Here is a 55,690-nt window from a genome sequence, read left to right on the forward strand (position 1 = left end):
GCCCGGCGCTGCCCTTTCGGGCGGCGCCGGGCCGGAGGTCCTTGTGAAGCTGCGCAGTTACCTTCCTGTGGTGAAGCTCCAGGAGAGGCCGCTGAGCGGGTTGCCGGCGGCGTCCTTGATGCTGCTGGAGATGGTGGCCGTGTACCTCGTGTTGGCCGCCAGGGTCACGTTCGGGTTCAGGGTTGCCACCCGGGTGGTGGCGTTGTAGCTGACGGCGTAGCTCACCAGGGCGCCGGTAGAGGCGTTCCGGAGGGCAAACGTTCCGTTGGCGACGCCGGTCACTCGCTCACTGATGGTTGCGGTGACGTTGGCAGTGCGGCTCACGGCGGTGGCGTTCGTGCCCGGAGACTTGGCCGTCACTACCGGCCGCGGACCGGTGGTGAACGCCCAGGAGTTCGCAGCGATCGGGTTGCCGGCGATGTCCGTGATGCCGGCCGTCAGCGTTGCCGTGTGCTTGCGGTCAGCCGCCAGCGTGGCGTTCGGGTTCAGCGTGGCAACCCGTGTGGTGGCGTTCCACGTCACCGGAGACGCGATCAGCGCTCCGGCCGAGTTCTTCAGGGTGAAGGATGCCGTTCCCAGCCCTGCGATCGGCTCGTTAAAGGTTGCCGTGACGTTGGCCGTCTGGCTGGCCATCATCGAGTTGATGGCCGGCGCCTTGGCGGTGACCACGGGCGCCACGGTGTCGACGGTGACGGCCAGGGACCCGGTGGACCGGGTTTCGACGCCGCCCGGGCTGACCTCGCCGGCGGTCACGGTGTGCCGGCCGTTGGCCAGCACACGGCTGGACGTGATCGAGTAGCTGCCGTTCGCTGCCACCGACGCCGAACCGCTTGCCACGCCGTCAATGTAGAGGTTGACGCTCGCGGCATCCGGCAATGCGGTGGCACCTGTGAAGGCGGGGGTGGTGCTGCGCGTGATGTTGTCCGTGTTGAAGCGTCCGGTGTCGGTCGCAGCCGTCAGGTCAGGGGTGCTCGGCCCCTTGGCGAGCGGCGCCGTGCACGGGGCCGCCGGGCCGCCGATCGCCGCGTACTCGAATATCGTGACTTCATTGCCGGTCGCGGCGTTGCGTCCCAGCCACATCCCCCGGCTTTCGGAGGTGGTCGGTGATGACGCGCGGTCTGCGTCGGACACGCCGTCGGCGCCGACGCCGCCGAGACCCGTCCAGGTGGCCGTCCAGGTGGTGAGGCCCGGCCCGTCGTAAACCACCACGCCGTCCTCGCCTGAACCCGGTGCGCCGGCACGCAGCGTGCGGCGTCCGTTCAGGGCGAACGACTGATTGGCTGCCACAACCCTGGCTTCCAGCTGGTCCGCCGGGAGCTGCCCGCCGCCGGGCGCAGCAGCGGTACCCTTCATCACCACGGTGGTGGCGTTGATCTTCGTGGCGGGCTGTGTGACGGTGACGTTTCCTACGAAGGTCTGGTCGCCGACGTCGGGCGCCGTCAGGACACGGATCACGTCACCCGAGCGGATGTCCGGGGTGGTTCCTTCCCAGCATCCTCCGCCGGGGTGGTTGACCTCCACGATTCCGGCGACCGGTACCAGGTTGGACGCCGTGCCGATGACCGCGCCGCCTCGAAGCACCTGGATGGTGGGACGGTCACTGGCCGCGTACCCCTCGGCGGAGACCATGTCGCGCTCCGGGAAAACGGTGATGATGTGCGTCCCCGGGTCGCTGATGACGGCAAAAGCCGGAACAGCCGCCGTCGGGACGGCCAGTGCCAACAGTGCGCCAGCCGTGACGGCAGCTGCCAGACGTGGACGGATTCTTGCAGATTTCATGGAAAGCTCCCCTCAAAGGCCCCAGACTTCACCCGGCTGAGACCCAGCGAGGTGATCCTCTCCAGGTCCATGATCTGAAGAGAAAGCCAGTATCTGGACGCGACCCTGAGGAAACCTTGACCATCCGGCAGGCCGCCCCCTCAACGGAGCCGCCGCAAGGGGGCAGCCGGCACAAGGAAATGCCGCTGCCCCGCGCGGGGCTATGCCTCCACGAGGTCCTCGTCCAGCTCCTCAAACTCCACCGCAGCCACAATTTCCTTGGTGTCCGGGGTGAGCATGAAGGCCTCGTCGTCGTCCTCAATCATGAGGAAGTCGCCGTGGTCGGTGCTGAAGCGCCAGGCGAGCACCGTCTCGCCGTTGTGGTCGTAGCTCGGATCGCCCATGATGATTTTCTGCAGTTCATACCCGGCGATGTCGCACAGTTCCCGGATGATGACCTCAAATTCCGGGGCGTTCTCCAGGGCCTCTTCCTCGGCCTCGGCGCGGCGCTCTTCGAGGTCGGGCAGCGCCGCCACTCGCTTGGCGATGTGGGCGGTGAGCTCGTCGTCGTTCAGGACCAGCAGGCCTTCCTGTCCGCGCAGCCACGCCGCGTTGAGGGCAACGATGTCCTCCGTTTCGAGGAGGGACTCGAATTCGGCGTCGAGGTCCTCCATGGCCTGCACGCGTTCGGGGAGCGCGCCATCGCCACTGGCATCGGCCACGCCGTCCAGGTAGACGTCCGCCTCCTCCTCCGACAGAGCGTCGAATGCCTCCACGGTGCGGCCGAAAAGGTTAACATGCCCGGCGGCGCCCATGCCTTCCAGGCCCTCGCGGATGTATGCGTCAAGCTCCTCACGGTCCGGGGCGGTGAACACGTACTGCGCAAAGCCGCCGCCCAGGGACTGGGTCAGGTAGAAGTCCACAAAGAAGCTGCGCAGGGCGTTGGGCGCAATCTCTCCCGCGCCGAGCAGCTCCTGGTACATGGTGTTCACCACGGCGACATTGGAATCAACCGTCTCTGCATCGCTGCCGCTGTCGCCGCCTGCGGCGCCCTCGACGGTCAGGACAACGGGGTATTCGTTGGAAGTCATGGGAATCCTTACTGCTGAAAGCCGGTGGTGCTCAGGACTCCTTCAACGTACGTGCCGCGGGCAGTCGCAGGTTTAGGGCCAAGTGAACGTCAGGCGAAGTTTGCGCCCGCCGGCCCCATTGTGGGGAGCGCACCAGAAGGGCCCGACGGCGGGCGGCGGCAAATTTGAGAGCCTCCTCCGCCCGACTAAGATGGATCAGATAACCTGCAGATTCTCGACCTGCCGAAAGTAGCGCGCACCCATGCCTTCCCAACCGGACGACAGTGCGGCATTGGCAATCCAGACCCCCGCGATCAACGACCGCTCGCTCGCGGCCGGGCTCGCCTACGCCATGGGCGGCCGCGTCTCCGGCATCTCGTTCGACGCCGCCACCGGCCTGATGCTTGGCAAGGTCCGGGGCGGTTCCGAAGTACCCTATTCCACCACGGCCAAGCTGGTCCGGAAGGGCGGCGGCTGGAGCTGCACGGTGGGCGTCTGCAGCTGCCCGGTCCGCAAGGACTGCAAGCACGTGGCCGCGCTCCTGTTCGCCGCCGAGGACAACCCGGCCGTCAGGGTGCAGCTCCTGTCCCCCGCTGACGTCTCGAGGGTGTCGCGGGAACAGTCGGTGCCGGCGCTCTCGGACTGGGAGCAGGCGCTTAGCCCCCTGATTTCGCAGGCCGGCCCTGCCCAGCCAAGCGGCGGCACTCCCCTGGCCCTGCAGTTCGAGGTGGAGGAACCGGCCCCGCACTTCTCCTACACTGGCCGCCGGGATCCGCTCCGCAGCGTCCGCCAGCTCAAGGCCCGCCCGGTGATCATGGGCGCCAAGGGCAAATGGATCCGCGGCGACGTTTCGTGGAACACCCTGAGCTACCTGAGCTTCAAGCGCGAGTGTAACCAGGCACATGTGGAGTGGATGCAGGCCTTCCTCGCCGCGCATACCGCCGGCGCGAACCGGGCGTATTCGTCGTCGTCCGCGGCCCTCTGGCTGGGGCTGAACACCTTCGCCGGAAAGAATCTCTGGGGCCTGCTGGAGGAAGCCCGGCAGATCGGCGTCGCGCTGGTGCACAGCCGCGGCCAGGAGCCCGTCAACGTGGCGGCGGAGCCCGCGGCGGTGGGCCTCAACCTGGGCCGCTACGGAAGTGACGCCCAAGACGGGGGCCTGGAGCTCGCGTCCACGATTACGGTCGACGGCACCGAGGTTGATCCGGCGTCGGTGGGCACCATCGGGCGCCCGGCGCACGGCATATTCCTCACCTCCGGCGGGGACTCGCTGCCGGGGGTCGCCGCGGACGGGATCATCACCCTGGCCCCGTTGGAGAGCGGGCTGAGCGAGGAGCTGCTCGCGTTCGTCACGGCGGGCAGCACGCTGCACATCCCGGCCCGGGACGAGGGCCGCTTCCTCACCGGCTTCTACCCCAAGCTCAAGCAAACGGCACGGGTGACGGCAGCGGACGACTCCGTCGAGCTGCCCGAGCTCGCCCTCCCGACGCTGTCGCTGCTGGCCAACTACGGCACCGATCACCGCGTGCGGCTGCACTGGGAATGGCACTACAAGTCCGGCACCATCGTCACAGCGCAGCCGCTGTGGCGTCATCCCGGCGACCACGGCTACCGCGACGATCCGGCCGAAGCCCGGATCCTGGAGGCCGTCGGCCAGCCATGGGACGTGGTGCCGAAGCTCGGCGAGTCGGCCGCCGGAGGCTGGGGCACGCCGCGCCTCGCGGCCACCGCAGAGCTGAGCGGGCTGGACACACTCGCCTTCACGGAGGAGGTCCTCCCCAAGCTGAAGGCCACGCCCGGCGTCGACGTGGACACTTCCGGCGACATCGCGGACTACCGGGAGGCCGAGGAGGCGCCGGTGGTGGCCATCTCCACCAAGGCCACCGACCAGCGCGACTGGTTCGACCTCGGCATCGTGATCACCCTCGAGGGCCAGCCGGTGTCCTTCGCGGCCCTCTTCTCCGCCCTCGCCGCCGGCCAGACACGGATGCTGCTGCCCAGCGGCGCGTACTTCTCCCTCGACCTTCCGGAGCTGCACCAGCTGCGGGCCCTGATCGATGAGGCCCGTTCGCTGCAGGACAACAAGGACGCCCCATTGCAGATCAGCCGCTTCCAGGCCGGCCTGTGGGATGAGCTTGCCCAGCTGGGGATCGTGGACGAGCAGGCGGCCGCCTGGCGCGCGGCGGTGGGCGGGCTGCTGGAGGACGGCGTGCAGGGCCTGCCGCTGCCGGCCACGCTCAACGCCGAACTGCGCCCGTACCAGCTGGAGGGCTACAACTGGCTGAGCTTCCTGTACCGCCACAGCCTCGGCGGCGTGCTCGCCGACGACATGGGCCTGGGAAAGACGGTCCAAGCGCTGGCGCTGATGTGTGCGGCCAAAGAGCATGCCGCATCGTCGCCGGACGCTGCGGCAGCGGACGCCAAAACGGAACCAGCCAAAGCAGCGGACGACGGCGGCACGCCCTTTTTGGTGGTGGCGCCGACCAGCGTCGTGGGCAACTGGGAGGCCGAGGCCGCCCGCTTCGCGCCCGGCCTGACGGTGCGCGCCGTCGGCGAGACCTTCGCCAAGAGCGGCGCGGACCCCGCCGAGGCCTTGGCCGGGGCCGACGTCGTCATCACGTCCTACGCGCTGTTCCGGATCGATTACGAGTCCTACGCTGGACGGCGCTGGGCCGGGCTGGTGCTGGACGAGGCCCAGTTCGTGAAGAACCACCAGTCCAAGGCGTACCAGTGCGCCCGCAAGCTTCCGGCGGCGTTCAAGCTGGCCATCACGGGCACGCCGCTGGAGAACAACCTCATGGAGTTCTGGGCCCTGACCTCCATCGTGGCGCCGGGGCTGTTCGCGAGCCCTTCACGCTTCGCCGAGTACTACCAGAAGCCGGTGGAGAAAAACGGCGACAAGGGGCAGCTGGACAAGCTCCGCCGTCGGGTCCGTCCGCTCATGATGCGCCGCACCAAGGAGCAGGTCATCAAGGACCTGCCGCCCAAGCAGGAACAGATCCTGGAGGTGGTGCTCAATCCGCGGCACCAGAAGGTCTACCAGACGCACCTGCAGCGCGAGCGGCAAAAAATCCTGGGCCTGATCGAGGACGTGAACAAGAACCGCTTCACCATCTTCCAGTCGCTCACGCTGCTGCGGCAGCTCAGCCTGGACGCAACGCTCGTGGACGAGTCCCTGTCCGGCGTGCGCTCGAGCAAGCTGGACGTATTGTTCGAGCAGCTGGAGGACCTCGTGGCCGAAGGCCACCGTGCCCTCATTTTCAGCCAGTTCACCGGATTCCTGGGCAAGGTCCGCGAGCGCCTCACCGAGGAGAACATCGAGTTCTGCTATCTCGACGGCGGCACCCGGAACCGTTCCGACGTCGTCAACGAGTTCAAGAACGGCACCGCCCCGGTGTTCCTGATCAGCCTCAAGGCCGGCGGCTTCGGCCTCAACCTGACCGAGGCCGACTACGTGTTCCTGCTCGACCCCTGGTGGAACCCGGCGTCAGAGGCGCAGGCGGTGGACCGCACGCACCGCATCGGCCAGGCCAGGAACGTCATGGTGTACCGGCTGGTGGCCAAGGACACCATCGAGGAGAAGGTCATGGCGCTCAAGGCCAAGAAGTCGCAGCTGTTCGCTGACGTCATGGAGGGTGATGCCCTCTCGGGTGGTGCGCTCACGGCGGAGGACCTGGCGGGTCTGTTCAAGGACTGACCCGTTCCCGGCTGATGCCTGCATCGCTGCGGCCGGGGCGGACCGGACCCCGAAGGCGGTCCGCCTGCTGAACCACCGGCCCAGGGCTTTGCCTTTGCCCTTCCACCAGCTGTCCTCGTCGGTGTCGGTCCGCCACCGGTAGATCAGGACCACCAGCACGAACATGCCGGCCGTGACGTTAGGCCAGACGCCGGCGGCGGCATCGAGCAGCGCCCTGACCGCCGTGGCCAGGATCGCCGGCGGCGCCACGGTACGGAAGACGGTGTTGGCCAGATACCTTCGGTGGGAGCGCGGCACGGACAGCAGCCGGACCATGTCCGAACAGGCGCACACCACCACCACTGCCTGCCCCAGCATGAGCAGGATGGACCCCGGGAGGGACCCGGCAAACTCCATCGCTGACGCCAGTCCGGAACTCATGGCCTGCATCCGTCCATGTTCGTTTCCTTCCTTGCTTGCCCTGTTTCGCCGCCCGCCCTGCGCCTCTCCCCCGTACCCCTTGGGTGTCAGACCATTCAACGCTTGCGGTCCAATCAAGTCACGGGGGCCGAATACCCGTCTTTGGTGCACGGGCTACGCGCCTTGGCGACGCGGTACGCAGAACGAAGCCACTGCCGGGCGACGTGACGCTTGACACACCCTCCACCCTCATGTCATGGTTGCAACATCAGATGGTCAGACCAACTGACCGTCCGCCAGCATTGCCGCTACGAGGAAGTACTCCATGAACCTCCACTCTCTTCTCCAAAAACGAACCGCCACCCAGGGCCCCATCCGGGTGGGCGTCATCGGCGCGGGCAAGTTCGCCTCCATGTTCCTGACCCAGGCCCTCAACTCAGAGGGCATCCACGTGGTGGGCGTCGCCGATATCGATGTCCCGAAGGCGAAGGGCGCCCTGCAGCGGACGGGCTGGCCGGCGGAGCGCTATGCCGCCGGCAGCTTTGCCGAGGCACTGCGCAACGGCAGCACCTTCGTGACCGACAGTTCCGCCGCCCTGATCCAGCAGCCGCAGATCGAAGTCATCCTCGAGGTGACGGGCAACCCGATCGTCGGCACCGCCCACGCCGTGCAGAGCATCGACAACGGCAAGCACATCATCATGGTCAACGTCGAGGCCGACTGCATGGTGGGCCCGCTCCTGCAGCGGCGCGCCGAGGCCGCCGGCGTTGTCTACTCCATGGCCTACGGCGACCAGCCGGCCCTGATCTGCGAAATGGTCGACTGGTGCCGCACCGTCGGGTTCGACATCGTGGCCGCCGGCAAGGGCACCAAATACCTCCCCGAATACAACTACTCCACGCCGGACACCGTCTGGAACTACTACGGTTTCACCGACGAGCAGCTCGCCAGCGGGGACTTCAACCCGAAGATGTTCAACTCGTTCCTGGACGGCACCAAATCTGCCATCGAGATGGCCGCCGTCGCCAACGGCACCGGCCTCACGCCCCAGGACGAGGGACTGTTCTTCCCGCCGGCCGGCGTCGACGACCTTCCGCACGTTTACCGCGAACAGTCCGTCGGCGGCGTCCTTACCCGCCGCGGCACCGTGGAAATAGCCTCCAGCCTGAACCGGGACGGCACCGAGGTGGACCGCGACCTCCGCTGGGGCGTCTACGTCACCTTCGAGGCCAAGACCGACTACGCCGTGCAGTGCTTCGCGGAATACGGCGTCAAGACGGACTCCACCGGCCGCTACGGCTCGCTCTACCGGCCGTACCACATGATCGGGCTGGAGCTCGGTGTCAGCATCGCCTCCGCCGTGCTCCGCGGGGAAGCCACCGGCGCCCCCACCGGCTTCCGCGGCGACGTCGTGACCACCGCCAAGAAGGACCTCAAGGCCGGTGAAATCCTCGACGGCGAAGGCGGCTACACCGCGTTCGGCAAACTGGCCCCGGCGCACATTTCGCTCGAGCGCAACGCCCTGCCCCTGGGCCTGGCCCACGGCATGAAGCTCAAGCGCGACGTGCCCAAGGACCGCACGGTTTCCTGGGACGACGTCGACGCCGACGAGAGCCTGCTTGCCGTCCAGATCCGGCGCCAGCTGGAGAGCGAGGCCCGCGCAGAGCTCCTGCAGCTGCAGCGGTAAGACGGTCAGGCCGAGCAACTACGATGAAAGTGCCGCGGCCCCCTGCCGCCGGCAGGAAAATCAAAGAGGTGATCGGCATGAGCGCAGAAGCATGGGAACCGGTACAGCGGGTCCGTACCTACGAACAGGTGATGGCCCAGATCGAGGAACGCATCCTGGACGGCAGGCTCAAGGCCGGGGACAAGCTGCCCAGCGAGCGTGACCTGTCCGCCCTCCTGAACGTTTCCCGCCCCTCCCTGCGGGAATCGCTCAGGGTCCTGGAGGCGCTGGGCATCGTCGACATCCGCCCCGGCGGAGGAGCCGACGGTGGGGCGGTCCTGGTTGAGGAGCCGGGTTCCGGGTTCATCAACCTCCTGAAGCTCCAGCTTGCGCTCGGCCAGTTTGACCACAACGAGGTACTCGAAACCCGGATCGCCCTCGAAACCTGGTGCTGCGAGGAGGCCGCCCAGCGGGCCACCGAGGAGGACCTGGCCGAACTGGAGCAGATCCTCGACCGGATGGACGATCCGGAGATCACCACCCCCGAGTTCAACCGGCTGGATGCGGCGTTCCATGTTCGGATCGCCGAATCCACCGGCAACTCACTCACGGCACACCTGATGGGCTCCCTCCGGACGGCCATCAACCGCCAGATGATCGAGGCCTACGCCCGGCTTGAGAACTGGCGGGAAACGGCCAAGGTGGTCCGCAGCGAACACCGCGCGATCCTTGCGGCGCTTCGCCGAAGGAAAGCCGATGAGGCACGGCGGGCCGTGGGCGACCACATCCGCAGCTTTTACAACATTGACAACGCCAAGGCTCTGAAACAGCCCAGGTGACGCCGGGGCCGGTGTCCACGGGGACAGCGCCTGCGGCGACCGCAGGGGCAGGAAATCCTGTCCCATATCGAAGGAGATATGAACGCGATGAGCACCCTCACGCAAACGCACGCCCAGCAGGCCAAGAACGGATCACCGGACAAACTGAAGGTCGCCATCGGCAGCGCAGTTGGAACGACCATCGAAAACTACGACTTCCTCGCCTACGGAACGGCCGCCGCCCTCTACTTCGGCAGCGCCTTCTTCCCGGGCCAGGATCCCCTGGCCGCGACCCTCCTCGCGTTCGCAACCCTGGCCGTTGGCTTTGCCATGCGTCCCCTGGGCGGCCTGATCGGCGGCTACCTCGGCGACAAGTATGGCCGGAAGCCGGTCCTGGTGGGTGCGCTGCTGGTGATGGGCGCGGCGACGTTCCTCATCGGGGTCCTTCCCACGTACCAGCAGGTGGGCGTTCTGGCACCGGTGCTGCTCGTGGCCATCCGCATCATCCAGGGCCTGGCGTTCGGCGCCGAGTGGGGCGGCGCGATCATGATGACCTTCGAACACGCCCCCTGGCGCAAGCGCGGGCAGTACACCGGCATCCCGCAGGCAGGCGTTCCGCTCGGGCTGCTGCTGGCCAACCTGGTGTTCCTCGGCACCACGGGCTGGAACAACGAGTGGTCCTGGCGCGTGCCGTTCCTTGCCAGCTCCATCCTGATCATCGCCGGCATCATCATCCGCATGAAGGTCAGCGAATCCCCCGAGTTCGAAGAAACCAAGGCCCGCGGTGAACTCGTCAAGAACCCGCTGCTGACGGTCATCAGGGACGACTGGCGGAACATCCTCCGCGTCATCGGGCTGCGCCTGGCCGAATCCGGCGGCTTCTACGTCATTGTCACCTACCTGCTCTCCTACATCAGCACCAACAAGATCGTTGACCGGCAGGTTGGCCTGACCGGCCTGGTGCTGGCAGCCGCCGTCGGCGTCGCCGCCACCATACTTTGGGGGCGGGCCACCGACCGCATCGGACGCCGCAAGCTCTACATCGCCGGCTGCGCGGGCATCATCCTGTTCGGCTTCCCCATGTTCCTCATGGTCAACACCGCAGTCCCGTTCCTGATCGTCCTCGTCTACGTCGTCGGCCTGCCGGTACTCCACGACATGCTGGCCGGCGCCCAGGGCGCCTGGTTCTCCGAACTGTTCAATGCCAACACCCGCACCTCCGGGGCATCCATCGGCTACCAGTTCTCCGCGGCCATCTCCGGCTTCATCCCGCTGATCGCCGCAGCCACCGCGGCGGCCTGGGGCTGGAGCGGGGTGTCCATCGTCTACATCGCCTGCGGCGCGATCGGCCTCATCGCGGCGCTGGCAACCAGGGAGACCTGGAGCAACCGTGAAAAGAACGAAGTCGATGCGCTGATTGCGTCCGGCAAGTAAGAGTCAGCAAAGACAGATGGTCCCGGGCAGGTTTCCTGCCCGGGACCATCTGCTGTTAGGGCCTGGCCTGTTTATGGCTCACGTCCGGTCAGGCGGGCGCCAGTTCCCCGGCCCGCGGCAGCGGATCCAGGTGGCTGATGCCGGTGGGCGTGATCTGCAGGACCCTGGCCGTGGCGATGTCGTAGAACAGGCCCGTCACGTGGAGGTCACCGCTCCGGACGGCGCCCTGCAGGCTGGCGTGCCGCTGCAGCCGCTCAAGCTGGACCGCGACGTTGACCATGGCCAGCTGGTCCACTGCGCCGTACCCGGCCTGCTCGGCGGCAACCTGGACGGGATGGCCTGCATGGAACGACTCCAGGCTCGGCCGCCCGTGGTCCAGCCAGGACTCGACGGGGCACCGCTCCTCCTGCCCTTCCGGGTTCCGGTCTGCCGGGTTCCCGTCTGAAGCAGGTCCGGCGAGCAGGGCCGTCATGGCGCCGCAGCCGGAGTGGCCGCAGATGACCACGTTCTTGACCGAGAGCTCATTGACCGCGAATTTCAGGGATGCTTCCACCGACGGTTCAAGCCGGTCGCCTCCCACCACGTTGCCCACATTCCGGACCGTGAAGAGGTCCCCGGGGCCGCTGCTGGTGATCAGGTTCGGCACCAGACGCGAGTCGGCGCACGTGAGGAAAAGCGTGTCCGGATCCTGGAAGGTGGACAGCTCCTGGACATGCGGACGCAGCAGGTGGGCGTGGCGGCGGTGGTAGCTGTCGACGCCGTTGAGCACCGAACGCACGGGCGCCGGGATGGCACCGGCTGCCTCTGCCCCCTCCGGCAGGCCGTCCCGCTGCCAGCTCCGCCACGGGGCGAACCCGCCGCGCAGCGCCGACCGGGACGAGCCGCGCGCGGGAGTTCCCGCCAGGGCGGCGTGGAGCGTGGCGGTGCCCGTTTCCTCGATCTCGACGCTGCCGCCGTTGTTCACATGCCGCAGGCGCCAGGCCTCCAGGGTGTCGTGGACGGGGTGGTCAAGGTAGTCGACGTCGAGTTCCACGGTGACATGGGCGGCCGGCGGGACAGCCGCCAGCACCTTGCTCAGGCGCGGAAGCGACAGGAACGTGCAGGAACCGTCGATGACCACCCGCCAGCGGTTTTCGGCCGCGCCGCCGAGGGGTTCGGCGTGGATGCTGGCGCGGACCACGCGCCACAGGACCAGCAGCACGGCCAGGGCAAGCCCGATCAGCACCCCGGCCAGAAGGTTCACGAGCACCACCGTGAGCAGCGTGGCGGCGTAGACGGCCAGGTCACCCGTGACGCGTGCGGTCTGGAAGTCGGCAACCTTCACGAGACGGATGCCGATCATGATGAGCAGCCCGGCAAGCACAGCGTCCGGCACCAGCTGGATGACGCCCGCCAGCAGCAGGGAAAAGACGAGGACCCAGATGCCGTGCAGGATTGCGGACTTCCGGGTCCGGGCCCCGGCCTCCACGTTGGTGGCACTGCGCACGATCACGCCGGTGACGGGAAGCCCGCCCAGCATGCCCGAGGTCACGTTGGCGGCGCCCTGGCCGAGGAGCTCGCGGTTGAAGTCGGTGCGGTCGCCGTGGTGCATCTTGTCGACGGCGACGGCGGACAGCAGCGACTCGACGCTCGCCACCAGGGCGATGGTGACGACGCCGACCGCGATGGCGGTCCACTCCCCCTGCGGCAGGTGCGGCAGGGAGAGCGCGTCCAGCAGCGAACCGTCGAAGGTGATCCGGTCGACGTCGGAATTGAACGGCAGCGACAGCAGCGTCGCTGCCACGACGGCCACCAGCGGCCCGGGAACGCGGCGGACAGCCGCGGGCATGTATTTCCACCCGACGAGCAGCGCGATCACGACAGCGCCGAGGAACGCGGCCTGCGGATCCAGCGTGGCGAGGGTGTCCGGCAGCGCCAGGATGTTGTGAAGTGCCGCTTCGCCTGCTTCGGCGCCGAGCATGACGTGCAGCTGCTGCAGGACGATGATGATGCCGATTCCGGCAAGCATCGCGTGCACCACCACCGGGGCGATGGCCAGGGCCACCCGGCCCACCCTGGCCATGCCAAGCAGCACCTGGAGGACCCCGGCAGCCACGGTGATGGCGCAGGTGACGGGCCAGCCGAACTGCTCAATGAGGCCCGCGACGATGACCGTCAGGCCGGCCGCCGGGCCGCTGACCTGCAGCGGTGCACCGCCCAGGCTGCCTGCCACGATGCCGCCGACCGCGGCCGCGATCAGTCCGGCCATGACCGGCGCGCCCGACGCCGCGGCGATGCCGAGTGACAGCGGGACGGCAACGAGGAACACCACGAGGGAAGCTGGCAGGTCCCAGCGGAGGCCCGATGCCAGGCGGGCAAGGGCTGGTATCCGGCTTCTGCCGGGGTGGATGGGGTCTGGATCCGTGGCGGCTGGCGAGGGCATATAAGTCCTTAGCTCGTTCGAAGGGTCCTTATCCACGCTATTGACGGCGCAACGGGGGCCGCAAGGGTACCGCCCGTGAGAAGAAACACGAGGTCAGGCCCGACATAAAGCGAAAACTAGGAGACTAATCCATTCGTTTGCATAAACGCCGCACTGCCCCGCCAGGAGCTGTTTCCCGCGCCGCAAGGGCTTCCCGCCGGGAAGGAAAACCGGCCTCCGTTCAAGTCACATGGGTCCGCTCAGGGGTGCCGGCGCGGCGGGCGCAGGAAAACTTTTTGTTAAAAACAGCAGTGGACCCATCCCAGGGGGTGGGTCCACTGCTGTGGGGCCGGTACCGGCAGCCGGTGGTTAGCGCTTGACGGCGTCCAGCTTGAGCATCTTGGCGATGACGCTGTCGAGTTCGGAGTCGTCGAAGATCTTCTTCCAGTCGTCCTTGATGATGGTGTCCTTGCCGTACTGGATGGCGATCTCGCAGGCCTCGGAGAACGGGTTGGAGCCGCGCAGGGCGTTGGTGAGGGCGATCTGCACGTGGCCGAACAGCATGGCCTTGGCAGCTTCCTCGGGTACGCCGGCGGTGTGGACGGTCTCGTGCAGGGCTTCGTTGAGCAGGGTGCCGATCATGCAGGCGACGGTCTCCACGAGGGTGGGCTCGAGGATGGCGAGCTGCTTCACGGTGACCCAGTGGACGTCGATCACGGGGGCGTAGATGACCTTGATGGTCGCCTCGGCCGCGGCGCGGGCGGCCTCCGTGGCGTCCTCGTCGATCGCGGCGACCACGTTCTGCGGGGCGCCCTCGCCGCCGAAGGTGTCGGCCCATTCTTCCTTGGTGGTGCGCTCCAGGAACACTGACGGGTGGCAGGGGTGGGCCACGGCCTGGACGACGTCCTCGCGCTGGGCGAGCAGGCCGGCGTAGGCGGCGGCCGGGTCCAGGGTGAGCACGATGGCGCCGGACTTCATCTGCGGGACGACGCCCTCGGAGACAACGCCCAGGACAGTGTCCGGAACGGCGAGGATCACGACGTCGGCGCCCTTGACGGCGTCGTCGGTGGCGGTGATCTCGCGGCCTTCGGCGCGGACGCGGTCCTGGCCGGCGGGTGAGTTGTCGGAGTAGAACACGGTGTGGCTGGACTTCTGGAGGTTGCGGGAAACGCGCATCCCCATCTTGCCTCCGGCTCCGATAACGGCGACGGTCAACTGTTCTGCAGACATTTCATTTGCTCCTTAGGAAATCGAGGCTTTGCTGGGTCCACTGGTTTTCGAGGCGGATGGTTTCGTCCTCGGAGTCCTGCCACGGCAGCCAGTGTTCGACGATCTGGTTGATGTTTCTTTCTTTGGGCTGAAGCTTCCGGACCATGTAGTCGTAGTCCAGGAGGCCTTCCCCGAGCGGCGCGCCGGAGTATGTGAACCCGACCCACCCCTCCTTGCGGCTGAACGCAAAGTCTTTGATGTGCATGTTCAGGACATGGGGTGCGACGGCGTCAATCACCTCACGCGGCGACTCCAGGGCCGCCACGGTGTTGGCCGGGTCGCTGCACACGCCCAGGTACAGGCTGCCGACGCGCTCCACGACCTCCAGGACCCGGGACGTGGGGACCTGCTCATACGTCTCGATGGCGATTTTCACTCCGGCTGCCTTGAACTCTGGCAGGACCGCGGTGAAGATCTCCACCGCCTCGTCCGCCGTCGGGGTGTGGCCCGGGGTGTTGAACATGGTCCGCAGCAGGGGTGCGCCGAGGATCCTGGCGATATGCAGGAACCGGCGCAGGTGCCCGGGCCGGATACCCTTGGTGCCCAACTCCAGGCTGATCCCCAGGGAATCCGCGGTGGCCCGCACGGCCTGCAGTTCGTCGTCGGTCATGGTTTCGACCGGCGCGTAGTCGCAGATCTGGAACAGGTCCACACCCAGCGCCGCGGTCCGTTCCAGCGCCTCGTGGATGCTCAGCGGTTTGCTGACCTGGTCCGAGAGCTGCCAGAAGAACGCGTAGCTGCTCAGGCCGATCCTTGATCCCCCGGCCCGGCTCATGCCCTGCCTCCAACAGGTTCCATGAGCCCGAGGCGGGCTGCGGCTTCGTCGAGGATGTCCTGCACTGCTGCGGGGTTGTGGGCGAAGCGCCCCAGGAAGAGTCCGGTGACGGCGGGGCCGAGCTGGCTGATGAGGCCGGGGCCGGCGCTGCCGCCGTAGATGACCCGGCTGTCTTCCTGGCCTTCGCGGGTGCGGAGGTGGGCGTCCAGCCCGGTGATGACGTCGCTGATGAACTCCGGGGATGCGGGTTCGGCCGCGCCGATGGCCCACTGCGGCTCGTAGGCCACGATGGTCCGTCCCAGGGCGCCGAGGCTTCCGGCGCGGTTCAGGACGCCGTCGATTTCGCGGATGCAGTGCTTGATGGCGTCCGCCGCGGTGCCGCGCCCGGGTTCGCCCGCACAGAGCACGGGGGTGAGGCCGTTGCGGTAAGCGGCGGCGGTCTTGAGCCCGATCACGTCGTCGTCCTCGCCGAAGATGCGGCGCCGTTCGGCGTGGCCCACCTCGGCGTACCGGCCGCCGGTTTCGGCCACCATCTTGCCGCTGACCTCGCCGGTGAAGGCGCCCTCGTCCTCCCAGAAGATGTCCTGGGCGCCCGCGGCTGCCCCGGCGGCCGACAGGATCCGCGCGCACTCGGGCAGCACCGGGTGGGCCGGCAGGGCGAACAGTTCAATGTCGCCGCTGCGAACGGCCGGGTGGGCCGAGGCGATCCGGGCCACGTCCCGGCACCAGTCCAGGGTGCGCTCGTAGCCGAAGTACATCTTCAGGCTGACGCCGATGATCGCGCCGGGCTGGGAAGGCTTGTTAGCAGGAAGTGACACCCTCGTAGTCCTTAATCAGGGTGACCTTCCCGGCGGAGGCCGAGGATTCGTCAAAGGTGTAGGTGAGCCATTCCTTGGCCAGGCGCCGGGCGAGTTCCAGGCCGATGACGCGCTGGCCCATGGTGAGGACCTGGGCGTTGTTGGAGAGGATGGAACGCTCAACCGAGAAGGAGTCGTGGGCGGTGACGGCGCGGACGCCGGGAACCTTGTTCGCCGCGATCGCGACGCCGAGGCCGGTGCCGCAGACCAGCAGGGCACGGTCGGCCTTGCCGGCGGCGATGAGTTCGGCGGCGGCGATGGCCACGGACGGGTAGGGGGTGTGGCTGGTGGCATCCACCCCGACGTCCTGCACGGATTCGACCAGTTCGGACGCTTCCAGGTCCGCCTTCAGGGCTTCCTTGTACTCGAATCCGGCGTCGTCGGAACCGATGACCAGGCGCAGTTTGGCGCTCATGCGTTCTCCTTAAGGGTTGTCTTCTGGACGTTTTCTGTGAGGGTGTTGTGGATGGCGCGGACGATCAGCGCCATGGACACGGCTCCGGCGTCCGGGGTGCCCAGGCTCTTCTCGGCGTGCGGGCGGGCACGGCCCATCAGGGGCAGCAGGTTGGCGGTTTCCTCGGCGGCCTGCTGGGCCACGGTGGCCGCCGCACCCCAGGCGTCGGTGAGCGACTGCCCGGTGCCGACAGCGGCGGACAGGGCGTCGCGGAACGGAACGAGGACGTCCACGAGGGTCTTGTCGCCCACCTTGGCCTTGCCAAAGCCCATGATCGCGGCCGCAGCGCCGGCTACACCAGTGGCGACAGCGCCGGCGTCGGGCGTGGTGCTGTCCCCGACCGCGTCACCGACGGCCCGCAGGGCCATGCCCCAGAGCGCACCGGAGGTGCCGCCGGCCCGGTCGGCCCAGGCGTCGGCGGCCAGGTGCAGGGTGGTGGCAGCGCCGGCACCGCGTTCGACGGCGTCCGTTGCGGCCTCGACCGCTGCCCGGACACCGCGTTCCATGCCGATGCCGTGGTCGCCGTCGCCGGCGACCGCATCGATGCGGCCCAGTTCCTCGACGTTGGCATCAACGACGTCCTTGGCGGCGCCAAGCGCGGCCAGGACCCGCACGGCAGCGGCGCGGGATTCGTCGGTGGCGTCCGGGATCGCCGTGGTTTCGGTATCGGTGGCGGCCGGTTCGTCCGCGCTCAGGGCAGCGGCGGTGATCGCGCCGCGGCGGAAGGCCGGGGCGTCGCACGGGGCGTTCCAAAGTTCTTCAAGCTCGGAATCGAGCCAGAACAGGGTCAGCGAGGTGCCCGCCATGTCGAAGCTGGTGACCAGCTCGCCGACCTGCGGGTCCACGGCCTCCACGCCGGCCTCGGCGAGGAGCTGCGCGACCCGGCGGTACACCACGAACAGCTCCTCGTACTTCACGCTGCCCAGGCCGTTGAGGATCGGCACCACCCGCGCGCCCTTGGCTTCGAGTCCGTCCGGGACCTCAGTGAGGAGCTTGCCCACGAGCAGCTCGGCGAGCTGGTCCGCCGTCGGAATGTCAGTTTCATCGATGCCGGGCTCGCCGTGGATGCCCATGCCCACCGCCATCCGGCCCTCCGGAACGGTGAACAGCGGGTTCTCGGCGCCCGGGAGGGTGCAGCCGGTGAATGCGACGCCGAAGGAGCGGGTGCGGTCGTTGGCGCGCCCCGCGATTTCGACGACCTCGTCCATGGAGTAGCCGGCCTCGGCGGCTGCGGCTGCGACCTTGAAGACCGTCAGGTCACCGGCGATGCCGCGGCGCTTGTGCCGTTCGGCCAGCGGGGCGGAGGAAACGTCGTCGGTCACGGCCATGCTGCGGCAGTCGATGCCCTCCGCGCGGAGCCTGTCCTGGGCCTGGGTGAAGTGCAGGACGTCGCCGGCGTAGTTGCCGTAGCCCAGCAGGACACCGCCGCCGTTGTTCGCGGCCTTGGCCACACTGTAGACCTGCTGCGCGGACGGGGACGCGAAGAGGTTGCCCATCGCCGCGCCGTGCGCCAGGCCCTGGCCCACCAGTCCGGCGAAGGCCGGGTAGTGGCCGGAACCGCCGCCGATCACCAAAGCCACCGTCTCCGGAGTGCTTCTGGTGCTGCGGGCCACGCCGCCGTTGACGCGCCGCACCCACCGGTCGTGCGAGGCAACAAAGCCTTCGATCATCTCATCAGCAAACGCTGCGGGTTCATTGAACAGGCGGGTCATTGGGAGCTCCTGGGGCCTTTCAGTGGAAATCGTGGGGAAGCCGCGGTTGAAGCCGCGTCGGGGTGGTGGTGACCCAACTGACTGGCAGTCGGGCAGGCCCGCACTCAGGGTTCGGAGTGGTGCCCGGCGCCTGTGGGGTCCAGTGCCTCGGCGGGCACGCCCTCGCTGACCTTGCCCGAGCGGCTAAGTGCCACCATCAGGATGCAGGACAAGAGCATGAAGCCACCGACGACGAACATCGGGACGGCGTAGCTGCCGGTCCAGTCCTTGAGCCAGCCGGTGATGTAGCCGGCGCTGAAGCCTGCCAGGTTGCCCATGGTGTTGATGAGGGCGATGCCGGCCGCGGCGGCCGCACCGGTGAGGAACTGGGTGGGGACGGTCCAGAAGTTGGGCAGCGCCGCGAAGATGGACATGGCCGTGATGGTGATGACGGCGATGGTGGCTGCCGGCGATCCGGCAAACAGGGCCAGCGGGATGCTCAGGCCGCCCACCAGGGCAGGGATCGCGATGTGCCAGGTCTTGACGCCCCGCTTGGTGGCGTCCTTGGACCAGAAGTACAGGGCGAAGGCCGCGGGCAGGTACGGGATCGCGGTGATGAGCCCCTTCTGGAAGACATCGAACTTGGTGCCGTAGATGCCTTCGAAGCCGGAGATGATGGTAGGCAGGAAGAATCCGAGGGCGTAGAGGCCGTAGATGAAGCCGAAGTAGATCGCCGAGAGCACCCAGACGCGGCCGTTGCCGAAGACGGTGCGGACGCTGACGTGCTTGTTGCTGGCGACGGTTTCGTTCTTTTCCTTCTCCAGGGCGCCGGTCAGCCAGGTCTTCTCGTCGGCGGTGAGCCACTTGGCCTTGGCCGGGGAGTCTGCCAGGTAGAACCACGCGATGACACCGATGATGATCGCCGGGAGCGCGACACCGAAGAACATGACGCGCCAGCCGGCGAGGCCAAAGAGTCCGTGCTGCTGGATGAGGAGGCCGGCCAGCGGTGCACCGATCACGGTGGTCAGCGGCTGGGCCAGGTAGAAGAGGGCGAGGATCTTGCTGCGGTGCCGGGCCGGAACCCAGAGGCTCAGGAAGAGAATGGCGCCGGGGAAGAAGCCGGCCTCGGCAACGCCGAGGATGAAGCGCAGGATGTAGAGCTGCTCAACGTTGCCGACCCAGGTGAACAGGAGCGAGACGATGCCCCAGCTGACCATGATGCGGGCCAGCCAGCGCCGCGCGCCGAACTTGTGCAGTGCCAGGTTGCTGGGGACCTCGAGCAGGATGTAGCCGATGAAGAAGACGCCGGAGGCGAAGCCGAACTGCGCCGCACCGAGGGCCAGGTCCGTGTTCATGCCGTTGGGGCCGGCAAAGGAAATGGCCGTGCGGTCCAGGTAGTTGATGAAGAACATCAAAGCGACGAACGGCACCAGCCGGATTGCCACTTTCCTGATTGCAGATCGTTCGACCACCGATTGTGTGGTGTCCACATTGACTCCTAGATGTTGGTATCCCCGGCCGCGCCCTGCTCTGGAGGCTTGGGGGTTGTCTCAATGCCGACCGCCGGGAGGAGACCGGCATTGGCTAAGCGTGTGAGATCAACCATACGACCGGAAAGGCAAATTGGTCAACCGGTTGACGAATTCTCCGTACTCGTGCCGGGTTGCCCCCAAAAATTGGTCAGCCGGTTGCTACCCTTTGAAGATGCCCGAAAACTCCACAGCCGCTATCAGCGCAGCCCTTGGCCCCATGGAACAGGGATCGGTGGTGTCCGAAGTCGCCGAGCGCCTGCTGGCCTACTTCACCAGCGGAGACATCGCAGCGGGCACGAGGCTTCCTGCCGAACGCACGCTTGCGGCATCCCTCGGCGTGGGCAGGTCAGCAGTCCGCGAAGCCTTGGCGGCCTTGGAGATCCTGGGCATCGTGATTGTGCGGCCCGGCTCCGGCACCTATCTGCGGGACGGCGTCTCGGAACTCCTGCCCCGGACCCTGAGCTGGGGCCTGATGCTGGGCGCCCCGCGCACCCGCGAGCTGGTGGAGCTCCGGAGCGGACTCGAGGTACAGGCCGCACAGCTGGCCGCCGAACGCATCGACGATGCGGCGCTGGAGCGCATGCGCGCCAACCTGCAGTCCATGGAGGAGAACCTCGAGGACCTGGCCGCTTTCGTCGAGGCGGACGCCGCCTTCCACCGCGAGATCGCCGTCGGTTCAGGCAACGATGTGCTCCGTGAGCTGCTGCAAAGCATCCGCTCCCTGCTTCGCATCTGGGTTGACCGGGCCCTCACCGATGAAGGCCACGCCGCCGCGGCGCTGAAGGAACACCGCGAAATCTTCGCAGCACTCGAAGCCCACGACCCCGCTGCCGTCACAGCGACGATGCGCTCCCACATGCAGACCGCATCACGCCGCCTGCTCGCAGGATTCGACGCAGCCCAGTAGGGGTGTGGGGCGCCCTGTTTGGGGGTGCCCGCCGTCAGGAATCCCGAAGGCCGGGGCGACAGCCTGTTGCCATGGTCAACGCGCAGAGCGAGCCGGCCGCCTCCCGCGTCAGCGAGGCCCTGATGATGCTCGACGTGGAGCAGCGCGACGTTCTGCTCGCCCTCCACTACGGCCGGCTCACGGTGGCCGAGGCGGCAACACAGTTCGGCATTTCCCCGGCGCTGGTCAGCCACCGGGCGCTCGCAGCCCTGAGAACCCTGCGGCGGCTCCTGGAGCAGGACGCACAGACCCCTTAGAGCTCCTCGTTGAGCGCTACTGGCAGCCTGGAAAAATCAACGGTTTTCCTAACCTGTATAGCGCGGAAAAGGTCGCTTTATCTCATGTGATTTCCGGCTCATACTTTTGAGACGACCCCCGGAAGAGAACGAGACTGCCATGACACGCACCGCCACCGACTACCGCACGAATTCAGGCAATGACGCCGCAGTGAATGACATGTGCGACGACTCCGCCTACTGCTTTTACTGCAACGGGCCGGAAACCGACTGATGCCCCTCCCCGCGCCTGCACCCATGCGACGGACAGGACACATGAAACCCTGGCGCCTTCGCGAGTTCCACCCGGAGGACCTTGACCAGCTGGTGGAGGTTTGGCAGGAGTCCCGGAATCCTGGGAAGCCGGCCGTCTACAGCCTGTCCGAGGTCCTTGCCGCCTGCACGGAACAGCAGGCCGTCGTGGCCATCGCCGGCGACCGTCTGATCGGCGCCGCCGCGGCCACCATCGAAGAGGACCGCGCCTGGGTGATCATGCTCGCCCAGGCCGCGGACTGGCGGGACCAGGGCCTGGGCAGCGCACTTCTTGCCGGCCTGGAGTCCCGGCTCATGGCCCGCGGGGTACTTCGGATATCCGCGCTGGTCCGCTCAAGCGAGTCACCAGTCAGAGCCTTTTCCAACAGCAAGTACGGAGTGGAGGACGGCCTCCTCTACTATGAGCGCGTGGTCCCGGTCCAGCGCCAGGAGATCGGGCCGCTGAGCCAGCTTGGCGGCCGCGTGCTCCCCCGCGGACTGTGGGAGTTGATGGCGGGCATGCACAAGGAGAAGGAACTCATTGAGCAGCGGCTGATCCTCCCCCTCGCACGGACGGATCTTGCCGCCTCCCTCGGCGTCGTTCCGCCGCGCGCCGTCATGCTGTTCGGGCCTCCGGGGACAGGTAAGACCACCTTCGCGAAGGCTGTGGCTTCCCGGCTGGAATGGCCCTTCGTCGAGGTTTCCCCGTCCCGCCTCGCGTCGGATCCGAGAGGACTCGCGGCCGCGCTCCGGCAGACCTTTCAGGACATCTCCCACCTCGACCACGCAGTTGTCTTCATCGATGAGGTGGAGGAGATCGCCGCGCAGCGCGGAGGAAAGCCGCCCTCACCCCTGCAGGGCGTCACGAATGAGCTGCTGAAAATCATTCCCGCCTTCCGTGAACAGGAAGGGCGGATCCTCATCTGCGCCACCAATTTCATCCGGGCCTTGGACACGGCGTTCCTGCGGCACGGACGCTTCGACTACGTGATTCCGATCGGGCTGCCCGATCCGGCCGCACGGGAAGCCATCTGGACCAAGTACATTCCGGAGGCTGCCGCCCGGCACGTGGATGTGGCCGCTCTGGCCCGGAAAACGGAACGCTTTTCGCCCGCGGACATCGAATTCGCTGCGCGGAAGGCGTCGCAGCGAGCACTGGAGGTCGCGGTGCGGGAGTCAGCGGGCGGCGCCGGGCAGCCGGCCGAGGGCACGTTGACCACTGGCAGCTACCTCGAGGCCGTCAGCCAGACAAAGGCAACGGTCACCGAATCCATGGTCAGCGAATTCCGGGAGGACATCGAGCGGCTGGCCCGCACCTAGACCTGGCAGGGCCTTGACAGGCCAGTAAAGCGGGCCTACAACGTGCCTATCGGGCAGCAACATCTGCATTCCGAGCGTTCATCCCAGAAGCAGGAACACCCACAGCAGGAGGCAAAGATGCCAGGTCTAATCCGCAAGAGTTTCGACTCCCCCGAGGAAACCCGGCCGTTTGAGGACGGCAAGGGCCAGCTCCAGCTGGTCCACATGGAGGGCGGCGGCGTGGGCCGGGCCACGTTCGAGGCAGGCTGGCGGTGGTCAGAGCACGTGAAACCGATCGCCAAGACGGACCGTTGCCAGGCGGCCCACAAGGGATACTTCGTCTCCGGCCGGATGAAGGTGGTCATGGATGACGGCGAGGAGATGGAGTACGGGCCCGGCGACTTCGCGGTCATCCCGCCCGGGCATGATGCCTGGACCGTTGGCGATGAAGCCTGCGTGGTGATCGACTGGCAGGGGTTCACTGACTACGCGAAGAGGTAGTCACCGTTCAGGTCAGGCGGCACTGCCTGGATCAGGCAGCGCTGTTTCCATTGGGCGGCGCCGTTTGGAATTGCTGGCGCCGGGCGTGACATCATACGGAACATGGCCCAGAAAATTGCGTTCCAGGGTGAGCCCGGCGCCAACTCCGATATCGCCTGCAAGCAGATGTTCCCGGACATGGAGAGCGTTCCCTGCGCCAGCTTCGAGGACGCCTTCGAGCTGGTGTCCAGCGGCGCGACGGATCTGGCCATGATCCCGATCGAGAACTCCATCGCAGGCCGGGTGGCCGACATCCACCTGCTGCTGCCGCACTCGGGCCTGCAGATCGTGGGAGAGTTCTTCCTGCCCATCCACTTCGACCTGCTCGGCATCCCGGGCAGCACCATCGACGGTGCCACCGAGGTCCACAGCCACATTCATGCCCTGGGCCAGTGCCGGAAGCTGATCCGCGAGGCCGGGCTCAAACCCGTGATCGCGGGCGACACCGCCGGATCGGCCCGCGAGGTGCGCGAATGGAACGATCCCACCAAGCTGTCCCTCGCACCGCCGCTCGCTGCCGAACTCTACGGCTTGGAAGTCCTGGCCTCTGCGGTCGAGGACGACCCCTCCAACACCACCCGCTTTGTGGTCCTGGCCCGGGAAACGGAACTGCCGGCCCGGGAAGCACTGCCCGGCCCGGCTGTCACCAGCTTCGTGTTCCGTGTGCGGAACGTCCCCTCCGCCCTCTACAAGGCGCTGGGTGGCTTCGCCACGAACGGCGTGAACATGACACGGCTTGAAAGCTACATGGTGGGCAACGAGTTTGCCGCCACCATGTTCATGGTCGACGTCGAAGGGCACCCCGAGGACCTGCCGCTCAGCCGGGCCCTGGAGGAACTGGACTTCTTCACCACCGAGGTGTGGATCCTTGGCGTCTACCCGGCCGCCGAACACAGGACACAGCGGGCCGCCAGCAATTAACCCGCAGTTTTGCCGTGCGGCTTGTTCCGGTTCTTGAGAACCTCCCGGACCAGGAGGCCCGCAAGCAGGGCCCAGAACGCCGCCCCGACACCCATGAAGCTCAGCCCCGACGCGGCGACGAGGAAGGTCACCACAGCGCCCGTCCGTTCACCCGGTTCCGCAAGAGCCGAGGCGGCGGACCCGGCGAGTGTGCCCAGCAGGGCGAGCCCGGCGACGGCTTCCAGCACCCCCGCAGGAGCGGCAGCCACCAGGGCGGCGAGTCCGGCGGAGAAGGCGCCCAGGAGCAGGTACGCGAATCCTGACACGAGACCGGCCACCCAGCGCCGGCCCCGGTCTGCGCCTGCTTCCTCACCGGCGGCCAGCGCAGCGCTGAGCGCGGCAAGGTTGATGGCGTGCCCGCCGAACGGCGCGGCCAGCAGGGTTCCGGCGCCGGTGACCAGCATGGAGGCGCGCCACGGCGCCTGATACCCGAAGGACCCCAGTACCGCCACCCCGGGTACGTTCTGGGACGCCATGGTGACGATGTACAGCGGCAGCGCGATGCCCGCCACAGCGCCCAGCGACCAGGAAGGTGCGGTCCACTCCACGCCCGGCAGCAGGCCGTCCGTCGGCACGGCCCCGCCGTCAGCAGCCAGCCGCACCACGATGCCGGCGAGCGCCACGGCCAGAGCGCCGGGGACCGACCAGCGTGGCGCGAACTTTGACAGCAGCAGCCAGCACAGAAGGACCGGAACCACCAGCAGCGGAGCGGTCTGCAGCGCCTTCACCGGGGCAAGGCACAGCGGCAGCAGAACCCCCGCCAGCATGGCTTGCGCGAGGGGCGTCGGGATACTGCTGATGAGTCTGCCCAAGGGCCGCACCAACCCGGTCACAGCGATCAGGACCCCGGTCACCAGGAAGGCGCCGACGGCGGCCTGCCACCCGCCGTCGGGAACTCCCGCAACCGCCAGCAGGGCGGCCCCAGGAGTTGACCAGGCGAGGGTCACCGGAAGCCGGCTCCGCCAGGCGAGGAGCACCACCCCGGCCCCGACCACCAGGCACAGGGCCAGGAGGCCGCTCGACGCCTGCTGGGGGCTGGCCCCCACGGCGCGGAGGCCGGAGAGGACCACGGCGAAGGTGGAGGTGAAGCCGACAAGCGCCGTCACGATGCCCGCCATGACCGGCTTCACCAGCCCTTCGGAAACCGGGGCGGCAGGGTCGCGGGATATACGGGGCGATGACAGCGGCATGTGAAATCACGTTACCGGAGACTGCCGTCCCGGCACCTTGTCATGGTGTGCACAGCGATGCAGACTGGTGCAGCACCTGCCCTGACCCCCAGGCCGAAGGAGTCCGCCATGAACCCGTTGCATGCGCTAGTTGATGCCATTGAACACTTTGACCGGCTGGACGGGGTGGCCTCGGCCATCTCCACGGTTGTGGGAAAAGCCGTCCGGCCGCGGGCTGTCCGCAACACCCTCAGCGGCACGTCGCTGGGCCACCCGCTGCATCCGGTTCTGACGGACTTCCCCATCGGGGCCTGGACCATGGCAACACTCCTCGACGCCGTGGGAGGGCCTGTCTCCGAACCGGCGGCCGACATTCTGGTCGCCGCGGGAATAGCAACGGCCGTTCCAACCGCTGCCGCAGGCCTCAACGACTGGTCCGACACCCAGGGGAAGTCGCGGCGGGTGGGACTCGTCCATGCGGTCGCCAACGGCACGGCGCTCTGCCTGTTCTCGTCGTCGGCCGTGGCACGGGCCTGCGGCAACCGGCCGGCGGGAAAGGTTCTTGGCCTGGCCGGCTTCGGGGTGCTGATGTTTGGCGGCTTCCTCGGCGGCCACCTCGTGTTCGGCAACGCGGTCAACGTCAACAAGACGGCAGCCAGGACAGGACCCCGGCAGTGGACGCCTGTTCTTGCCGAGTCCGAGCTCGCGGACGGTGCGCTCCGCAAGGTCGATGCCGGGAAGGTCTCGGTCCTGCTGTACCGCTCCGGCTCCGGAATCCAGGCGCTGGACAGCGTGTGCAGCCACATGGGCGGTCCGCTGGACGAAGGCACGATCGCCGACGGCTGCGTCACCTGCCCCTGGCACGGCAGCACGTTCCGGCTCGACGACGGCCACATAGTCCGCGGGCCGGCAACCACGCCCCAGCCCAGCTACGAAGCCAGGACGAACGAGGGCCAGATTGAGGTCCGCCGGCGCGCCTAAGCCTGCCCGCAAAAAAACTTCCGGCAGCCTGTCGATTTCCGCAAACCCCGTTCGACGGAATAGTAGACGGACGCACACGGCGTCCACGTCAAGGCAAGGAGAGAACCATGAAGTACATGTTCATCATGCGCGCCACGGACGAAGCCATCGAAGCGTCAAAGCAGGTTCCGTTCGAGGAGATCCTCAACCAGATGGGTGCCTACAACGAGCAGCTCATCAAGGCAGGCGTGATGCTCGCCGGAGAGGGCCTGACCGACCTGTCCGAAGGTTCGGCCTTCGTGGTCGATTTCTCCGACGAACCGCCCGTGGTGACGGACGGCCCCTACGGCGAAACGCATGAGCTGTTCAACGGCTTCTGGATTGTCCAGGTGGCTTCCAAGGATGAGGCGAAGGAGTGGGCCAGCCGCTGCCCGCTGGGCCCCGGATCGAAACTTGAAGTCCGCCGGATCGCTGAGGCCGACGACTTCGCCGACTTCGCGGACAACGAGTACATCAAGAAGGAAGCGGTGTGGCGCCAGGAGCTGAACCAGCCCTGAGCCGGCGGTAAGGGAAGCGGAGCAAGGCGGTGAGCGGGCAGGCGGGGAATCAGGACGCGGCAGCCGCGGTCCGGCGCCGGCTTGATGCCCTCTGGCGCATCGAGGGCGCACGCATCGTCGCGGCCCTCGCCCGTGCCACCCGGGATGTCGGTTTCGCCGAGGACCTGGCCCAGGAAGCCCTGGCCGAGGCACTGGTGCAATGGCCGGAATCCGGGACGCCGGCCAACCCTGCCGCCTGGCTCACCGCCGTCGCCAAGCGCAAAGCCATCGACGCATGGCGGCGTTCCGAGCGCCTCGGGGAGCGTTACCGGGGCATGGCGCGGGACCTGGAAGACGACGACGGCGTGGCCTGGGTTCCGCTGGAGGACGACGTCCTCCGGCTCGTCTTCACCGCCTGCCATCCGGTCCTCGCCCGGGAAGCCCAGATGGCGCTGACGCTGCGGGTAGTGGGCGGCCTCACCACCGAGGAGATCGCGCGGCTGTTCCTGGTTCCCGTCGCCACCGTGCAGCAGCGCATCGTGCGGGCCAAGAAAACGCTCGCTGCGGCCCAGGTGCCCTTCGAGGTTCCCGAGCCGAACGAGTGGGGAGCGCGGCTGGGAGCGGTCCTCGGCGTCGTCTATCTGATGTTTACGGAAGGCTATGCCGCCACCACGGGATACGCGTGGATCAGACCCGACCTGGCCCGGGAGGCCCTGCGGATCGGCCGCATTTTGGCCGGGCTGGTTCCCCGCGAGCCCGAGGCCCACGGACTGGTGGCCCTGATGGAGTTCCAGGCCTCCCGCTTCCCTGCCCGCACTGCTCCGGACGGTTCTCCGGTCCTCCTGGCGGACCAGGACCGGACCCGGTGGGACCGGGCGCAGATCGGCCGGGGCCGTGCCGCCCTGCGGCGGTGCGATGCGCTGGGCCGGGGCCGCGGCAACTACGCGCTGCAGGCCGCGATTGCCGAATGCCATTCGACAGCGCCAAGCGTCGACGAGACCGACTGGCAGCGCATTGTCCTGCTCTACGAGGCGCTGGGCAGGATCGCTCCCAGCCCAGTAGTGGAACTGAACCGGGCCGTGGCGGTGTCCATGGCGACCGGACCGGCAGCCGCGCTGGTGATCGTGGACGGCCTCGCCTCCGGAGGCGCGCTGCGCGGAACGCATCTGCTGCCCAGCGTCCGCGGTGAACTGCTGGTCCGGCTCGGTCGGACCGACGAGGCCCGCTCCGAATTCGTTGCGGCGGCCGGGCTGGCCAGGAACCAGCGCACGCGGGAACTCCTGGAGGAGCGCGCCGCCGGAATATAGCCGGCACCCCAGCCGCCCGTCAGTTCAACCACCCGTCAGTTCAGCCACCCGTCAGTTCAGCCGCTGAACGTGACGTCCTTTGCGTCTGCCACCGCAGCCGTCCGGCCAGGCCCTGCGTGGTATTTCCAGTAGAGGTTCGTGTGGGCGATGACCTGGTCCGGCGGAGGAGCACCCCATTCCGTCAGGTCCTCCGTAGTGTGGGCGTCGCCGACCAGCGTCACGTCGTAGCCGCGGACGAACGCGCCGTGGATGGTGGACCTGATGCATTCGTCTGTCTGCGCTCCGGCGACCAGCAGCCGGCCCACCCCCGCGGCCGCCAGCACCTGCTCCAGATCGGTGCCCTCGAAGGCGTCGCTGAACGACTTGTGAACCAGCGGCTCCTGCTCGCGGCGCCCCAGCTCAGGCACGTACTCCCAGGCCTCACTCCCCCTCTCCAGCCGGCCGTCGGAATGCTGCACCCAGACCACCTGGACCCCTGCTTCGCGGGCCCGGTCCACCAGCACGGCGATGTTGGACACCACGGCGTCCCGCCCATGCGCTTCGGCCACCACCCCGTTCTGCATATCAAGCACCATCAGCGCGGTGTGGGGCCGGTCCGGCAGTGTGGTCATGGCGGTCTCCTTTGCCGGTGGGCGGCGTCCGGCGTGCGGTATCCGGTGATGTGGTGGAACCCAGCCTAGGAGCCGGCAACGCCCTTGGGAACAGCCCTCCGTCGGGATCACCCATTGCAGGCGGAGCGGACGCACGGGAGAATGGGCGCAGCATGCTTTCTCGGCAGATCGGACCAAAAGCATGACCCGCATCCTGCTCATCGGCCCGCCCGGCTCCGGCAAAGGCACCCAGGCGCGCCGCCTCAGCGGACAGCTGCACATCCCGGAGATCTCCACCGGGGACATGTTCCGCAGCCATCTGGCCAACGGCTCGCCCCTGGGCCGGGAAATCAAGGAATTTCTCGACGCCGGCAACCTCGTCCCGGACAATCTCACCACCGCCATGCTGCGGGAGAGACTGCAGGAACGCGACGCGAGGAGCGGCTTCCTCCTGGACGGCTACCCGCGCACCGTGAGCCAGATGGACGACCTCGACGCCATCCTGGACGCCACTGGGACCAGCCTCGATGCCGTGGTGGAAATTGCCGCCGGCGACGACGAGATCGTCCGGCGGCTGCTGCTCCGCTCCGAGGCCGAGGGGCGAAGCGATGACACCGAGGACGTCATCCGCCACCGGCTGGAGCTGTACCGGCAGGAAACCGAGCCCGTCATCGAACGCTACGGCCGCCGCGCCCTGCTGGTGCGCGTTGACGGCACGGCGGATATCGACGCGGTCACGGTCAGTGCGCTGCAGGGCATCGAAGAAGTCAGGGCGCGGCCCTAAGGCTCGCGTTCGTGAAGACTGTGGCCCGGGGGACGCCGGTCACCCCGCCTTCCACACGTACCGCCGCTCGGGACGTCCGACGCCGTACTTGAGGCTCACATCCACCAGCCCCTCGTCGTTGAGGTACTCCAGATAGCGCCTCGCGCTGACCCGCGACGTCCCCACCTGCACCGCCAGCTCGGCGGCCGACACGTCGCCGTCGGCGCCGCGCAGCGCCTTCTCCACCATCTGAAGCGTCTCGGAGCTGCAGCCCTTGGGCAGCGGACGGTCCGCGCGCTCCAGCCCGAAAACACGGTTGACGTCCGACTGCTCCGCCACGTCCTTGGACGAGGCCAGGCTCTGGTAGGTGGTGCGGTAGTGCTCGAGGCGCTCCTGCAGATCGGTCTGGGAGAACGGCTTGATGAGGTAGTGCACGATCCCGCCACGAAGCGCCTTCCGCACCGTCTCCACCTCGCGCGCGGCACTGATCACCAGCACGTCCAGTTCCGGGGCCACGTCCCGCAGCCGGTGCATCAGGTCCAGGCCGTTGATGTCCGGCAGGTGGATGTCCAGCAGCACCAGGTCCGGCTGCAGCCGTTCGGTCTCCAGCACTGCCTGCGCGCCGGTGTGCGCAACGCCGACGACGGCGAAACCCGGCGTGCGCTGGATGAAGCCGGCATGGACTTTGGCCACCATGAAGTCGTCGTCGACGATCAGTACGTTGATCAAGTCAGCTCCTCTTTAAGCATCGGCGTTGCCCTTATGCATCAGCACTGCCGTAAACACTGCGCCGTGGTCGTTCCGCACGGCAAGCCGCCCGCCGCGGCGCTGGCAGACCACCCTGGCGAGCGCCAAACCATAGCCGCGGCCGCCGTCGGGCGAATTCTTGGTACTGAACCCCTGCCGGAAAATGTCGTCCATGACCTCCACCGGGACCCCCGGTCCGGAGTCCCGCACGTCAACCCGCACGCCGCCGTCGTCCTCCCCGATCAGTACCTCGACCTTCGCTTCGGCGGTGTTGGTGACGGCGTCGAGTGCGTTGTCCACCAGGTTGCCCACCACGGTGGTCAGGTCACGGGACAGTTCCTCATCCACCTTGCCCAGCCGGGATTCCTCCGCGAGCTGCAGGGACACCCCGCGCTCAGCGGCGAGGCTCGACTTGGCGATGAGGAGCGCGGCGAGGGCGGGGTCCTCGATCCTGCTGGTCACCTCGTCATTCAGGCGGGTCCGGTTCGACGTGGTGCCGTTGACGAACTGCACGACTGCGTCATACTCGCCGATCTGGATCAGGCCGGAGATCGTGTGCAGCTGGTTGGCGAACTCGTGCGCCTGCGCCCGGAGGGTGTCGGTGGCCGTCCGCGTCGTGCCCAGTTCACGTTCCAGGGAGGCAAGCTCCGTCCGGTCGCGCAGGGTGGTCACCGAGCCAATCACCCGTCCGTGCGAGCGCATCGGCATCCGGTTCAGCACCACCAGCCTCTCACCCACGAGGACCAGCCGGTCCGGGCCCGGCTGGTCCTCGGTGAGGACCTCGCGCAGCACCGGCGGCACCGCAGGGCTGCCCAGGTCCTTGCCCACGCAGTCGTGCGGCAGGTTCAGCAGGCTCCGCGCACTGTCGTTGACCACCGTGATCCGCTGCTGCGGGTCCAGCGCCACCACGCCTTCCTTGAGCCCGTGCAGCATCGCCTCCCGGTTCTCCACGAGGCCGGTGATCTCGTCCGGCTCCATGCCCAGCGTCTGGCGCTTGACTCGGCGCGCCAGCAGGAGCGAGCCGGCCACGCCCAGGACGCTCGCCACCCCCAGGTACGTCAGCAGGTTGGGGACCGCATCGACCAGCCGCTCCAGCACCGACGGGTAGTTCCTGCCGACGACGGCAATCCCCACCATTTTTCCGGCGTTGTCCAGCACGGGCACGTGTGCGGCGACCGCCTCGGCGGCGCCCGTTCCCACCACCCCGGTCCAGGCCCTGCCGGACATCACGGCACTGTCGCCGAGTTCCAGCCGGCGGCCCTCCTGGGACGGGTCCGACGACGTCACCACCGTCCGGTCGGACCGCGCCAGTGCAACCTGGGAGGAACCCGAAATCGTCCGCACCGCTTCAGCGACCGAGGGCAGCACCGAACTGCCCTGCGGCTGGGCATCGGGCAGGAGGCTGCGGACGGCAGGGTTCGCTGCCAGCGTCTCCGCAGCGGAGAGCGCCCGGCGGCCCTCGACCCGTTCAAATGCCGCGGCCGACTGGGCGAGCGAGATTGCCACGACGGCCACCAGCACGGCCAGCACAATCAGGAGTTGCAGCCGAAGATACTGCCCCGCAAGGGACATTCCTCGCCGTCGAGTCATGTGCTGCTGTTCTTCCTGTGGGTCCGTGGGTGGGGTGAACTATACCTGACACGGTACCGGCCAACCCCTTCGTTCGCCGCCCTGTGCGGCGGCGGAAACGTGAACGAAATGAACTTAACTTTCTCTGCTTACACAAGAGTGAGCCCCGTCACGTTCGGCCCTAGCATCGGAAGCACCCCGATCAAACGGATCAAAACGAGAAGAGGAACAACATGCGCGGAATGAGCGCACTGCGCGTGGCCGCAGTAGCCGCAGGCATTGCCCTGATGGCGTCCGGCTGCGGAGCTACCGGCAAGACTGCCGCCGGCCCCTCCACGAGCGGAGCCAGCGTCGCACCGCTTACCGGTCTGCGGATCATGGTGCCGAACACGGCCGGCGGCGGCTACGACACCACCGCCCGTGCCGCCGCGAAGGTTCTCGACGACGAGAAACTCGCCCCCAACACCGAAGTCTTCAACCTGGCCGGCGCAGGCGGCACCGTTGGCCTGGCCCGCATCGTGAACGAAAAGGGCAACGGCGACCTGGCCATGCTCATGGGCCTGGGCGTCGTCGGCGCCAGCTACACCAACAAGTCCGAGTCGAAGCTGACCGACACCACCCCGCTGGCCCGCCTCATCGAAGAGCCCGGCGCCATCATGGTGTCCAAGGATTCCCCGTACAAGACCATCGACGATCTGGTGGCCGCCTGGAAGAAGGACCCGTCCAAGGTCAGCGTCGGCGGCGGCTCCTCGCCGGGCGGCCCGGACCACCTCCTGCCCATGCAGCTCGCAGGCGCGGTGGGCATCGACGCCACCAAGGTCAACTTCGTTTCCTACGACGGCGGCGGCGACCTGCTCCCGGCAATCATCGGCAACAAGCTGGGCTTCGCGGCTTCCGGCGCCGGTGAATACCTGCAGCAGATCAAGTCCGGAGATGTCCGCGTCCTCGCCACGAGCGGCGAGAAGCGGTTGGAAGGCGTGGACGCCCCCACCCTCAAGGAATCAGGCATCGACCTGGTCTTCAGCAACTGGCGCGGCATCGTGGCCCCTCCCGGCATCAGTGACGCCGACCGCGACGCCCTGATCGCCACGCTGTCAAAGATGCACGAGTCGGCCGCCTGGAAGGAAGCCTTGAAGACGCACAGCTGGACCGACGCCTTCATCACGGGCGACGAGTTCAAGTCCTTCCTGACCGACCAGGACAAGCGCGTTGCCGACGTCCTGACGAAGCTCGGCCTGGCGTGACCTCTCTGTCCACCCGCCTTAAAGGCCGCTCCGAGCTGGGCGTTGCAGCCCTGCTCGGGGCGGTCGGCGCCCTGGTCCTCCTGGACGCAGCGCGCCTGGTTGTGCCCTACTCCCAGTCAGACCCGGTCGGCCCCAAGACACTGCCCATCATCGTGGGAGCTCTCCTGCTGGTCTGCGCAGTGATGCTGGCAGTGAATGTCTTGCGCGGCGGACGCGGTGAGGCCGAGGCCGGCGAGGACGTCGACCTGACCCACCCCGCCGATTGGAAGACCGTCCTCCCACTGGCCGGCGCGTTCATCGCCAACATCCTGCTCATCGACTGGGCCGGCTGGGTCATCTCCGGAACAGTGCTCTTCTGGGGCAGCGTCTGGGCCCTCGGAAGCCGCCACTACGTCCGCGACGGACTGATTTCCCTGGTGCTGTCCCTGCTGACCTTCTACGGCTTCTACCTCGGCCTTGGCATCGCACTTCCCGCCGGGCTCCTTGAAGGGATTCTCTAGATGGACATCTGGTCCTCACTCATGGACGGGTTCGCGACGGCGCTGACCCCCATGAACCTCCTGTACGCCTTCATCGGCGTCCTGCTGGGCACCGCCGTCGGTGTGCTGCCCGGCATCGGCCCGGCCATGACCGTGGCCCTGCTGCTTCCCGTGACAACCGTCCTGGAACCCACCAGCGCATTCATCATGTTCGCGGGCATCTACTACGGCGGCATGTACGGCGGTTCGACGACGTCGATCCTGCTCAACACCCCCGGCGAATCGTCCTCGGTGATCACGGCCATTGAAGGCAACAAGATGGCCAAGGCGGGCAAAGCCGCCCAGGCCCTCGCGACGGCGGCCATCGGCTCGTTCGTGGCCGGCACCATCGGCACCACCCTCTTGGTGGTCTTCGCGCCGATCGTCGTCCAGTTCGCCGTCAGCCTCGGATCGCCGAGCTACTTCGCCATCATGATGCTCGCCCTGCTGGCGGTCACCGCCGTGCTGGGTGCCTCCCGGCTGCGCGGCTTTGCTTCCCTCGGCCTCGGCCTGGCCATCGGCCTGGTGGGCATCGACTCCGTGACAGGCCAGCGTCGCCTGACCTTCGGCCAGCCCCTGCTGGCTGACGGCCTCGACGTCGTCGTTGTCGCGGTGGCGATTTTCGCCGTCGGTGAAGCCCTCTGGGTCGCGGCGCACCTGCGCCGCACACCGCTGCAGATCATCCCGGTCGGCCGGCCCTGGATGGGCAAGCAGGACTGGAAGCGGTCCTGGAAGCCGTGGCTGCGCGGCACCGCCTTCGGATTCCCTTTCGGCGCGCTGCCGGCCGGCGGCGCCGAGATCCCCACGTTCCTCTCCTACGTCACGGAGAAGCGGCTCTCCAAGCACCCTGAGGAGTTCGGCAAGGGCGCCATCGAAGGCGTTGCCGGGCCCGAAGCTGCCAACAACGCCGCCGCCGCCGGCACGCTGACCCCGATGCTGGCCCTGGGCCTGCCGACGAACGCGACGGCCGCCGTGATGCTGGCCGCGTTCGTGCAGTTCGGCATCCAGCCCGGTCCGCTGCTGTTCCAGAACGAAGGTCCCCTGGTGTGGGCGCTGATCGCCAGCCTCTTCATCGGCAACACGCTGCTCCTGCTGGTCAACCTGCCGTTGGCACCACTGTGGGCCAAGCTGCTCCGCCTGCCGCGCCCCTACCTGTACGCCGGCATCCTGTTCTTCGCCACGCTGGGCGCCTACGCAGTGAACCTGCAGGCCTTCGACCTGGCGATCCTGCTGGTCCTTGGCGCGCTCGGCTTCATGATGCGCCGCTACGGCCTGCCCGTCCTGCCGCTGATCCTCGGCCTCATCCTCGGGCCGCGCGCCGAAGGCCAGCTTCGGAAGACCCTGCAGCTGAGCGCGGGCGACGTGTCCGGCCTCTGGAGCGAGCCGATCGCCGTCGTCGTCTACATCATCATTGCTGTTGTCCTGGCCTGGCCGCTCCTGGCCAAGCTCTGGCGCCGTCTGCGGCCGCAGCCCGCCGGACTGGCCATGGCCGGCGGCCCTGCCGATGGACCCTCTGCCGGACCCTCGGATGAGGAACCCGACGCCGGATCCTATCTTTCACCCGCTGTTGAGGCACCTGCAGCTGTGCGACGTGCCGATGCCGGCCGCCGCCGCTCAGATGCCACACACGCCAACCACGGACAGGAGAACCCGTGAGCATCGTCGTCGGTTACGTTCCCACGGCCGAGGGCACAGCAGCCCTGGACCGGGCCATCACGGAGGCGCAGAAGAGCCAAAGCCGGCTGGTCATCATCAACTCCTCGCGGGGCGACGCCATCGTGGACAAGCGGTACGCCCAGGCGGCGGACATCAACGAGGTGACGGAGCGGCTGGACCAGGAGGGGATTGAGCACCTGGTTCTGCAGCCGGTCCGCGGCAACGATGCGGCCAACGAGGTGCTGGAGGCCGCGGAGAAATACCGGGCCGACCTCATCGTGATCGGCCTCCGGAAGCGGACCCCGGTGGGCAAGCTGATCATGGGCAGCACGGCCCAGCAGATTTTGCTGGAGGCATCCTGCCCGGTGCTGGCCGTCAAGGCGAGCTGAGCTCACCCGGCCAGTTTGCCCGGCTGGCTAAGCGCGGCCAGGCAACCGCCCGCCGCACCATTCGACTAGCCTCAGGAGGTAGGGGCCCGCTCCGGCGGGTTCCTACCTCTTTCGTTTAAGCCCGGCCTCATGTCACGGCAGAAGGACAGCATGCACCAGCTCGCGATACTCGACGATTACCAGCACGTGGCCCACAGCTACGCCGACTGGAGCTCCCTCGAAGAGCGTGGCGTAGCAGTCACCGTTTTCGACCGGCATCTCGCCTCGGAATCCGACGTTGTGGAAGCGCTGCAGGACGTTGACATCATTGTTGCCATGCGGGAGCGGACGCCGTTTCCCGGCCGGGTCCTCGAAAAGCTGCCCCGGCTGAAACTGCTGGTCACCACCGGTGCCGCCAATGCCTCGATCGATGTGGAGGCAGCATCCGGGCTGGGGATCCCCGTCTGTGGAACGGGCGGCTCCCCCACCGCCGCGCCCGAGCTGACCTGGGCGCTGCTGCTGGCCTTCGCCCGGAACCTGACGCAGGAGGAAACCGCACTGCGCGACGGTAGGTGGCAGACCGGCGTCGGCTTCGAACTGTCCGGCAAGACCCTCGGGATCGTGGGGCTGGGGAAGATCGGCACGCGCATCGCCGGCTATGGACGCGCCTTCGGGATGGACGTGCTGGCCTGGAGCCAGAACCTGACCGAGGAAACGGCTGCGGCGGCAGGCGCCCGGAAGGTCACCAAGGAAGAGTTGTTCCGGGAGTCCGACGTCGTGTCCCTCCACTTGCGGTTGTCGCCGCGTTCGGAGGGAACAGTCGGGGAACGTGAACTGCGGCTGCTCGGGCCCGACGGCGTGCTGGTGAACACCGCCCGCGGTCCTTTGGTGGACCAGCAGGCGCTGGTCACTGCGCTTCATGAAGGATGGATCCGCGGTGCGGCACTCGACGTGTTCGACCAGGAACCACTGCCCTCCGGCCATCCTCTCCTTAGCGCTCCTCGCACCCTGCTGGCGCCACACTTGGGATACGTCACCGACGCCAGCTACCGGGCGTTCTTCGGTGGCGCTCTCGAGGACGTGGCGGCATGGCTGGACGGCTCCCCGATCCGGACGCTGACGCCGTAGGAACCGGACGGCGAAGAAGGCTGGCGAAGAAGGAGAAAGGCTGACGCCGGGAAGCTGGCACAGTAGAAGACTGGCGCCGGTAAGCTGCTGGCGCGGCAGGGCTTGCTGAAAGCCGCTGATAAGCAGCCAGCAGAACCGGCGGCACCCGCCTAGGCTGCGGCGGGCGGAGGCCAGTCGGGCCATTCAAGGACAGGATCGAGAGGCAGGGGCGGGCCAAGGTCCTCGGCTACGTCCGGCTCGAAGCTATCGGGCTCGGAGTTGCCCAGTTCAAAGCTCTCCGCGTCAAAGGCCTCCGGCCCAAAGTTGCCCAAATTGAAGTTGTCCGGCTCAAAGTTATTCGGCCAGACGGGTGGTTCCCAGTCCTGGTATTCAGCCGAGTAGTGACGACCAGCAGGCGAGATCCAGCCAGGCGGATGGTCCCGGGTGGCGCCGACCGGTCTCCAATCCTCACAGTGTTTGAGTCGGTGGTGTTTGGGGCAGGGCTGGCCAAGATTGGCGACGCCGGTGCCGCCGCCGTCGGCCCAGGCGAGGATGTGGTCGGCGTCGTTGTCGAGGGAGTGGTTGTTGCAGTTGGGGAAGCTGCATTTGGCGTCTCTGAGGCGTATCCATTGGCGCATCGGCTTGGTGAGCCGGTAGCTGGTGCGTCCGATCTCCAGTGGCGCCCCGTCCCGCGGGTCGGTCAGTACCCGGAAGAACGATGTTGCGCCGTTGGCGACGAGCCGGCGGGCCATGGAGACCGGAATCGGCCCGTACCCGTCGAGTGTGGCAGGTTCGTCGGTGTGGCCGAGCAGCGAGAACACCGGCACCGTGACCAGGACCTGGGCCGACGGGGACGGCACATCACCAGCCAGCGGATCTCCAGCGAGGTCGGAGCCGGTTGTCACATCATCCGCTGTTGCACTGCCTGGCGGCAGGGATGCTGCTGGTCGGGAGTTTGCGTGTCCGGAGCCGACCGGGGACCGTCTGTTCCGTCTATTGTGTCGGCCCCGTCGCTTGGTGTGAGCAGCCGGGTGGAAAAGACATCGGTCCTGAGTTGGCTGAGGGTTCGTTTTTCGTGAGGCCCCTGGAGGGCACGCGCCCCGGCAGTGGTGCGGTTCCAGATCCCGGCGGCCTGGTCCGCGGGCAGGTACGCCGAGATCCAGGCCATGCCGTCCCGGTCCGGCTGGAATTCCAGCCGCCGGTCCTTCACGCTCTTGGAGTGCCGCTTTTCGATGCTGTCCTGGTGGTGCCGTTCGCGCCAGTACCGGGCCCTGGCGCGGAACCTCGCCGGTGCCAGTTCCCCGGCCGGGCAACCACGCGCCGCGTTGGGAGCAGCCGGATCCAGGAAATGCGCCTCGAAAGCGGCTACGGCTTCCGGTGACAGCCCGTCGGTCTCATCGCACATGATCCGGGCGTGCTGCCACGAAATGCGGCCCAGCTGCAGGGCGGCAAGTGTTATGGGCCGTTCCGTGGCCAGCATGCTCGATTCAACCAGCAACCGTTCGGCAGCGCCTTCGCTGATGGTCAGCGCGCCGGCAACCTCCGCCCTCACGGACATCCGCCGGATGGTCGCATCCTGCGGGCCTGCAGCCGGCGCCGCCATAGCCGCGTCCGCCGTGACCTATCCGGTGGCAAGCTGCACCTTCACAGCCGCAAGCCGGGCCTCCAACCCGGCCACGCCGGTCAGACCGTCCAGGAAGGCAGTCGCCTGCTCCCCAAGAGGGTCAACAGGATCCGGCAGCGAATCCGCACCCGGGTCAGCGGCCCCGCGCAGCTTGGCAGCCATCGCCAAGGCAGAGGCACCAATAGCCTCCAACGCCTCCGCAGCAGCCGTGCCGTTATCCATGCGAAGAGCTTGCCACTGGCCTGTGGGAAAAACGACGCTGCAAAAGGTCTATGTGGACAACCAGGTCTTTGTGGCAAACCCCACCCGAGGTTGGAAAGAGGCCGCGCAGGAGCTTGGAAACGCACCGCCGTGGGACAGCCCCGCTGCCGGGCAGCCCCCCCGTAGGACCGCTAACGCCGGCGCACCAATCAGCCGCAGCTGCTGTCGATGGCCCGCGCATCCTACGGGGCACCGGAACTGTCGAGCGTAACGGTTCCGGCGTCGCCGTCGACCTTGACCTGCTGCCCGCTGGACACGCGCTGGGTGGCAACACCCGTTCCAAGAACGGCGGGGATGCCGTACTCCCGGGCGACGATCGAGCTGTGGCTCAGCGGGCCGCCAACATCCGTGACGACGCCGGACGCCATCGCAAACAGCGGTGTCCACGCCGGGGTTGTCATGCGTGCCACCAGCACCTCGCCGGGCTGCATGCTCGCGAAGTCGTCAGGCCCGTGCAGTACCCGGGCCGGCGCGCTCACCTGCCCGGAACTCGCGCCGACGCCGGTGATGACATCCCCGGCGTGCTGGAGCGTACGCGCCGGCATCATGCTGCCGAATGCCCGCTCCATCCACCGGCTCTCGGGCAGCAGCTGCGGGGCGGCCGCTTTCCGCTGACCCCGCCACAGCATTCTGCGCTCCTCAACGGCCTCCGCCCGCGCCGGCCGTTCCGCGCCTGTGATCGCTGCGCCGGGCGCGGCCAGGCCAAAGTCGATGGCTTTGCGGAGTTCCTCGAGCCGGAGCCAGAAAATGTCGGCCGGCGCGGCGATGACGCCCGAGGCCGTGAGCCGATCTCCCAGTTCGAGCAGCATCCGGCGCATCAGCGGCCAGGCCAGTCCGACGTCGGCCAGTGCGTCCTCACGGACGGGCGCCGCTTTCTGTGCCCACCGCAGCAGCCTGCGGAAGACTGCCCGACGACGGGGACCCAGCCTGGCGCTGATCAGCCGGGCCTGCTCCTCCCGCCGGTCGGCAGAGAGCTGCTGGCGCTGGTGCGGGTCCTTGCCCTGGCCCCGCACGAAGTACCTCAGGGTCTCCAGCAGCGCGGAGGGATCGTCGGCCGGCACGGGGTTGACGAAGTCGAGGTTGTAGACGGCGTGCCCGTAACGGTCCAGGTGCCGCTGAAGGCGTGAACGCCATTCCTCCCACAGTTCCCGGTCCAAGGCCCCGTCCGCGCCCGCGGGCGGCGTGCCGCTGCGGAGGGCTTCGGCGATGCCGGTCCCCGGTCCTTCCGTGACGGCGGCTGCAAGCTGTGGCCGCTCACGCGTCCAGACGGCAAGGTCGTAGAGGGATTTCTCGGCCCGGATGGGCTCGCTGTCGTAGCCGAGGAGGAGGACCTCCGCGGACGGGTCGCCGGGCCGCCGGACGAGCTTGTCGTAGTAGGCCCGCAACATGATCTCGCTGGTTGCGGCGATGGGGATGATGGACTGCACGGCCGTGTAGTAGGAAGCGCCGGCGTCCAGCAGCGCGGAAATGCCCTCCAGCAGTTCGGGGGCCGGACGGTCCGATGGCGGTTTGGCCGCCCAGAACTTCACGATCCCGCGGTACTTCGGGTGCGAGTGGTCGCGCCAGCCCTTGATTCCCATGTTGGCCTTGCCCTTGGCCAGTGCCCGCATTGCCGTCAGCGACTGCCCCATGACCCGCCGCATTCCGGCATTGCTGTAGTAGTAGTACGCGTAGCCGTTGACGGTGGGCAGGGAGACGTCCCCGGGGCGCACCACGTTCTTGCCGAACGCCTCGCCCAGAAGGGCGTTCAGGGACCTCACCACGGCGCCGTCGATGAGGTCCGCGAACAGCGGTGACAACGGGTCCGGCAGCTGCTCAACGATGCTGGCACGGAAGTACATCCCGTTCGGGTACGGCAGCGGCCACTCCGTCGGGGCGTCAGCCGAGGGCGCGGGCAGCGCGGTGATGGGACGTGCCTGGAGGATGAAGAATTCCCCGGCCGCCTGCGCCCACTCGATGTCCTGGGGCACGCCGAAATGCCTGGCGATGGCAGTTCCGTGCCGGGCCAGCGAGGCTGCCGCATCGTCGTCGAGCACCGGTGCCCGCCGTTTCTCCTCGGGCACCGGCTGTTCAGCGGTGCCGGTCCCGCTGTGCACCGTCATCACGTTCTTGTCCGCCGTCCGGCGCTGCGCCACCTTGCCCGTAGCGGAATCCACCACAACGTCGTCGGTGGTGACGGCGCCGCTGACCACGGATTCACCCAGTCCCCAGGCGGCGCTGATCACCGCCTGGTCGCGGCGGCCGGTGGCGGGATTGGCGGTGAACAGCACGCCGGCGGCATCGGCGTCGACCATCTCCTGAATCACGACGGCGAGGCGCACCGTGGACGGATCAAAGCCATTCCGTGAACGGTAGGCCATGGCGCGGGCATTCCACAGGGAGGCCCAGCAGTCGACGACGGCGGCGGTGACGGCTTCTGGCCCGGCGACGTTCAGATACGTATCCTGCTGGCCGGCGAAGCTGGCGGAGGCGAGGTCTTCCGCGGTGGCCGAGGAGCGCACGGCCACCCGTGCCGCGTCGCTGGACTGCGTGCCGGCCTCTTCGCCGGTTGCGGCCATATGCTGGCCCAACCGCAGGTAGGCTGCGCGGAGTTCGCCCCCGATCTCGCCGGGCATCGTACTCTCGGCGAAAAGGGCCCGGATCTGCCGCTCGGCGGTCTCGTAGTCGTCGTTAGAAGCGCCGGCGGGAAGGGCGGCGAGCTCGAGGATGCGGCCGGCGATGCCGTTGGCGTTGACGAAGTCCTGGTAGGCCGCAGTGGTGAGCACGAATCCCGGCGGCACCGGGAAACCCGCCCGGGCAAGCTCGCCGAGGTTGGCGCCCTTTCCGCCAGCTTCGTCCAGATCGCTGCGTCCCAGCTGGTCAAAGTCCTTGATGTAGGTCATGACCCTGCGTCCCTTCTGCCGGGGAGCCGGGACCGCGGCATTGCGGCTGGTGACCCCGTTCCGGCGCTGCACCTATTTTTGGCACAGCGCCGGGTTCTGGCAATGGGGACGGCCAGGCAGGTTTAGCCGTCGCCCCGGGGCCGCCACACCACGACGGCCTGCGAACGCGGCCGGGGCCGCTGCCCGCGCGCCAGGCTCACCACGTCGCCGGCGGTGCCGGCGGCGAAGATCCGGGATTCCAGCGGCTCACGACGGCGGGCCAGTTCGTCTGTCAGTTCGCGCACCCGGTGCTGCAGGGCGGCCACCTGGTTTTCCAGTTCAAGGATGCGTTTGATGCCCTCGAGCGAAACACCCTCGTGGGACAGCCGCTGCACCTCGCGGAGCCGGTTCACGTCCCGCTGGGAGTACCTGCGGGACTTGCCCGGCGCGCGGCTGGGCGAGACGATGCCCAGGCGATCGTACTGGCGGAGGGTCTGCGGGTGCATGTCGGCGAGCTCGGCGGCCACCGAGATGACGAAGATCGGCTGATCGAAATTAATGTCCACGGCCCGCACCCGTCGCTAAAGCCGGGCCTTGGCTGCCAGGCCCTGGCGGACGTCCGCGCCGGTGGTGGCTGCTGCGAATGCTTTCACGGCCTCCTCGGCTTCCTTGCTCAGGTTCTGCGGTACGGCGACGTCGATGGTCACCAGCAGGTCCCCGGTCGCCTTCGACGTCTTCACGCCGCGGCCCTTCACCCTGAGCGTGCGCCCCGACGGAGTGCCGGCGGGAACGCGCACGCGGACGTGTTCGCCGTCGATTGTGGGAACCTCGATGTCGGCGCCCAAAGCAGCTTCCGGGAAGCTGACGGGCACGTGGATCCGGAGGTTGTCGCCGTCGCGCGTGTAAAAGTCGTGGGGCTTGACGTTGACGGTGACCAGGAGATCGCCGTTGCCCGCCGGGCCGTACTGGCCCTTGCCGCGGACGCGCACCTTCTGGCCGTCCTTGATGCCTGCGGGCACCCGGACGTCGATGACCTCGCCGTCAGGTTCGCGCAGCCCGATGGTGGTGCCGCGGATGGACCCGGCGAAGGAAATGCTGGTGCTCGCCGTCCGGTCGGCGCCCTTCTGCGGTGCGCGCTGGTAACCGGCCGGCCCCCCGCCGAAACCGCCGCCGAACAGGTCGGCGAACTCGGGCGGAACTCCCCCGGCGGTGCTGAACCCGCCGGAGTGGCGGCCGCCGCCACCGGTGAACAGGCCGCCGAAGAGATCCTCAAAGCCGCCGTTCGCCGTGCTGCCGGCACCGTGCGGGGCAAACCGCGCGCCGCCGCCCATGGCCCGGATGGCGTCATACTGCTGCCGCTCGTCCGGATCGGACAACACGGAGTAAGCCTCGGAGATGTCCTTGAACTTCTTCTCCGCAGCAGCATCCCCGGAGTTCGTATCAGGGTGGTACTGCCGCGCGAGCTTCCGGTAAGCCTTCTTAATGTCAGCGTCGGAAGCGTCCTTGGCAACACCAAGGATCTTATAGAAGTCCTTGTCCACCCAGTCCTGGCTAGCCAATGGCGTTTCCTTTCAAAAGTTAAGGGTCGGTGGTTGAGCTTGTCGAAACCTGGGTTTCGACAAGCTCAACCACCGGAGTAATGCTAGGCAGGTACTGCCACGATGACCTGTGCCGCGCGGAGGACCCGTTCACCTGACTTGTAGCCGGAGCGGAGCACCTGGCTGACAGTGTCAACCTCGATGTCTTCGCCGGGCTGCTGGATGAGGGCCTCGTGGATGGTCGGATCGAACTCCACGCCGGTCTCATCGATGCGGGTCAGGCCGTACGTCTTCAGCGCGTTCTCCAGCTTGGTGGCGATCGCGGCGAACGGGCCGTCCGCGAGGTCACCGTGCTGGCGGGCGGCGTCGACGTCGTCCAGCACCGGCAGGAGGGAGTTCAGGACGCCGATGACGGCCATCTCCCCTGCCACGGCGCGGTCACGTTCAACGCGCTTGCGGTAGTTGACGTACTCGGCCTGCAGGCGGAGCAGGTCGTTCTTCAGCTCCGCCGCCGCGGCGGCTTCGGTGCCCTGAGCCACGGAGTCCTCCGCGGGGACCTCGACCTGGTTGAGGATCTCCTCAGCCTGGGCGAGGGCATCACCGTCGGAATCCGCCGCAGCGGAGCCCTCCGGGTGCCGGGCCTCCCCGGTCACCGGGTCCACCTTGCGGTGGTCCCGGATGACCGGCTCGTCACGCTTGCCGCCCTGGTCGCGGGAAGAGTTGTGCTCTTCTTCGTTACCGTGATGCGGCATGCTTACTTCTTCTCTTCTTCGTCGACGATCTCGGCGTCGACGATGTCTTCATCGCTGGAAGCAGAACCCGTCCTGTCGCCAGCCTGGGCACCTTCAGCACCCGCAGCGCCGGTGGCGCCGTCCGGGGAACCGGCCTGGGCGTAGATGGCTTCGCCGAGCTTGGTCTGGGAAGCCTGCAGCTTCTCAAACGCGGTCTTGACGGCGGCATCGTCGGTGCCTTCGAGAGCCTTCTTGAGGTCGTCGACGTCGGTCTGGACCTCGGTCTTGACCTCTTCCGGCAGCTTGTCGGCGTTGTCGGCGATCAGCTTGTCCACGGAGTAGGCGAGCTGCTCGGCGGTGTTCCGGGTGTCGGTGGCCTCGCGGCGCGCCTTGTCCTCGGCTGCGTGCTCCTCGGCGTCCTTGACCATGCGGTCGATGTCTTCCTTGGAGAGCGCGGTGCCGCCGGTGATGGTCATGGACTGTTCCTTGCCGGTGCCCTTGTCCTTCGCCGAAACGTGCACGATGCCGTTGGCGTCGATGTCGAAGGTAACCTCGACCTGCGGGACGCCGCGCGGGGCCGGTGCGATGCCGGTCAGTTCGAACGTGCCCAGCGGCTTGTTGTCGCGGGTGAACTCACGCTCGCCCTGGAAGACCTGGATGGCGACGGACGGCTGGTTGTCGTCTGCCGTGGTGAAGGTCTCGGACCGTTTGGTGGGGATGGCCGTGTTGCGCTCGATCAGGTGCGTCATGACGCCGCCCTTGGTTTCGATGCCCAGCGACAGCGGGGTGACGTCGATCAGCAGGACGTCCTTGCGCTCACCCTTCAGCACGCCTGCCTGCAGGGCTGCGCCAACGGCCACAACCTCGTCCGGGTTGACGCCCTTGTTGGGCTCCTTGCCGCCGGCCAGTTCCTTCACGAGATCGGAGACGGCGGGCATACGGGTGGAGCCGCCGACGAGGACGATGTGGTCGATGTCGGAAAGCTTGATGCCGGCTTCCTTGATGACGTCGTGGAACGGCTTCTTGGTGCGCTCGAGCAGGTCCTTGGTCAGGTCCTGGAACTTGGCGCGGGTCAGCTGCTCGTCCAGGTGGACCGGGCCGTCCGGGGTGACGGAGAGGTACTGCAGCGAGACGTTGGTGCTGCTGGAGGAGGAGAGTTCCTTCTTGGCCTGCTCGGCTGCTTCGCGGAGGCGCTGCAGGGCGATCTTGTCCTTGGACAGGTCGATGCCCTTGACCTTGAGCTGGTTCAGCAGGTACTCAACGACGCGGTTGTCCCAGTCGTCGCCGCCGAGGCGGTTGTCACCGGCGGTGGCGCGGACCTGGATGGTGGAGAAGTCGTCTTCGTCCTTGCCGACTTCCAGCAGGGAGACGTCGAACGTGCCGCCGCCGAGGTCGAAGACCAGGATGAGTTCGTCTTCCTTGCCCTTGTCCAGGCCGTAGGCCAGGGCTGCCGCGGTGGGCTCGTTGACGATGCGGAGGACGTTCAGGCCGGCGATCTCGCCGGCTTCCTTCGTGGCCTGGCGCTCGGCGTCGTTGAAGTAGGCGGGAACGGTGATCACGGCGTCGGTGACCTTTTCGCCGAGGTAGGACTCGGCGTCGTTCTTCAGCTTCATGAGGACACGGGCGGAGATTTCCTGGGCCGTGTACTTCTTGTCGTCGATGGCCACGGACCAGTCGGTGCCCATGTGGCGCTTGACGGAAGCGATGGTGCGGTCGATGTTGTTGACGGCCTGGCGCTTGGCGATTTCGCCGACCAGGACCTCGCCGGACTTGGAGAACGCAACGACCGACGGCGTGGTGCGGCCACCCTCGGCGTTGGCAATAACGGTGGGCTCGCCACCTTCGAGAACAGAGACGACGGAGTTGGTGGTTCCGAGGTCGATACCTACTGCACGTGACATGTGTTGCTTCCTTCTTTCCTTGGAAACTTGGGGTCGCCCACTTCCTTGAGCGGTCTGCACTCAACTTTACTCAGCACGGAATTTAAGTCAATCCAAAGTTGAGTCAGATGCACTCAAGTTTGGCGCCGCGCAGTGGCAGGACTAAGGAAAACCCCCGGTTTTCCGCGGAAAATCGGCAGGGAACCGGGGGCTGTTCGACGGCGGCAGCCGGATTTCGCCCAGCGTGAACCGCCGCTTTACCCTCCCGAGGACCGGCCGCCGTCATCATTCCGCGGCGCGTTGACCTGGCCGTCGGCCAGGTCATCCTTCAGGTCTTCGGCGACACCGCCCTCCGGGGCCGTCCCGGCGGCACCATAGTCACCCTCGGGGTACTCGCCCTCTTCATCTCCGGGCAGCTCCTGGCCGACGGTTCCGGCCCGGCCGTAGTCGCCTTCCGGATATTCGCCTTCCTCGACCTCGCCGGCCGGCTCCACCGTCCCCGCAGCGCCGTAATCCCCCGCCGGGTAATCGCCCTGCGGCTCGCCGGCAGGCTCACTTCCGGCGACGCCGGCGTCGCCGTAATCGCCCTCCACGTACTGGCCGCTGTCCCCCTCGAGTGCCGGATACCTGGAGCTGTTGTGGGTCTTGCCCTCGGCGCCGGACTCACTGTTTTCGGTCATCGGTTGATCACTCCTTCGAAAGGACTGGCGCGCCTGGTCCGGGCGCAGTCGCAGTCTACTCAGCCTGCGCGGGCAGCAACAGGGCCGGGGCGGCCGCATCCTGCAACAGCGGATCCATGCGGGCTACAGTCCCGCGAGATCGGCCAGCGCGGCTATGTGGTGCTCGAACAGTTCATCGGGCGCGGAAAAGGTGCCGGCTCCGTACTGCCCGAACACTTCAAAACTGACCGCTCCGAAAAGCGACGTCCACACGAGGGCGCCGCGGGCCAGCAGGACGTCCGGAACTGCCGCATTCAGCTCACGCCGGATGGCCTCAAGGTCCGCCGCCAGCCCCGGGGGCACGGCCACGGTCCCGCGCGCGGCCAGCCGGCCGGCCCGGTGCGCGCCGTCCAGGATCTGCACCAGGCCGTTGACCACCCTCGTTCCGGGTGCGGTGGTACGTTCCGCCGGCGCCCGATAACCCGGCACGGGGCTGCCGAACAGCAGTCCGTAGCGCGCAGGCTCGGCGAGGGCCCAGGCGCGGACAGCCCGGGCCAGCGCGGCGAAGCGTCCTTCGGAATCTTCCTCCGGGACGGTCCCGACGGCGGCATCCAGAGCGTCCCCGAGGTCGTTGTAAGCGTCCACGAGCAGGAGGGTCAGCAGTTCGTCGCGGCTCCCGACATACCGGTAGACGGCAGAAGACACCACGCCCAGGTCGCGGGCAACGGCCCGCAGCGAGAGGGCGGCAGCCCCGTGCTCAGCCAGGTGCTTCCGGCCCAGTTCCACAATGTCGGCGATGGTTTGCGCCCGCGCCCGCTCGCGGGGGGTTCGCAACTGCGCCCTGGCGGTCTGGGAGGTGGCTGGCATGAGCCCAGCATGGCACGGATCAGAGCAGTGTCAACAATTGAGAGCAGTGCTCTTGACTTTGACCGCAGGCAGCAGCATTCTTGCTTCGAGAGCAGTGCTCTCAACTAGTCCTCCGGAACCATCCGCAGCCATCCGCAAGAAGGAGAACATTCAATGTCCGGTCTTTACGTGGTCACCGGCGCCGGCCCTGTGGGCTGGACGGTGGCAGAGCAACTGGCGGAGCGGGGCGGGCGGGTCCGGGTCCTCACCCGCTCCGGCAGCGGCCCCGACCACCCGCTGATCGAGAAGCTGAAGGTGGATGCCTCGAACCCCGGCTTGCTGGGGGACGCTTTCGAGGGTGCGGCGGCGGTCTTCCACTGCATCCACGGTTCCTCCTACAGCGCCGCGGCCTGGCAGCGGGAGCTGCCGGCCGCCGAGCAGGCGGTCCTGGCGGCGGCAGGCGAGGCGGGCGCCGTCGTCGTCTTCCCCGAAAGCCTTTACTCCTACAGCGATCCGCGGCAGGTGATGACCGAAGACAGCCCGCGGGACGCAGCGGGCGGCAAGCGGGGCATCCGCACGGCACTGCTGCGGTCGCGGGTGGCGAGCCCCACGGACACCGTCTCGGTGGTGGCCGGCGATTTCTTCGGCCCCCGCGTCCGGATGGCCCATGCCGGTGAGCGTATGGTCCCGGCCATCCTTGCCGGGCATTCGCTGCAGGTGGTGGGAAGCGCGGACCAGCCTCACTCCTTTACCTACGTTCCTGATCTGGCCGCGGCAATGATCCGGGCGGCCGGGGAGGCCAAGCTCTGGAACCGGGTGCTGCACGCGCCCACCAATCCACCGCTCACCCAGCACCAGATCGCCCATGCCTTCGCCGCGGCCGCCGGGATGCCGGCGCCGAGGGTCCGGGCCGTGCCCGGCTGGGTCCTGCGCGCCCTGGGGCTCTTCTCCACCGGCATGCGGGAACTTGGCGAAACGCTCTACCAGTTCCAGCAGCCCTTCATGATGGATTCACGGGCCAGCGAGGAACAGCTGGGCCTTCACCCGACGCCCCTGCACGTGGCAGCCAGGGCAACCGTCGAGTGGTGGCGCTCGGAACTCGGCCCGGGCACGGGACCAGCCCCGGAGGGAACCTCGGCAGGGGCTCCCGCGGACGCCTAGCGGACGCCAGCCTCCGCCGCCTCGTCCGCACGTGCCGTTTCGCGCGCATCGCGCCGGGCCAGTTTGCCCGGCCACCAGATGCGGCGGCCCAGGTCGTAGGCCAGTGCCGGAACCAGGAGCGAGCGCACAAGGACCGTGTCCAGCAGCACCCCGAATGACACGATGAAAGCCAGCTGCACCAGGAACATGATGGGGATGACGCCCAGTGCCGCAAACGTGGCCGCCAGGACCACGCCGGCCGAGGTGATCACGCCGCCGGTCACGCCCAGCCCGCGCAGAAGCCCCGGCCTCGTGCCATGCTTCAGCGACTCCTCGCGGACCCGGCTCATGAGGAAGATGTTGTAGTCCACGCCCAGCGCCACCAGGAACACGAAGCCGAACAGCGGAACGGTGGCGTCGGCCCCGGGAAAGCCCAGCACGCTGTTGAACACGAGGGCGGATATGCCCATGGCCGCCGCATAGGAAAGCACCACCGAGGCCACCAGAAGGACCGGTGCCAGGACGGACCGGAGCAGCAGCATGAGAATGGCCAGGATGACGGCCAGAACAACGGGAATGATGGTGGCCAGATCCCGCTGGGCGGTGGTGTTGGTGTCCAGCGCGGTGGCGGTCACGCCGCCGACCAGCGCCTCGGGATCCACGCTCGTCACGCTGGCACGCATGGCCGCCACCGCATGCTCCGCAGCGTCAGAATCGGCCGCGAAGTCGAGTGTGGCATTGATCAGCACCATTCCGTCCCGGACGGCCGGCACGGCGGGGGACCCCGGCGCTCCCGTGATGGGCACGCTGCCCTCGGCCAGAAGGTAGGCAGCCCCCACGCCATCGGTGGCCTTGACCGTTTCCAGGACTTCCCCGGCCTTCGCCTGGCTGGAGACAATGACCGCCGGACTGCCGCTGCCGGCGTCGAAATGGCGCGCCAGCGCCCCCTGTCCATCGACAGCATTGGAGGCGCTGAGGATGACGGCGGTCTGCGGCACGCCGTTGGCCTTCAGCTGCAGGATCCCTGCCGAGGCGGCGACCAGCAGGAACACGGATGCCACCCACACCGTCCGGGGACGCTGTGACACCAGGGTCCCGACGGCGCGCCACAGCCCCCGCTGGCCCTCCAGCCCCGTGGTCAGTTCCTGTTCACGGGCTTCTGCGGGCAGGAGCTTTGGCCGGAACGGCCAGAACGCGGCACGCCCCAGGAGCGCCGCGAAGGCGGGGAGCAGGGTAAGCGCCGCGAAAAGTGAGCACACGATGCCGGCCGCCGCCACGGGACCCAGCGCCTTGTTGGAGTTGAGGTCGGAAAACAGCAGGCACAGCAGGGCGATGGCCACGGTGGCGCCGGATGCCAGGATCGGCTCGAAGGACGTCCGCCAGGCAGCAAGGGCGGCCGCCGTGCGGTTGGCCGTGTGCTCAAGTGCCTCGCGGAAGCGGGCCACATAGAGCAGGGCGTAGTCCGTGGCCGCGCCAATCACCAGGATGGAGAGGATGCCCTGGCTTTGGCCGTTCAGCTGGATCCAGCCCGCCTTGGCCATGCCGAACACCAGCAGGATGGCTGCGCACAGGGCAAACACCGAGGTCAGCAGCACGGCGAAGGGCAGCAGCAGGGACCGGTAGACCACCAGCAGGATGACAAACACCGCCGCCAGCGCCACGAGCAGCAGGATGCCGTCGATCCCGGCGAAGGCGCCCGTCAGGTCCGCCGCGAGCCCGGCGGGTCCTGTGACGAATGTCTGCGTGCCCTCCGGCGCGCCTGAACTGACCTCCCGGCGCAGCTCTTCGACGGCACCGGCAGGCTCAGCTGCGGCGACGGAGACGATGAACTGCACGGCCTTCTGGTCCTGCGAGGGAACCGGCCCCACCACCGTGCTGCCCACCCGGAGGTCCTCAAGCCTGGACTTCAGGGCGGCGGCCGTCCCCAGCTGGGAAGGGGTGAGGGTGCTGGAGCTTTCAATAACGACGACGGCCGGCACCTCGCCGGAGTCCTGAAACTTTTGCTGCCACTCGCGGGCCTCGGTGGCCTCCGCCCCGGCCGGAAGGAAGGACGCCTGGTCGTTGGACGAGACCTCATCCAACCTGCCGAACGTGGGACCGCCCACTCCGGCAATGGCAACCCAGCCGATCACAAGGACCAGCGGAATGACCCACCGGAGCCAGAAGGGAACGCTCGGAGTGCGGACTGCCTGGTTCATGCGGAAGACCTCCCGGGTGCGGCGGCCAGTGGCCGTCGTGGATAATGGTTCCAGCATAGACTATCTCGATCATAGAGATATATACCCGGGAGTGCGGATGCCCTGGCTGTAAACTCCGGAAGGCACCAGCGACAAGAGGAGGCAGCCATGACGGAGAAGCCCGGCACCCCGCGGCAGCCCGACGGCCCGGCCCCCTCAGGCCCGGGAACCCAGCACCCCCTGGTACGGCTTCTTCAGGAGTTCACCCTGGAGGCCAACCGCTACGTTGACTCAGCGGGCGGCCGGAACGGCATGCACCGGACGGACCTCAACGCCCTGGCTGCCGTCATGAGGCACGCGGCCAGCGGCGAAGTCGTGACGCCGGGAACCCTGCGGAAGGAACTGAACCTCAGCTCCCCGGCCACCACGGCGCTCGTCGACCGGCTCTGCGGTTCCGGGCACCTGGTCCGGGTGCGCGAAGGGCAGGACCGCCGGCAGGTGCAGCTCCGGATGACGGACAAGGCATACCGCGACGGCTCCGCCATGTTCCTGCCTCTGGCCCGCCGCATGGACAGCGCCATGGCCGCGTTCACGGCACAGGAACTTGAGACGGCCGCCCGGTTCATGGACGCGATGATCGCAGCCACGGTCGAGGCCAGCCACGAGGCCTCCGGCGCGCCCTGGCAACGCCGGCCGCTACCTTCCCGGCGGGCGGAGAAGGAGTAGCGTTTCCCTATGAGCACGCAGCCGGAAGACGTCTACACTCACGGCCACCACGAGTCCGTGGTCCGCGCCCACGCCTCGCGGACGGCGGAGAATTCGGCCGCATTCGTCGTCCCGCACCTCACCGCGGGCGTAGCGGTGCTCGACGTCGGGTGCGGGCCTGGCAGCATCACGTGCGACTTCGCGCTTCTGGTCGCCCCCGGGAAGGTGACAGGGCTGGACCGCTCCCCCGACGTGATCACCCACGCACGCGAGCTGGCGGCCGACCGCGGCGTCGGGAACGTGGAGTTCGTGGCGGGCAACATCTACGATCTTGAGTTCGAGGACGACACCTTCGACGTGGTCCACGCCCACCAGGTCCTGCAGCACCTGACCGATCCGGTGGAGGCGCTGCGGGAGATGCGGCGGGTGGCCAGGCCCGGCGGCATCGTTGCGGTCCGCGATGCGGATTTCCACGGCATGAGCTGGTATCCCGCCATTCCGGAGCTCGACGAGTGGATGGACCTCTACCAGCGGATCGCACGCCGGAACGGCGCGGAGCCCGACGCCGGCCGCCGGCTGGTCTCGTGGGCGCAGGCCGCCGGCTTCACGGACGTGGCGCCCACCAGCAGCAACTGGCTCTACGCCACCGGGCAGCAGCGCCGCTGGCAGGCCAGGGTGTGGGGCGAACGCGTGCTCCATTCGGCCTTCGCGGAGCAGGCCCTCGAGTACGGCTTCGCGCAGGAGGCGGACCTCACGCGCATTTCGGCCGGCTGGCACCGCTGGGGTTCCACCGATGACGGCTGGTTCCTCATCCCCAACGGCGAGGTCATCGCCCGGGCGTAGGGCCGGCGCCATTCACGTGCACCTTGGGCCCAGCGTCGTCCATTTGCCCAAAAGGGCCGCCCCCGGCCCCTCCAAGCGGCCACTTTTGGTAATTCGCGGCGCCACCCGGCACTAAACTTGATGGGTGCAATTCTCCCTGTGGCTGGCCCTCGCGGGCGCCGGCGTACTTATCAGCTTCACTCCGGGCGCAGGCGCCATCAACACCATGAGCAACTCGCTGACCGCCGGGTTCAAGCGCTCCATCTGGGGCATCCTCGGCCAGCAGGCCGCCCTGATTCTGCACGTCATCGTTGTGGCCCTCGGCGTCGGCGTCCTGGTTGCCGGCTCTCCCGTTGCGTTCAACGCCATCCGCTACGCCGGTGCCGCCTACCTCGTTTACCTGGGTGTCAGGCAGTTCCTGCGCAAACCGGACCTGGACCAGGAGAAGGTGGCCGCGCTCCGGAACGAGCCCGCCTGGTCCATGTTCCGCCGGGGACTGTGGGTCAATCTGCTGAACCCCAAGGCCATTGTGTTCTTCCTGGCCTTCATGCCGCAGTTCATCCGGCCCGCCAACCCGCTGCTGCCCCAGTACGCCGTACTTGCGGCGACCGTGGTGGTCATCGACATCCTCGTCATGTGGTTCTTCTTCGCGGCCGCAGCTAAGTCGTTCCAGCGCTTTACCCACAATGCCCACGGCCAAACGCTGCTCAACAGGATTTTCGGCGTCCTTTTCGTCGCGGTGGGCGTCCTGCTGGCCCTCATCCATTAAGCCCGGGCACGGCACCGCCGCAATCTTATGACCGGCAAATCCGGCAACTTTACGAATCCTGTCGATAATAAGTGCACTTACTAGCCAAGGGGGCCGGTCATCCAGCATGCTATCCCCATGAACTCAACGACGAGCCCATACCGCGTCATCGCCGTCTGCACCGGCAACATCTGCCGATCCCCCATGGCCGAGCTGATGCTCCAGGCTGCCTTTACGGAAGCCGGGCTCGAGGACGCGGTGACCGTTGACTCCGCAGGCACCACCGCCTACGAGGCAGGGCGCCCCATCGACCCGCGGGCCGCACGCAAGCTCACCACCCACAACCTGCTCTCCGACCGGCACGTTGCGAGGGAATGGCGTTCCGAGTGGTTCGCCGAGCGGCACCTGATCCTGGCCCTGGACGTGGACCACTACGGCTGGCTCCGGGCTTCTGCCCCGGACGACGAGGCGCTGGCCAAGGTCCGCATGCTCCGCAGTTTCGACCCCGCCCTGACGGACGGGGATCCGCTGGAACAGGGCATCGAGGACCCGTGGTACGGCGGCCATGCCGACTTCGAAGCGGTGTGGGACCAGGTCCAGGCCGCAGTCCCCGGCGTCGTCCGTTATGTGCAGGACGCTCTCGCGGCCGGCCATGACGGGGCCGTCACTGAGGCGGCCGCCCGACGACCGGAAGCCCGCCGGACCCGCACCGGCAAGCGTCACACCCGGTCCGTTGGCAGCAGCCCGCTTCACATCGTCCAAGTTCAGGACAGCCAGCAGGTACGCTCTATTTCATGACCCCCGCACCTGTGATCATCGCCATTGATGGGCGGTCTGGCGCAGGTAAAACCACATTGGCCATTGAGCTCGCGGCCAGGCTGCGGAACCACCACAAGGTCTCGCTGTTCCACCTGGAGGACATCTATCCCGGCTGGGACGGACTGTCCGCCGGCATCGAACGCTACGTGGAAACGGTGCTGGTGCCCCTACGCCGCGGCGAAGCAGCCACATGGGTCAGCTGGGACTGGGAAAACCATTGCGACGGCGGCCCGAGGGTCACGCTGCCCGCCGAGATCGTGATCGTGGAGGGCGTGGGGGCGGCGGCCGCCCCGGCCTGGCCCCTGCTGGACGCCGTCATCTGGGCAGACTCCCCTGACGGCGAGCGCCGCACCCGCGCACTGGAGCGCGACGGCGACACCTATGAGCCGTTCTGGGACCAATGGGCCAGCCAGGAAGACGAACTCCTGGCCGTGGACGACATCCCGCAGCATGCCCATGTCCGGGTGCTCAACCGCGCGGACGGAACTGCCCCGGCGGACGCCCTGCAGGCCCTCACCTACCTTCCGGGCCTCACCACAGCGCTGGTTCCCGAGCTCTCCTCGCGGCGCGGCCTGCGCCTGCTGTCCGAACGCATCGAAGCCCGCCCGGACCCGGCATCACTTTTTCAGGCACTTTACGGAACTTCCGGGAATGCTGTCTGGCTGGACTCCTCCCTGCGTGTTGCCGGCGCAGCCGCTCCCGGCATGGAAACCCCAGCGGCGGAGCGCAGCCGCTTCAGCATTCTGGCCGACGACGGCGGCACGTTCGGCCAGTCCGTGCTGCACAGTTCCGGCGTCACTCGGGTCACGGCAGGGTGCGCCACGGCCACAGTGTCCGGCCCGTTCTTCCGCTGGCTGGAAACGGTGTGGGGACGCAAGGCGGTGCGCGGCGCCGAGGACTACCCCTGCGATTTCACGCTGGGCTGGCTGGGCTACCTCGGGTATGAACTCAAGCGGGAAACCGGCGGGCACGACGTCCCCTCGGACACGCCCGATGCGGGCCTGATCTTTGCCGGCCGGGCCGTGGTGCTGGACCACACGGACAACACGGTCTGGCTGCTTGCCCTCGACGCCCCCGACGCCGCCGGCTGGCTGGCCCGCGCCCGCGAGGCGGTGGCCGATGCGGCGGTGAGTGCCGCACCGGAAGGCGGCGGCAGCAACGCCGTCGTACTTGCGGAAGCGGGAGCCAGTAACGGAGCCCCGGCCTTCGCCGGCCGGGACAGCGAGGCGAGCTACAAGCGGAAGATCGCCGAAGCCCAGCACCAGATCACCGAGGGGAATTCCTACGAGGTCTGCCTCACCACCACCCTTGAAGCCAAGGTGCCGGCGCTCGACCCGTGGGCCGCGTACCTTGCCCTGCGGCGGCGGAACCCGGCCCCGTTCGCGAGCTACCTGCGCTTCGGCGGGCTCACGGTGGCCAGCACGTCACCGGAGCGGTTCCTGCGGATAGCGTCCGACGGCGGCATGCGCGCCGAGCCGATCAAGGGAACCCGCCGCCGGGCTGCTGACCCGGAAACCGACGCGGCCCTCCGCCACGACCTGGCAACGTCCCTCAAGGACCGGGCGGAAAACATCATGATCGTGGACCTGCTCCGGAACGACCTCAGCCACTTCGCCGAGCCGGGGTCGGTCACGGTCAGCCGGCTGTGCGAGATCGAAAGCTACGCCACCGTGCACCAGCTGGTGAGCACCATCGATGCTGTCCTCCTGCCGGGGTCGCCGCGCGCCGAAGCGGTGGCCGCCTGTTTCCCGGCCGGCTCCATGACCGGAGCCCCGAAGATCAGCACCATGGCCATCCTCGACCGGCTGGAGGAGGGCCCGCGCGGCGTGTATTCCGGGGCGATCGGGTACTTCTCGCTGAACGGGGCCACGGACCTGGCGGTGGCCATCCGCACCCTGGTGGTGCAGGACGGCGGCGCCGGCGGGCAGGTGCGGCTCAGCCTTGGCGTCGGCGGAGCGATCACGGCCGACTCGGTGGCGCAGGACGAGTACGAGGAGATCCGCACCAAGGCCTACGGGGTGCTGTCCACCCTCGGCTCCGCCTTCCCGGATTGAGTTTTTGTACACGTATCGCGGGTTGGAGGGCCGGCAAATTCAATGGGTGCGTGCAACGCGTGGGTTTATGCCGCTTGTAGCAGCTGGGTGAGTCGGTTGGCTAGGGTGTCTAGGTTGAGGGTTGGCCGGGGCCGGCGGTTAAGTTTGGCTGCGATGCGGTTGAGGTCATCGGGGGTGTGGACGGAGAGGTCGGATCCT

Annotated in this window: 44 protein-coding genes and 2 pseudogenes; 24 read left to right on the top strand and 22 right to left on the bottom strand. The window is 67.8% G+C overall.

What is annotated here, in order from left to right:
* Positions 1-57: 57 nt before the first annotated feature.
* Positions 58-1,779 (bottom strand): Ig-like domain-containing protein, encoded by a 1,722-nt coding sequence (locus ACFRAH_RS21450; protein ID WP_377992928.1) that lies wholly within the window; start codon positions 1,777-1,779, stop codon positions 58-60.
* Between the two features lie 200 nt (positions 1,780-1,979).
* Positions 1,980-2,849, bottom strand: coding sequence for a hypothetical protein (locus ACFRAH_RS21455; RefSeq protein WP_377992929.1), 870 nt, complete (start codon positions 2,847-2,849; stop codon positions 1,980-1,982).
* 241 nt (positions 2,850-3,090) lie between these two features.
* Between ACFRAH_RS21455 and ACFRAH_RS21460 the strand changes: the two genes are divergently transcribed.
* The 4 genes from ACFRAH_RS21460 to ACFRAH_RS21475 all read left to right on the top strand — a co-directional run bounded on the left by ACFRAH_RS21460 (position 3,091) and on the right by ACFRAH_RS21475 (position 10,842).
* Positions 3,091-6,525: an SNF2-related protein gene (locus ACFRAH_RS21460; protein WP_377992930.1), complete on the top strand. Its 3,435-nt coding sequence runs from the start codon at positions 3,091-3,093 to the stop codon at positions 6,523-6,525.
* A 724-nt stretch (positions 6,526-7,249) separates the two neighbouring features.
* Positions 7,250-8,611, top strand: a complete 1,362-nt coding sequence (locus ACFRAH_RS21465; protein ID WP_377992931.1) for an NAD(P)H-dependent oxidoreductase — start codon at positions 7,250-7,252, stop codon at positions 8,609-8,611.
* Between the two features lie 77 nt (positions 8,612-8,688).
* A complete protein-coding gene (locus ACFRAH_RS21470; RefSeq protein WP_377992932.1) occupies positions 8,689-9,429 on the top strand; it encodes a FadR/GntR family transcriptional regulator in 741 nt (246 codons plus the stop codon).
* 87 nt (positions 9,430-9,516) lie between these two features.
* Positions 9,517-10,842, top strand: coding sequence for an MFS transporter (locus tag ACFRAH_RS21475; RefSeq protein ID WP_377992933.1), 1,326 nt, complete (start codon positions 9,517-9,519; stop codon positions 10,840-10,842).
* 88 nt (positions 10,843-10,930) lie between these two features.
* Here the strand turns inward: ACFRAH_RS21475 and ACFRAH_RS21480 are convergent, their stop codons facing one another.
* The 7 genes from ACFRAH_RS21480 to ACFRAH_RS21510 all read right to left on the bottom strand — a co-directional run bounded on the left by ACFRAH_RS21480 (position 10,931) and on the right by ACFRAH_RS21510 (position 19,779).
* The gene (locus ACFRAH_RS21480; protein ID WP_377992934.1) at positions 10,931-13,264 is read right to left on the bottom strand and encodes a SulP family inorganic anion transporter; all 2,334 of its coding nucleotides are present in this window, start codon (positions 13,262-13,264) and stop codon (positions 10,931-10,933) included.
* Between the two features lie 348 nt (positions 13,265-13,612).
* A complete protein-coding gene (locus ACFRAH_RS21485; protein WP_377992935.1) occupies positions 13,613-14,473 on the bottom strand; it encodes a phosphogluconate dehydrogenase C-terminal domain-containing protein in 861 nt (286 codons plus the stop codon).
* A gap of 1 nt (position 14,474) precedes the next feature.
* Positions 14,475-15,287: a sugar phosphate isomerase/epimerase family protein gene (locus ACFRAH_RS21490; protein ID WP_377992936.1), complete on the bottom strand. Its 813-nt coding sequence runs from the start codon at positions 15,285-15,287 to the stop codon at positions 14,475-14,477.
* Positions 15,284-16,105 carry a triose-phosphate isomerase family protein gene (locus ACFRAH_RS21495; protein ID WP_377992937.1) on the bottom strand — a complete coding sequence of 274 codons (822 nt, stop codon included), beginning with the start codon at positions 16,103-16,105 and terminating at the stop codon, positions 15,284-15,286. The genes ACFRAH_RS21490 and ACFRAH_RS21495 overlap by 4 nt, the downstream gene beginning before the upstream one ends.
* Positions 16,089-16,559, bottom strand: a complete 471-nt coding sequence (locus ACFRAH_RS21500; RefSeq protein WP_377992938.1) for a ribose-5-phosphate isomerase — start codon at positions 16,557-16,559, stop codon at positions 16,089-16,091. Before ACFRAH_RS21500 ends, ACFRAH_RS21495 begins: the two co-directional genes overlap by 17 nt.
* Positions 16,556-18,310 carry a dihydroxyacetone kinase family protein gene (locus ACFRAH_RS21505; RefSeq protein WP_377992939.1) on the bottom strand — a complete coding sequence of 585 codons (1,755 nt, stop codon included), beginning with the start codon at positions 18,308-18,310 and terminating at the stop codon, positions 16,556-16,558. The genes ACFRAH_RS21500 and ACFRAH_RS21505 overlap by 4 nt, the downstream gene beginning before the upstream one ends.
* A 104-nt stretch (positions 18,311-18,414) precedes the next feature.
* Entirely contained in the window at positions 18,415-19,779 is a 1,365-nt protein-coding gene (locus tag ACFRAH_RS21510; protein ID WP_377992940.1) for an MFS transporter, read from the bottom strand.
* Between the two features lie 214 nt (positions 19,780-19,993).
* Here ACFRAH_RS21510 and ACFRAH_RS21515 point away from each other — a divergent pair, with 214 nt between their 5' ends.
* From ACFRAH_RS21515 to ACFRAH_RS21535, 5 genes are all read left to right on the top strand, one after another.
* A complete protein-coding gene (locus ACFRAH_RS21515) occupies positions 19,994-20,728 on the top strand; it encodes a FadR/GntR family transcriptional regulator (RefSeq protein WP_377992941.1) in 735 nt (244 codons plus the stop codon).
* A 71-nt stretch (positions 20,729-20,799) separates the two neighbouring features.
* Positions 20,800-21,024 carry a sigma factor-like helix-turn-helix DNA-binding protein gene (locus ACFRAH_RS21520; protein WP_377992942.1) on the top strand — a complete coding sequence of 75 codons (225 nt, stop codon included), beginning with the start codon at positions 20,800-20,802 and terminating at the stop codon, positions 21,022-21,024.
* Positions 21,025-21,318: 294 nt separating this feature from the next.
* Complete coding sequence (locus tag ACFRAH_RS21525) at positions 21,319-22,614, top strand: ATP-binding protein (RefSeq protein WP_377992943.1); 1,296 nt, start codon at positions 21,319-21,321, stop codon at positions 22,612-22,614.
* Between the two features lie 117 nt (positions 22,615-22,731).
* Positions 22,732-23,094 (top strand): cupin domain-containing protein, encoded by a 363-nt coding sequence (locus tag ACFRAH_RS21530; protein WP_377992944.1) that lies wholly within the window; start codon positions 22,732-22,734, stop codon positions 23,092-23,094.
* A 102-nt stretch (positions 23,095-23,196) separates the two neighbouring features.
* Entirely contained in the window at positions 23,197-24,054 is an 858-nt protein-coding gene (locus ACFRAH_RS21535; RefSeq protein ID WP_377992945.1) for a prephenate dehydratase, read from the top strand.
* Here the strand turns inward: ACFRAH_RS21535 and ACFRAH_RS21540 are convergent.
* Positions 24,051-25,283, bottom strand: a complete 1,233-nt coding sequence (locus tag ACFRAH_RS21540) for a benzoate/H(+) symporter BenE family transporter (RefSeq protein WP_377992946.1) — start codon at positions 25,281-25,283, stop codon at positions 24,051-24,053. The two genes, ACFRAH_RS21535 and ACFRAH_RS21540, sit on opposite strands and share 4 nt — an antisense overlap.
* A gap of 108 nt (positions 25,284-25,391) precedes the next feature.
* Between ACFRAH_RS21540 and ACFRAH_RS21545 the strand changes: the two genes are divergently transcribed.
* From ACFRAH_RS21545 to ACFRAH_RS21555, 3 genes are all read left to right on the top strand, one after another.
* Positions 25,392-26,243, top strand: coding sequence for a Rieske 2Fe-2S domain-containing protein (locus tag ACFRAH_RS21545; RefSeq protein WP_377992947.1), 852 nt, complete (start codon positions 25,392-25,394; stop codon positions 26,241-26,243).
* Positions 26,244-26,350: 107 nt separating this feature from the next.
* Positions 26,351-26,779, top strand: coding sequence for a YciI family protein (locus tag ACFRAH_RS21550; RefSeq protein WP_377992948.1), 429 nt, complete (start codon positions 26,351-26,353; stop codon positions 26,777-26,779).
* Positions 26,780-26,808: 29 nt separating this feature from the next.
* Positions 26,809-28,065 carry an RNA polymerase sigma factor gene (locus ACFRAH_RS21555; protein ID WP_377992949.1) on the top strand — a complete coding sequence of 419 codons (1,257 nt, stop codon included), beginning with the start codon at positions 26,809-26,811 and terminating at the stop codon, positions 28,063-28,065.
* Between the two features lie 56 nt (positions 28,066-28,121).
* Here the strand turns inward: ACFRAH_RS21555 and ACFRAH_RS21560 are convergent, their stop codons facing one another.
* Complete coding sequence (locus ACFRAH_RS21560) at positions 28,122-28,676, bottom strand: isochorismatase family protein (protein ID WP_377992950.1); 555 nt, start codon at positions 28,674-28,676, stop codon at positions 28,122-28,124.
* A gap of 181 nt (positions 28,677-28,857) precedes the next feature.
* Between ACFRAH_RS21560 and ACFRAH_RS21565 the strand changes: the two genes are divergently transcribed.
* On the top strand, positions 28,858-29,439 hold the full coding sequence (locus ACFRAH_RS21565) for an adenylate kinase (RefSeq protein WP_377992951.1): 582 nt from the start codon (positions 28,858-28,860) through the stop codon (positions 29,437-29,439).
* Between the two features lie 39 nt (positions 29,440-29,478).
* Here the strand turns inward: ACFRAH_RS21565 and ACFRAH_RS21570 are convergent, their stop codons facing one another.
* Entirely contained in the window at positions 29,479-30,147 is a 669-nt protein-coding gene (locus ACFRAH_RS21570; protein ID WP_377992952.1) for a response regulator, read from the bottom strand.
* A gap of 12 nt (positions 30,148-30,159) precedes the next feature.
* Complete coding sequence (locus tag ACFRAH_RS21575; RefSeq protein ID WP_377992970.1) at positions 30,160-31,737, bottom strand: ATP-binding protein; 1,578 nt, start codon at positions 31,735-31,737, stop codon at positions 30,160-30,162.
* 230 nt (positions 31,738-31,967) lie between these two features.
* Here ACFRAH_RS21575 and ACFRAH_RS21580 point away from each other — a divergent pair, with 230 nt between their 5' ends.
* The 5 genes from ACFRAH_RS21580 to ACFRAH_RS21600 all read left to right on the top strand — a co-directional run bounded on the left by ACFRAH_RS21580 (position 31,968) and on the right by ACFRAH_RS21600 (position 36,648).
* Positions 31,968-32,978 carry a Bug family tripartite tricarboxylate transporter substrate binding protein gene (locus ACFRAH_RS21580; protein ID WP_377992953.1) on the top strand — a complete coding sequence of 337 codons (1,011 nt, stop codon included), beginning with the start codon at positions 31,968-31,970 and terminating at the stop codon, positions 32,976-32,978.
* A complete protein-coding gene (locus ACFRAH_RS21585) occupies positions 32,975-33,478 on the top strand; it encodes a tripartite tricarboxylate transporter TctB family protein (protein ID WP_377992954.1) in 504 nt (167 codons plus the stop codon). Before ACFRAH_RS21580 ends, ACFRAH_RS21585 begins: the two co-directional genes overlap by 4 nt.
* On the top strand, positions 33,479-35,152 hold the full coding sequence (locus tag ACFRAH_RS21590) for a tripartite tricarboxylate transporter permease (RefSeq protein WP_377992955.1): 1,674 nt from the start codon (positions 33,479-33,481) through the stop codon (positions 35,150-35,152).
* Positions 35,149-35,541, top strand: a complete 393-nt coding sequence (locus ACFRAH_RS21595) for a universal stress protein (RefSeq protein ID WP_377992956.1) — start codon at positions 35,149-35,151, stop codon at positions 35,539-35,541. The genes ACFRAH_RS21590 and ACFRAH_RS21595 overlap by 4 nt, the downstream gene beginning before the upstream one ends.
* Positions 35,542-35,670: 129 nt before the next feature.
* A complete protein-coding gene (locus ACFRAH_RS21600; RefSeq protein ID WP_377992957.1) occupies positions 35,671-36,648 on the top strand; it encodes a D-2-hydroxyacid dehydrogenase family protein in 978 nt (325 codons plus the stop codon).
* Positions 36,649-36,797: 149 nt separating this feature from the next.
* Here the strand turns inward: ACFRAH_RS21600 and ACFRAH_RS21605 are convergent.
* The 8 genes and pseudogenes from ACFRAH_RS21605 to ACFRAH_RS21640 all read right to left on the bottom strand — a co-directional run bounded on the left by ACFRAH_RS21605 (position 36,798) and on the right by ACFRAH_RS21640 (position 47,048).
* Positions 36,798-38,473, bottom strand: a pseudogene (locus ACFRAH_RS21605) (DUF222 domain-containing protein).
* A gap of 221 nt (positions 38,474-38,694) precedes the next feature.
* Positions 38,695-41,394, bottom strand: a complete 2,700-nt coding sequence (locus tag ACFRAH_RS21610) for a PEP/pyruvate-binding domain-containing protein (RefSeq protein ID WP_377992958.1) — start codon at positions 41,392-41,394, stop codon at positions 38,695-38,697.
* A 122-nt stretch (positions 41,395-41,516) separates the two neighbouring features.
* A complete protein-coding gene (locus ACFRAH_RS21615) occupies positions 41,517-41,939 on the bottom strand; it encodes a heat shock protein transcriptional repressor HspR (protein WP_377992959.1) in 423 nt (140 codons plus the stop codon).
* Between the two features lie 15 nt (positions 41,940-41,954).
* Positions 41,955-42,932 (bottom strand): DnaJ C-terminal domain-containing protein, encoded by a 978-nt coding sequence (locus ACFRAH_RS21620; RefSeq protein WP_377992960.1) that lies wholly within the window; start codon positions 42,930-42,932, stop codon positions 41,955-41,957.
* A gap of 83 nt (positions 42,933-43,015) precedes the next feature.
* On the bottom strand, positions 43,016-43,663 hold the full coding sequence (locus ACFRAH_RS21625) for a nucleotide exchange factor GrpE (protein ID WP_377992961.1): 648 nt from the start codon (positions 43,661-43,663) through the stop codon (positions 43,016-43,018).
* Positions 43,664-43,665: 2 nt separating this feature from the next.
* Positions 43,666-45,543 carry a molecular chaperone DnaK gene (gene dnaK / locus ACFRAH_RS21630; RefSeq protein ID WP_377992962.1) on the bottom strand — a complete coding sequence of 626 codons (1,878 nt, stop codon included), beginning with the start codon at positions 45,541-45,543 and terminating at the stop codon, positions 43,666-43,668.
* Positions 45,544-45,779: 236 nt separating this feature from the next.
* Positions 45,780-46,202 carry a hypothetical protein gene (locus tag ACFRAH_RS21635; RefSeq protein WP_377992963.1) on the bottom strand — a complete coding sequence of 141 codons (423 nt, stop codon included), beginning with the start codon at positions 46,200-46,202 and terminating at the stop codon, positions 45,780-45,782.
* Positions 46,203-46,325: 123 nt separating this feature from the next.
* Complete coding sequence (locus ACFRAH_RS21640; RefSeq protein ID WP_377992964.1) at positions 46,326-47,048, bottom strand: TetR/AcrR family transcriptional regulator; 723 nt, start codon at positions 47,046-47,048, stop codon at positions 46,326-46,328.
* A gap of 153 nt (positions 47,049-47,201) precedes the next feature.
* Here ACFRAH_RS21640 and ACFRAH_RS21645 point away from each other — a divergent pair, with 153 nt between their 5' ends.
* Positions 47,202-48,188, top strand: a complete 987-nt coding sequence (locus ACFRAH_RS21645; protein WP_377992965.1) for an NAD-dependent epimerase/dehydratase family protein — start codon at positions 47,202-47,204, stop codon at positions 48,186-48,188.
* Here the strand turns inward: ACFRAH_RS21645 and ACFRAH_RS21650 are convergent.
* The gene (locus ACFRAH_RS21650) at positions 48,185-50,365 is read right to left on the bottom strand and encodes an MMPL family transporter (RefSeq protein ID WP_377992971.1); all 2,181 of its coding nucleotides are present in this window, start codon (positions 50,363-50,365) and stop codon (positions 48,185-48,187) included. The two genes, ACFRAH_RS21645 and ACFRAH_RS21650, sit on opposite strands and share 4 nt — an antisense overlap.
* Before the next feature lie 147 nt (positions 50,366-50,512).
* On the opposite strand from ACFRAH_RS21650, the gene ACFRAH_RS21655 reads away from it, so the two are divergent.
* The 5 genes and pseudogenes from ACFRAH_RS21655 (at position 50,513) to pabB (ending at position 55,492) form a co-directional block, all read left to right on the top strand.
* A complete protein-coding gene (locus ACFRAH_RS21655) occupies positions 50,513-51,070 on the top strand; it encodes a MarR family winged helix-turn-helix transcriptional regulator (protein WP_377992966.1) in 558 nt (185 codons plus the stop codon).
* A 9-nt stretch (positions 51,071-51,079) separates the two neighbouring features.
* Entirely contained in the window at positions 51,080-51,892 is an 813-nt protein-coding gene (locus ACFRAH_RS21660) for a class I SAM-dependent methyltransferase (protein WP_377992967.1), read from the top strand.
* A 124-nt stretch (positions 51,893-52,016) separates the two neighbouring features.
* Positions 52,017-52,640, top strand: coding sequence for a LysE family transporter (locus ACFRAH_RS21665; RefSeq protein ID WP_377992968.1), 624 nt, complete (start codon positions 52,017-52,019; stop codon positions 52,638-52,640).
* Positions 52,641-52,757: 117 nt separating this feature from the next.
* Positions 52,758-53,267: pseudogene (locus tag ACFRAH_RS21670) on the top strand (low molecular weight protein-tyrosine-phosphatase); the annotation flags it as partial.
* Positions 53,268-53,413: 146 nt separating this feature from the next.
* Positions 53,414-55,492, top strand: a complete 2,079-nt coding sequence (gene pabB, locus ACFRAH_RS21675; RefSeq protein ID WP_377992969.1) for an aminodeoxychorismate synthase component I — start codon at positions 53,414-53,416, stop codon at positions 55,490-55,492.
* The last annotated feature ends 198 nt before the right edge of the window (positions 55,493-55,690 follow it).

The sequence above is a fragment of the Arthrobacter sp. NPDC056727 genome, assembly GCF_042790555.1.
Taxonomy (GTDB): Bacteria; Actinomycetota; Actinomycetes; order Actinomycetales; family Micrococcaceae; genus Arthrobacter.

Coding starts and splice junctions, on each gene's coding strand:
- ACFRAH_RS21450 (WP_377992928.1), bottom strand. CDS start 1,779: ATGAAATCTGCAAGAATCCGTCCACGTCTGGCAGCTGCCGTCACGGCT.
- ACFRAH_RS21455 (WP_377992929.1), bottom strand. CDS start 2,849: ATGACTTCCAACGAATACCCCGTTGTCCTGACCGTCGAGGGCGCCGCA.
- ACFRAH_RS21460 (WP_377992930.1), top strand. CDS start 3,091: ATGCCTTCCCAACCGGACGACAGTGCGGCATTGGCAATCCAGACCCCC.
- ACFRAH_RS21465 (WP_377992931.1), top strand. CDS start 7,250: ATGAACCTCCACTCTCTTCTCCAAAAACGAACCGCCACCCAGGGCCCC.
- ACFRAH_RS21470 (WP_377992932.1), top strand. CDS start 8,689: ATGAGCGCAGAAGCATGGGAACCGGTACAGCGGGTCCGTACCTACGAA.
- ACFRAH_RS21475 (WP_377992933.1), top strand. CDS start 9,517: ATGAGCACCCTCACGCAAACGCACGCCCAGCAGGCCAAGAACGGATCA.
- ACFRAH_RS21480 (WP_377992934.1), bottom strand. CDS start 13,264: ATGCCCTCGCCAGCCGCCACGGATCCAGACCCCATCCACCCCGGCAGA.
- ACFRAH_RS21485 (WP_377992935.1), bottom strand. CDS start 14,473: ATGTCTGCAGAACAGTTGACCGTCGCCGTTATCGGAGCCGGAGGCAAG.
- ACFRAH_RS21490 (WP_377992936.1), bottom strand. CDS start 15,287: ATGAGCCGGGCCGGGGGATCAAGGATCGGCCTGAGCAGCTACGCGTTC.
- ACFRAH_RS21500 (WP_377992938.1), bottom strand. CDS start 16,559: ATGAGCGCCAAACTGCGCCTGGTCATCGGTTCCGACGACGCCGGATTC.
- ACFRAH_RS21505 (WP_377992939.1), bottom strand. CDS start 18,310: ATGACCCGCCTGTTCAATGAACCCGCAGCGTTTGCTGATGAGATGATC.
- ACFRAH_RS21515 (WP_377992941.1), top strand. CDS start 19,994: ATGCCCGAAAACTCCACAGCCGCTATCAGCGCAGCCCTTGGCCCCATG.
- ACFRAH_RS21520 (WP_377992942.1), top strand. CDS start 20,800: ATGGTCAACGCGCAGAGCGAGCCGGCCGCCTCCCGCGTCAGCGAGGCC.
- ACFRAH_RS21525 (WP_377992943.1), top strand. CDS start 21,319: ATGAAACCCTGGCGCCTTCGCGAGTTCCACCCGGAGGACCTTGACCAG.
- ACFRAH_RS21530 (WP_377992944.1), top strand. CDS start 22,732: ATGCCAGGTCTAATCCGCAAGAGTTTCGACTCCCCCGAGGAAACCCGG.
- ACFRAH_RS21535 (WP_377992945.1), top strand. CDS start 23,197: ATGGCCCAGAAAATTGCGTTCCAGGGTGAGCCCGGCGCCAACTCCGAT.
- ACFRAH_RS21540 (WP_377992946.1), bottom strand. CDS start 25,283: ATGCCGCTGTCATCGCCCCGTATATCCCGCGACCCTGCCGCCCCGGTT.
- ACFRAH_RS21545 (WP_377992947.1), top strand. CDS start 25,392: ATGAACCCGTTGCATGCGCTAGTTGATGCCATTGAACACTTTGACCGG.
- ACFRAH_RS21550 (WP_377992948.1), top strand. CDS start 26,351: ATGAAGTACATGTTCATCATGCGCGCCACGGACGAAGCCATCGAAGCG.
- ACFRAH_RS21560 (WP_377992950.1), bottom strand. CDS start 28,676: ATGACCACACTGCCGGACCGGCCCCACACCGCGCTGATGGTGCTTGAT.
- ACFRAH_RS21565 (WP_377992951.1), top strand. CDS start 28,858: ATGACCCGCATCCTGCTCATCGGCCCGCCCGGCTCCGGCAAAGGCACC.
- ACFRAH_RS21575 (WP_377992970.1), bottom strand. CDS start 31,737: ATGTCCCTTGCGGGGCAGTATCTTCGGCTGCAACTCCTGATTGTGCTG.
- ACFRAH_RS21580 (WP_377992953.1), top strand. CDS start 31,968: ATGCGCGGAATGAGCGCACTGCGCGTGGCCGCAGTAGCCGCAGGCATT.
- ACFRAH_RS21590 (WP_377992955.1), top strand. CDS start 33,479: ATGGACATCTGGTCCTCACTCATGGACGGGTTCGCGACGGCGCTGACC.
- ACFRAH_RS21600 (WP_377992957.1), top strand. CDS start 35,671: ATGTCACGGCAGAAGGACAGCATGCACCAGCTCGCGATACTCGACGAT.
- ACFRAH_RS21610 (WP_377992958.1), bottom strand. CDS start 41,394: ATGACCTACATCAAGGACTTTGACCAGCTGGGACGCAGCGATCTGGAC.
- ACFRAH_RS21625 (WP_377992961.1), bottom strand. CDS start 43,663: ATGCCGCATCACGGTAACGAAGAAGAGCACAACTCTTCCCGCGACCAG.
- dnaK (WP_377992962.1), bottom strand. CDS start 45,543: ATGTCACGTGCAGTAGGTATCGACCTCGGAACCACCAACTCCGTCGTC.
- ACFRAH_RS21635 (WP_377992963.1), bottom strand. CDS start 46,202: ATGACCGAAAACAGTGAGTCCGGCGCCGAGGGCAAGACCCACAACAGC.
- ACFRAH_RS21640 (WP_377992964.1), bottom strand. CDS start 47,048: ATGCCAGCCACCTCCCAGACCGCCAGGGCGCAGTTGCGAACCCCCCGC.
- ACFRAH_RS21645 (WP_377992965.1), top strand. CDS start 47,202: ATGTCCGGTCTTTACGTGGTCACCGGCGCCGGCCCTGTGGGCTGGACG.
- ACFRAH_RS21650 (WP_377992971.1), bottom strand. CDS start 50,365: ATGAACCAGGCAGTCCGCACTCCGAGCGTTCCCTTCTGGCTCCGGTGG.
- ACFRAH_RS21655 (WP_377992966.1), top strand. CDS start 50,513: ATGACGGAGAAGCCCGGCACCCCGCGGCAGCCCGACGGCCCGGCCCCC.
- ACFRAH_RS21660 (WP_377992967.1), top strand. CDS start 51,080: ATGAGCACGCAGCCGGAAGACGTCTACACTCACGGCCACCACGAGTCC.
- pabB (WP_377992969.1), top strand. CDS start 53,414: ATGACCCCCGCACCTGTGATCATCGCCATTGATGGGCGGTCTGGCGCA.